This is a genomic window from Allobosea sp. FG18 (assembly GCF_057809495.1).
Genome location: NZ_JBMDKB010000016.1, coordinates 1 through 55,321, shown reverse-complemented (window position 1 = coordinate 55,321; position 55,321 = coordinate 1). Strand labels below are relative to the sequence as shown.

The window sequence follows — 55,321 nt, the reverse complement described above, 5'->3', positions numbered from 1 at the left end:
CGTCGAGTTCGAACGGCAGCACGAGATGTAACCCGACGGCGTCTACGAAACTCGGGGCTATTCAGACATAAGCCTCGGCTATGTCCTCCGGCACGCGGAAGTTCAGATACCAAGCCCCCCGCTTGTTACGACGCATAGCTTCACGGACGTGCGTTTCCCGCGCATGTGTGTTGCAGGTTGACGCGTCGATAGTGCTGATATCTGAGGAAGTTGCAGCAAATCAAGGATTTGCGCGGAGAGCTGGCGTCCCGGAAGGGATTCGAACCCCTGACCTACGGTTTAGGAAACCGTTGCTCTATCCTGCTGAGCTACCGGGACGCACGAAACTCCGTGTAGCATAATCACGATGCGGGTGAAGTCCCTTCTTGCCATCGTCATGTTCGCCGCCTTCGCGACAACTCCGGCGCGGGCAGCGCCCGGCTGCGCGCCCGACGCCGATGCGGCCGCGACGGTGCAACTGACCGGGCTCGACCCAGCCGGAGACCCGCTTCTGGACGATGGCCGGAGATTGCGCCTCATCGGCATCGCGCCACGCCAGAATGCCGAGGAGACGGCGCGCTTCGATGCGGGCCTGCGCGGCTTCCTCGGCCGACCGCTCGGCCTGTCCGTCCTCGGCGAGCCCGATCGCTGGGGCCGCCTGCCCGCACGGCTGTCCGTGCCGTCGGCGTCGGCGCCTGGGCCGGCACAGGACCTCGCGCAACTGCTGCTGCGGCAGGGAGCGGCCCTGCCCATGCCGGAACCTGGCTTGTCCCCGTGCGAAACGCCGCAGACGGCCCCCGTTCAGAAAACGGTAACATCTGGGACGCAAGTTTCGCCGCTGACGGCGGTCGATGGCCATGATCTCGCCGCGGTAAAGGCGCAGGAGGGTCGTTACGTCATGCTGGAAGGCCGGATCGCCTCGGTCGGCGAGCGCTCCCAGCGGACCTATCTGAACTTCTCCCGCCGCCCGAAGGAGGCTGCCTCGATCGTCCTGTCGCGCAGCCTCTGGCGCGAACTCAAGAGCGCCGGCTGGACCGCGAGCGATCTCGGCGGTAAACGGCTGCGCGCCTATGGTGTCCTGTCCGGGCGCGACGGCCTCCTGCTGGAGGTCGCATCCCGGGCCGCGCTGGAACTGATCGACTGAGGACATGCAGCAGCCCCCGCGAGCATCGCTTTCGCGACTTTCGAAGCAGCTGGCAGCCATCGTGCTGCCCGGTCTGCTGCTCGTTGGCTGCCTTGGCGACCAGAGCCCGCTGCTGCCGGCGAGTTCCACCTCCGAAAACGAGATCGCGCCGCGCATCAGCACGGTCCAGCGCGCCTCCGACCAGGAGCACCAGCGCCTGCTCGCGGCCTTCGGCGGCGAGTATCGCGCGCCGCGCGCCCGCGCTGCCCTCGACGAGGTCGTCCAGCGCCTCGCCAAGGCCGGCGAGGGCCAGATCGGCCATTACGAGATCACCATCCTGAATTCGCCGGTGGTCAACGCCTTCGCCCTGCCCAATGGCCGACTCTATGTCACGCGCGGCCTGCTGGCATTAGCCAACGACACCTCCGAGATCGCCTCCGTGCTGGCGCATGAGATCGCCCATGTCACCGCGCAACACGCCGTCGAGCGCGCCGAGAAGGAAGCGGAATCGGCGTTGGTGAATCAGGTCGTCTCGCAGGTCCTGAAGGACCCCACGCGTGGCGCGGCTATCAGCGCCGGCTCGAAGCTCTCGCTCGCCAAGTTCTCGCGCCAGCAGGAACTGACCGCCGACCAGATCAGCGTCCGCAACATTTCCCGCGCCGGCTACGATCCCTATGGCGCCGGCCGCTTCCTCGCCACGCTCGGCCGCAACACCGCCTTCCGCAGCAGCGGCCAGAACCAGAGCGCCGACGACAAGCGGCTCGACATCCTCTCCAGCCACCCGCAGACGCCCGAGCGCATCGCCGCCGTCACCGCCGCGGCCCGCCAGATCGGCGCGCCCGGCATCGGCGAGCGCGACGCCAATCGCTGGCTCGCTGCGATCGAGGGCCTGGCCTATGGCGACGATCCACGCGACGGCGTGGTCCGGGGCCGGCGCTATCTCAACAGTGCGCTGCGCATCGGCTTCAGCGCGCCGGACGGCTTCAGCCTGGAGGCCGCCCAGGACATGGTCATCGGCGTCAGCGCCAATGGCACGCAGGCGCTGCGCTTCGATTCCGTCACGCTGAAGAGCGGCCAGACGCTGGAATCCTATGTCGCCGCCGGCTGGATCGAGGGCGTCGAGACCACTGGCATCGAGAAAATCGAGGTCGCCGGCCAGCCCGCCGTCCGCGCCCATGGCCGCGGCACCGACTGGACCTTCCGGCTCGCCGCCGTGCAGATCGGCGACCGGGTCTATCGCTTCATTCTGGCCGCACGTGGCGGCAGCGACCCGGAACGGCAGATGCGCGGCATCATCGACAGCTTCCGGGTGATGACGCCTGCGGAAGCGCAATCCATCCGCCCGATGCAGATCCGGCTGGTCGCAGCGGAAGCCGGCGACACGATCGCAAGCATGGCCGAGCGGATGCCCGAGCAGGATCGGCCTGGCGAGCTGTTTCAACTTCTCAACGGGCTCGACCGCAATGCCGCTCTGACGCCCGGCCAGCGCTACAAGGTCGTCGCCGAGTAGCCTTCACCTTCACAAGGCCGCGAGTCGTTTCCCACCCCCCTCCTGCATCGCGCGGCGGACGCTATGCTCGGCGCAAGGCCATGATCAGGGAGGCAAGAATGGCGCTCGATCGCCGGATCGTCGAACTCTACGACGAATATACGCATAAGCCGCTCGACCGCCGCGTCTTCATGAACCGGCTGCTCGCCATCGCCGGCACCGCGGCGGCGGCCGAAGCCGCACTTGCCCTGCTGGAACCCAATTACGCGCATGCGCAGCAGGTGGCACCGGACGATGCCCGCATTACCGCCAGCCGGTTCGGCCAGACCGTCGATGGCGTGGCCTTGAAGGGCTATCTCGTCACGCCCAAGGCTGAGGCGAAGCGCGGCGGTGTCCTCGTCATCCACGAGAACCGCGGCCTCAACCCCCATATCGAAGACATCACCCGCCGCATGGCGCTGGAGGGCTTCACCGCGCTCGGCCTCGATTTCCTGACCCCTCTCGGCGGCACGCCGACCGCCCCCGACGCCGCCCGCGCGCTCTTCCCGCAGCTTCCCGCCGAAGCGGTCATCGCCCAGGGCCGCACCGCGCTCAAATACCTGGCCTCGCGCCCGGATGCGACCGGACGAACCGGTGCAGTCGGCTTCTGCTGGGGCGGCGGCGCGGTCAACGACCTCGCCGTCTCGGTGCCCGAGCTATCGGCCGGCGTCGTCTTCTACGGTCGCTCGCCCGATCTCGCCAAGGTGCCACAGATCAAGGCCCGTCTCCTGATCCAGCAGGCCTCGCGCGACACCCGCCTCGTTCAGATGCTGCCGGATTACGAGAAGGCGCTGAAGACAGCCAATATCCAGTACGAGGCCATCGTCTATCCCGATGTCGACCATGCTTTCATGAACGACACCAGCGCCGAGCGCTACAATGCCGCGACGGCTAAGCAGGCCTGGGCGCGGACGGTTGCGTTCCTCAAGGCTGAAACGGGGACAGCGTAGCGCCCTTTGGCTCAGCCTCAACCCAACAAAAAACCCGGCGGTCGCCCGCCGGGTTTTTCGTCGATAATAAGTAGAACGCCGCTCAGGCGGCTTCTTCCGCCAGATCGTCGTTGTCGCCTTCCATCTCGGCTTCGGCTTCCGCCTCGGCCTTGCTGGCGCGGCGCGGAGACTTGGCGAGCTGGGCCTCGATCTTCTTGAGCGCCTCGGTCTCGGTGACGTCGTCGACCACGGCGATCTCGCGGGTCATGCGGTCGAGGGCAGCCTCATAGAGCTGGCGCTCGGAATAGGACTGCTCGGGCTGGGCCTCGGAACGGTAGAGGTCGCGCACCACTTCGGCGATGGCGACGAGATCGCCGGAATTGATCTTCGCTTCGTATTCCTGCGCGCGACGCGACCACATGGTGCGCTTGACGCGGGCGCGGCCGGTGAGCGTGGTCAGTGCCTTGGAGACGGATTCCGCATCGGCGAGCTTACGCAGGCCGACGCTGGCGGCCTTGGCGGTCGGAACACGCAGCGTCATCTTGTCCTTGGCGAAGCTGACGACGAACAGTTCCAGCTTGAACCCTGCGACTTCCTGCTCTTCGATCGCCGTGATCTGACCCACGCCATGGGAGGGATAGACGACGTATTCGCCCGTCTTGAAACCCTGGCGCACAACAGCTTTCTTCGCAGTGGACATGCCGTTACGACTCCTGACCGGCCCGCTCGACGCGAGCACGTGATGATCTGGCCTCCGGCCGGCTGGCAGGAGACTTCCGCCTGATGCGACGCTTTGAAAACGCACCGCTTCACGCTCCCTAGTCGATTGTTTCATTGGGCCCTGCCGAGAACGACCACCTAGGCCCGGCGCCGAAGCCGGCTCTCTCAGCGTTCGTGATCTTTGGGGGCGCCCCGATTGCTGGAATCTCGCAGGGGCATGCGGAACGACTTCGACTGGGGCTAGCTTGTAGCACAAAAATCACGCCGAATCAAAGGTAAACGCCGGACGGCGCTCCCCTGCGGCAGCATGGCGAGGTCGTGGTGAGTGCAGCGCGGGCGGCGAAAAGCGCCTGGTTCAGTCGCCTTCGCCCGGTTCGGGCGAGAGCATTTCGAGCTTGCCGGGGACGCCGTCAAACGCCTTGGCGTCCGCCGGCGGGTCCTTCTTCTGGGTGATGTTGGGCCAGCTCGCCGCAAACTTGCCGTTGAGCTGCAGCCAGCTTTCAAGGCCCGGCTCCGTGTCCGGCTTGATCGCCTCGGCCGGGCATTCCGGCTCGCAGACGCCGCAATCGATGCACTCGTCGGGATGGATGACGAGCATGTTCTCGCCTTCATAGAAGCAGTCGACCGGGCAAACTTCGACGCAATCCATGTACTTGCACTTGATGCAATTCTCGGTGACCACATAGGTCATGGGTCGGCCCTTCCAACGCTTCTAAACAGCCCCATAAACCCTTGCCCGGCGCAGGTTTCAAGGTCGTTTTCGTGATCTCTTGCAGAACGATTTGTCATTCGGGAGGCGCCGCGGAGAAGATTTCATTCCCCGGCCCACTTTCAGCATCTGCCGGCTGACAGGGCGCGGATTTAATCCTCGTCCCCCGGCTCCGCAAGCGACGCATCGCCGCTGCCGCCGTCGAGCCGCTCGTAAAGCTGCTGGGCCACCGCGAAGGAGCCACGCCGTTCGGCGAAGCCGAGGACCTGAACCACGACGGTCGCGTGCGGCAGAGCAAGCGTCAGCACGGCCCCGATCCGAATTCCCTGCGCCGGGTTGTCGCATCGACGCCCTGCGATGCGGACATGGCCATCCTCCACCAGACGCACGGCCGCCGGGCGGTTGCGGGCGAAGCGCGCGAACCAGAGCCATTTGTCAAGGCGCTGACGATCCTCCTGCAAGCCGCCCGCGCCTCCCTAGTCAGAGTGGGCCGAGGCAGCCGACTTGATGCGGAACCGCCTCGTCATCCCGGGCTTGCCCCGGGATCCATTGGAGAGCGCCGAGCCCTCCGATGGTTTCCGGATCGTCGCCGCCATCGCGGCTTGTCCGGAATGACGACGCGCGGTCACCGAAGCTTGCCTCAGTTCTTGCTGCCTTCGAGCTGGGCCTTGAGGGCCGCGAGCTTGGCGAAGGGCGAATCCGGGTCCGGCTCGCGATTGGCCGGGCGCGGACGCGGCGTCTGCTGGAAGCGCTCGGCCCCGCCCCGCTCCTCGCGACGCGGACCACCGGGGCGGCCGTCGCGCTTGAAATCGGGACGCGGACCGCGATTGCCCTCGGGACGGTCCTGCCGCTGCGGGCGGTCGTCGCGACGCGGACGGTCGTCCTGGCGCGGACGCGTATCCTGGCGCTGCGCCGGAGCCCCCTCGCCCGCGGCAGCGGCCGGACGGTTGTCGGGCCGCCCGTCACGGCGCGGGCCACCGGGGCGGCCCTCGCGCTGCGGCCGGTCGCCGCCACGGCGCTCGCCACCTTCGCGGCGCTCACCGCCCTCACGACGGCCACGCGGATTGCCCTGCTCCGGCCGGCGTCCGCCCTGATGGCGATGCGGTCGCCAGATCTCGATCAGCTCAGGCTCGGCCGGCGCAGCTTCAGCGGCAGGAGCTTCGTCGGCAACGGCTTCGGCAGAAGCCGTCTCCTCGGCCGCTGCAGCCGGAAGCGCGGCCATCGCGTCGGCCGGCACCGGCTCGCGCGCTGCGCCCAGTTCCGTCTCGGTCAGGATCGGAGCATCGGCGGCCTCGACGGCAGGCGTCTGGCCCTCAGTCGAACCATCCGCGTTCAGCTCGGTCGCCGGCTCGCTCGCGCCGTCGGTCTCTGCGGTCGCCTCGGCGACTTCGCCCGAAGCCGCAGTCTCTTCCGCTTCACCGGCCACAACAGGCTTCGCCGGCTCGGTCGCCGCCGGAGGCGGCGCCAGTGGCACGGTGATCGCCGGCCCCGGGCGCTTGACCGAAACATAGCCGAGCGAACGCAGGATCGAGGCGAAGTCCTCGCCCGCGCAGCCGACGAGCGAGGTCATAGCACCGGTCGCGACGAAGCCGTCCTGATCGGCGGCGCCAGCCGGCGGCGTGCCCTGTGTGACGCCAGGGCGATACGCGATCGCCGGGCGGATGAGGTCCGCAAGGCGTTCGAGGATGTCGACGCGCACGGCCCGCTCGCCGCAGACGCGGTAGCCGGCAGCGCGGTACAGGCCCTTCGGCACGGCCTTGTCGACCGGGAACGAGGTCCGGCCCGAGGCCGCGAGATGGGCGATGTCGTCGAGCCCGGCCGTCTCCGGCCCGCCATGCTTCAGCGCCCAGAGCTGGGCGGCGAGCGCGCGCGGCGCAGGCTTCAGCAGCGCCGGCATATAGATGTGGAAAGCGCCGAAACGGATGCCGAGCTGGCGCAGCGCCGCGCGGCCTTCCTGATCGAGCGTCTTCATCTCCTCGCCGACCTTGGAACGCTCGAGCACGCCGAGCGCCTCGGCCGCCTGATAGGCGATGCCCCGCGCGATGCCGGTGACGTTCTCGGCTGCTTCCAGGATCTGCACGGCGCCGAGCAGGCGGGTGATGTGGTTCTTCAGCCAGAGATTGAGGCGGGCCTCGACCTGTTCGCGCGCGGGACCGCCGAGATGCTCTTCCACCAGCAGGCGCAGCCGCGGCTCCAGAACCTTCTCGCCGGCGGTAAGACGCGCCACCGGCTCGCCGGTCCAGCGGATCAGCCCGTCATGCGACAGCACGAAGGCATCGTCGCCCGCCAGCACGACGCGCGCCGCCCTAGCCTCGATCTCGGAGCCCAGCGCCTTCATCGCCGCCAGGTTCAGGGCCTTGACCTCGGAACCGCCGGCCTTTGGATCCGCCGTGAAGCGGAAGCCCTGCAGCATCCCCACATGCTGGCCCTCGACGAGCACGTCGCCCGTCGCGGTGACCTCAGCCTCCAACATCGCATTCTCCCGCAAGCGGCGCATCAACACGCTGGTGCGCCGATCGACAAATCTGTGAGCCAGCCGCTCGTGCAGAGCGTCCGACAGCTTGTCCTCTACAAGACGCGCCATGCCCTGCCAATGCTCTGGATCAGGTAACCAGTCAGGACGATTGGCGACATAGGTCCAAGTCCGGACCTGCGCGATCCGTGCCGAGAGCGTGTCGATCTCGCCATCGGTGCGGTCGAGCGCGGCGAGTTGCGCGGCATACCAGTCGGCATCGAGCCGGCCGTGGCGCATCAGCCTGAGATACAGCGTCGTCGCGAGATCGGCGTGCTGCATCGGCGATATCTTGCGATAATCCGGCAGCCCGCAGACCTCCCAGAGCCGCTCGACCGCCGCGCGGCCCTGCGCCAGCTTCGCGATATCCGGGTCCCGCGCCAGCACTTCCAGCGTCGTCATGTCCTCGGCGATCAGCGCCCGCGTCAGCCCCTGCTCGGACGGCTGGATGTTCAAAGTGTCCAGAAGGCCGCCGACCGAGCGCAAATCGAGATCGGAATTGCGCCACTGCATCTGGCGGATCGGCTCGAAGCGATGATTCTCGATCGCGTCGACGAGTTCGGCATCGAAAGGCGGGCAGCGCCCGCTGGTGCCGAAGGTGCCGTCGCGCAGATGGCGGCCGGCGCGCCCGGCGATCTGGCCGAACTCGGCCGGGTTGAGCCTGCGATAATGGTGTCCGTCGAATTTCCTGTCCGCCGCGAAGGCGATGTGATTGACGTCGAGGTTGAGCCCCATGCCGATTGCGTCGGTCGCGACGAGATAATCGACATCGCCGGACTGGTAGAGTTCGACCTGGGCATTGCGGGTCCGGGGCGAAAGCGCCCCTAGCACCACGGCCGCCCCGCCCTTCTGCCGGCGGATCAGCTCGGCGATCGCATAGACCTCCTCGACCGAGAAGGCGACGATGGCCGAGCGTGGCGCCAGGCGCGTGATCTTGCGGTCGCCGGCGAAGGTGAGCTGCGACAGGCGCGGGCGCGTCACGACATTCACGCCCGGCATGAGCTGCTCGATCAGCGGGCGCATCGTCGCGGCGCCGATCAGCATGGTCTCGGCCCGGCCGCGCCGGTTGAGCAGGCGGTCGGTGAAGACATGGCCGCGGTCGAGATCGGCGGCAAGCTGGATCTCGTCGATGGCGACGAAATCGACCGCGAGATCGCGCGGCATCGCCTCGACCGTGCAGATCCAGAAGCGCGGCCGCTCGGGCTTGATCTTCTCCTCGCCGGTAACGAGCGCGACGGACTGCGCACCGACCTTGTCGACGACGCGCTGGTAGACCTCGCGCGCGAGCAGGCGGAGCGGCAGGCCGATCATCCCGGTGGGATGGGCGACCATGCGCTCGATGGCGAGATGGGTCTTGCCGGTATTGGTCGGGCCCAGCACGGCCGTGACGCTATTGGCGCGGGCGGCGGGCGGCAGCGAACGAAAAGGAAGCAAGGCGAAGGAGCCGATCTTCTCGCCCGCCCATGCGGGCGGGAGCGTGGACGGAGCTTATGCAAGTCTCAAACAGAGACTCGATAAGAACGAGTCTGGAACGAAGCGGGGCCGAATCGCTGACTCCGACAGAATCGAGTTTTGTTCCCTTTTCGGAGTCTAGCCCCTGGCAGCGTGGGCCCTGTCGTCATCGCGCCCTCCCGGATTGGCGTGGCGAGGCAGCGTTCAACGCCGCCCGACAGGAACCTATTTAAGCCTTTTTACCCCGGAGACGAGAGGCAAGACAGGTTTCGGGGCTGCGCCGCTGCTTCAATGATGGGCGTGGTCGCACTGCCCGTGATCGGCGAGCGCCTCGATGATCGCGCAATCGCAGGCCGCGACGCCGCCCGAGCAGGTGGTCGCGATCCGCTCCAGTTCCTTCTCCAGCGAGCGTAGTTTCGCAATCTTGTCGCGGACCTCGTCGAGATGGGCGACCGAGATCGCATGCGCCTCGTCGCAGGCCATGCCCGGCGTGTCGGATAGCTTCAGCAACGTGCGGATATTCTCGACCGCGAAGCCGAGATCGCGCGCGTGCTTGATGAAGGCGAGCCGTTCGGCATGGCGCCGGCCATAACGGCGCTGGTTGCCCTCGGAGCGTTCCGGCGGCGGCAGCAAGCCGACCTGCTCGTAATAGCGGATGGTCTCGACCTTGACCCCGGTGCGATCCGCCAGCGCACCGATCGGCATCACGCGTTCGAGCTTGCCGGCAACGGTCATGGCAGCACCTCTAAAGCTATAGTCTCTACAGCTTTAGATAGCGCGCTGCTGCCGGGTTGCAAGCCCGATCAGGCGACGCCCATCGCCAACAGGTCGTGGACATGGACGAGCCCGGCCGGGCGCCCCTCGCCATCGACCACGATCAGCGCGGTGATCCGGCTGCGGTTGACCAGCTCCAGCGCTTCGACCGCCAACGTATCGAGTCCGATTCGGCGCGGATTCGCCGTCATGATATCGCGTGCCCTGAGCGAGGCGCCCCCGCCCATCGCCGTCTTGCGGCGCAGGTCGCCATCGGTGACCACGCCGGCAAGCTTGCCGTCCAGATCCATCACCACGGCGCAGCCAAAACCCTTGTCGGAGATCATCGCGATAACGTCCGGCAGCAGCGTGTCCAGACCGATCAACGGCAGGTCGGTGCCGCGATGCATGATGCTCTCGACCGTCTTGAGCTGCGCCCCGAGCTTGCCGCCGGGGTGGTAGACGAAGAAATCCTGCCGCGAGAAGCCGCGCGCCTCCAGCAAGGCCACCGCCAGCGCATCGCCGAGCGCCATCTGCATCGTCGTCGAGGTCGTCGGCGCGAGCCCGTTCGGACAGGCCTCCGTCGCCTTGGGCAGGACGAGCGCGATATCCGCCTCCTTGCCGAGCGTGCTCTCGGCATTGGCGGTGATAGCGATCAGCCCGACGCGGAAGCGGCGAGTATAACCGACGAGAGCGGCAAGCTCGACCGCCTCGCCCGACCAGGACAGCGCGATCACCACATCCTCAGGCTGCACCATGCCGAGATCGCCATGGCTCGCCTCGGCCGGATGGACGAAATGCGCGGGCGTGCCGGTTGAGGCCAGCGTCGCCGTGAGCTTGCGCCCGACATGGCCGGACTTGCCCATGCCGGAGACGATCACGCGCCCGCTCGAGGCGCGGATCATGGCGATGGCGTCAGCGAACGGCCCGCCCAGACTGTCTGCCAGTGCGGCATGGAGCGCGTCGAGACCGGCGCGCTCGGTGGCGATGGTGCGAAGGGCGGAGTCGCGGATATCGGCTGTCATGGCCGGCGCTGTAGCACGGCGGAGCCAGTCATTTCCACCATCTGCCGACAGCCCCGGCGCGCGTTGACGGCTCCTTAACCCTGTTCGTTCTAACTCCGTTAACCATGCGCGCCATCCGCGCGCCCGTCATCTGGAGCCCTGCGACGCCCGTGTCCGGCCGCGCGACGACCCTGCTTCTGTCCGGCACGGCCTTGGCCGCGCTGGCACTCGCCTGCGCAACCGCGCAGGCGCAGCAGATGCCGCGCGCCAATCTCAGAACCGGCACGCCCACTTATGTCGCGCAGCAGCCGGCAACGCCCCAGCCCGCCCTCTCGCCGGCAACGGCCGAGCCGGAAGCCATCCGCGATCCCGCCGGACTGGTCCAACGGCAAGGCTCCGCCGTCTCGGGGCGGCAGCCGCCGCGCGCCAGCCAGCCCATTCAGGCGCCGGCACTGCGTGGTGTCACCCAGCGCCAGTTCCGGCCGCCGCAACCCGCTGTCACGGTGTTGCCCCCACCTCCGCCTCCGGCTCCGCCGCCCCGGCGTCGCGCCGCGAGCGAAGAAGATCCCTACGCCGCGCTCGGCATCCGCCTGGGCTCGATCACGCTACGACCTTCCGTCACCAATTCGGTCGGCTACGACACCAATCCGCAGCGCACATCGGCGCCGGGTACCAAGGGCTCGGGCTACAGCCGCCACGAGGGCGAGCTGGAGATCCAGTCCGACTGGAACGTCCACGAGCTCAAGGGCAAGCTGCGCGGCGGCTACATGGAATTCTTCCGTGCCAAGGATGCCTCGCGCCCCGATGCCGAGGGCAATCTCGACCTGCGGCTCGATGCGACGCGCGATACCCGCATCCTCCTGGAAACGCGGCTCAGGCTCGACACGCAGCGGCCGGGCTCGCCGGACTTGACAGCCGCAGTCACCGGCCGTCCGCAGATCTACCAATATGGCGGCTCGGCCGGCGTCACGCACGACTTCAACCGGCTGCAACTGACATTGCGCGGCTCGGTCGATCGCAGCGACTACGAGGATGCCCGCCTGTCGAATGGTGCGATGCTCTCGCAGAAGGATCGCAACCAGACGCAGTACGGCCTGCGCCTGCGTGCCGCCTACGAGGTCACGCCCGGCTTCAAGCCCTTCGTCCAGGCCGAAATCGACCAGCGCGAGTTCGACGAGAAGGCCGATTCCAGCGGCTATATGCGTTCCTCGAACGGTCTGACCGGCCGCATCGGCTCGACCTTCGAGATCAGCCGGCAGCTCACCGGCGAGGTCTCGGGTGGCTATCAGGATCGCAAATACGACGATAACCGCCTGAAGAACCTGCGCGGTTTCGTCGGCGATGCCGCGGTGTTGTGGTCGCCGACGCCGCTGACCACGGTGACGTTGCGCGGAGGCGCCGAGCTCGGTGACACCACGATCGCCGGCTCCTCCGGCACGACCGTACGGCGCGCCACGCTGGAAGTGGCGCATGCGCTGCGCCGCAACCTCACCGTCACCGGCTTCACCAATTTCAGCCGGACCGAATATGACGGCCAGGGCCTGCGCGAGGACTACACCAATGTCGGCGCGCGGCTCGAATACAAGCTGACCCGCACCTTCGCCGTGCGCGCGAGCTTCACCCACGAGCGCCTGAACTCGACCGCGCAGGGCTCGGACTACACCGCGAATGTCTCGCTGGTGGGTCTCAGGGTGCAGTTCTGATTTTCACCGCAACCTCGAGGTCATCCCGGGCGTAGCGCAGCGAAGACCCGGGATCCATGCCGGAACGGTTCAGGCATGGATCCCGGATCGGCGCCGCTATCGCGGCTTGTCCGGGATGACTCGCATAAAATGGAGACGGCAGCGGAGGCCTTGGCCCTCACTCCATCCCTTCGAGCTCGATGATCATGCCCTCGATCATCCGAAGCCCGATCTGCCAGAAGCCGGGGTCCTTCGCATCGAGCCCGAAGGGCGCCAGCAGCTCGCCATAAGGCTTGCTGCCGCCGGCCGAGAGCAGCGCGAAATAGCGCTCCTGGAAGCCCTCGGCGGCGTTCTGGTAGACGCCGTAGAGCGAGTTCACCAGGCAATCCCCGAAGGCATAAGCATAGACGTAGAACGGCGAATGGATGAAGTGCGGAATGTAGCACCAATAGGGCTCGTAACCGCTCGACAGCTGGATCGCCGGGCCTAGACTCTCTTCCTGCACGCTCATCCAGATCTGGCAGAGCGCTTCCGGCGTCAGCTCGCCTTCGCGGCGGGCTTCATGGACCTTGCGCTCGAAGGTGTAGAAGGCGATCTGGCGCACGACCGTGTTGATCATGTCCTCGACCTTGGCCGCCAGCATCGCCTTGCGCTGCTTCTTGTCGTTGGTCGAGTCGAGCAGCCTGCGGAAGGTCAGCATCTCCCCGAACACGCTCGCCGTCTCGGCCAGCGTCAGCGGCGTCGGCGCCATCAGGGCCCCGTTCGGCGCCGCCAGCACCTGATGCACGCCATGGCCGAGCTCATGCGCCAGCGTCATCACGTCGCGCGGCTTGCCCTGGTAGTTCAGCAGCACATAGGGATGCGCCGACGGCACGGTCGGATGCGCGAAGGCACCCGGCGCCTTGCCGGGGCGCGGCGGGGCGTCGATCCAGCGCTCGTCGAAGAAGCGCCGGGCGATATCCGCCATCTCCGGCGAGAAGGCGCCATAGGCGGAGAGTACGGTCTCGCGCGCCTCGGTCCAGGGAATCGTGCGCTGCTCGACCTGCGGCAGCGGCGCGTTGCGATCCCAGAAATCCAGCTCCTCGCGGCCGAACCACTTCGCCTTCAGGCGGTAGTAGCGATGCGACAGACGCGGATAGGCCTCGCGCACGGCGGCAACGAGAGCATCCACGACCTCACGCTCGACCCGATTGGCGAGATGCCGGGAATCCGCGACGTCCTCGAACTTCCGCCAGCGGTCGGAGATTTCCTTGTCCTTGGCGAGCGTGTTGGTGATCAGCGCGAAGATGCGCAGCTCCTTACGGAACACCGTGCTCAGCGCTTCCGCCGCCTTGCGGCGCACCTCGCCATCGCTGTCCTGCAGCTTGTTGAGCGTGAGCTCCAGCGTCAGCTCTTCGCCGTCGACGATGAAGCGCAGCGAGGCGATGGTCTCGTCGAAGAGCCGGTTCCAGGCGGCCGCGCCCGTCATCGACTTCTCGTGGAACAGCGCCTCGATCCGGTCGTCGAGCTGATGCGGCTTGTCCTTGGCTAGATCCTCCAGCCAGGGCTTCCAGTGCGAGAGCGGCGCTTGGCTCGCGACCTTCGCCAGCACCTCCGGCTCGATCCGGTTCAATTCCAGCTCGAAGAACAGCAATTCGGTGATGGCGGCGTTCAGCTTGTCCTGCGTGTCGCCGTAGAACTTGGCGCGCTGCGGGTCGGTGGTGTCGCCGGAATAGACCAGGCCGGCATAGGCGCCGATCCGGCCGAGTAGGTCGCTCAGGCCCTCATAGCTCTTCACCGCGGCGGCCAGTGTCGCGCTGCCATCGGGCGCGGCGGCGAGTTCGGAGAGCTTGCCGCGATAGCGGCCGGCCAACGCCTGCGCCTCGACGAGGCCGCGGTCGAGATCGCGCTTGAACTCAGGTGATTCGATGCCCGGATAAAGGTGGCTCAGGTCCCATTCCGGCAGATCGCCGGTCGCCTGCGCCGGTTTTGCCGCCCCCGCCTTCGTGGCGGAACGCAGGACGGTCTGATGAAAACCCATTCGCTCGATACCTTCGCGCACTGAAACGTGCCCTTCCATAAAGGCTGCGCTGCGGCTTGGCCATGGATTGCGAGCCACGGCCGTCATTGCGAGCGCAGCGAAGCAATCCAGGGGGGACTGGGTTGAACGGTGCAGCCCGGTCCCCCTGGATTGCTTCGTCGCTCCGCTCCTCGCAATGACGCCCAGTGCGGAACCGGACGCATCACATCCGCCATCGGCCCCGAGCTTAAACCCCCGCTTAACCCTTCTGGCCGACCATGCCCCAGAACGGAACAGGTGATTCCGCCTGTCGCCAAGATTTCTTTCATGCTGCACGGGCTTTCGAGGTGCCATGACCGACACCGTCCTCATCGTCGATGACGATCCCGTCCAGCGCCGCCTGCTCGACGCGATGCTGAAGCGCTTCGGCTACGATGTCGCGAGCGCCGACAACGGCGAGGCCGCGCTGACCCTGCTCGGCGTGCCGGAGGGCGAGCGTTTCAGCGCCATCGTCCTCGACCTCAACATGCCCGGCCTCGACGGCATGGGCGTGCTCGCAGCCTTGCGCGAGCGCGGCATCGAGATCCCCGTCATCGTCCAGACCGCCAATGGCTCGATCGAGACGGTCGTCTCCGCCATGCGGGCCGGCGCCGTCGATTTCGTGGTCAAGCCCGTCGGCGCCGAGCGCCTGCAGGTCTCACTGCGCAATGCCCTCAAGCTCGGCGCGCTCGAGCACGAACTGCGCCATATCAAGCGCCGTGCCTCGAACACGCTGGGCTTCCGCGATCTTGCGACCAAGAGCCCGGACATGGCACGCGTCGTCCGGTTGGCCGAGCGCGCCGCGAAATCGAACATCCCGATCCTGATCGAGGGCGAATCCGGCGTCGGCAAGGAGGTGCTGGCGCGCGCGATCCAGGGCTCCAGCGACCGCAAGGGCAAGCCCTTCGTCACCGTGAATTGCGGCGCGATCCCGCATAACCTCGTCGAGTCCATCCTGTTCGGCCATGAGAAGGGCGCCTTCACCGGCGCGACCGAGCGCCATCTCGGCAAATTCGTCGAGGCCAATGGCGGCACGCTCTTCCTCGACGAGGTCGGCGAATTGCCGCTCGATGCACAGGTCAAATTGCTGCGCGCCATCCAGGAGGGCGAAGTCGATCCTGTCGGCGGCAAGAAATCGGTGCGCGTCGACATCCGCCTGATCTCGGCCACCAACAAGAGCCTGCTCGACCAGGTGAAGCGCGGCGAATTCCGCGAGGACCTGTATTACCGCCTCAACGTCTTCCCGATCACGCTGCCGCCGCTGCGCCAGCGCCGCGAGGACATCGCCGACCTGGCGCGCGGCTTCCTCGCCCGCTTCGCCGCCGAGGAGGGCCGCAAGCTCACCGGACTCACAGCCGAGGCCGCCGCCCTGATCACCGGCTATGACTGGCCGGGCAATGTCCGCCAGCTCGAGAACGCCGTGTTCCGCGCCGTGGTCCTGGCCGACGGGCCGGAGCTCGACACCACCGAATTCCCGCAGATCGCCGCGCAGATGGACGGCTACGAGGTCCGCATTCCGCCGGCGCCTGCCCCGCTCGCCCGCTCCGAGGCGCATGGCGAACCGCCGCCGCGCATCATCCAGATGCCGGTACGCGATCCCAACGCCCTCGACCTCGTCGCCGGCTCCGACATGCGCAAGCTCGACGACCTCGAACGCGAGATCATCACCTTCGCGCTCGCGCATTACCGCGGCCACATGTCCGAGGTCTCGCGCAAGCTCGGCATCGGCCGCTCGACGCTCTACCGCAAGCTCAAGGATTACGGGCTGATCGAGAGCGAAGCGAACGGCGACGAAACCGACGCGGCCTGAGCCGCGACCAATCGAAATGGGGCGGTCTGTTGCACCGCCGCATCTTGTCTCAACCAACCGAGTCACGCAGGAATGGCGGGATTCGGCAGCAATCGGGATAGCGACCATGCGTCCTCGCCATTGGGCGAACCTGACCTCGGCATCCGCCCTGGCCATTATTCTGGGATGCCTCCCGCTCCGCGCCGAGACCCCTCTCAACACCGATACGACGCTCGGCATTCCGCTGCCGGAACAGCCCGCGCTCAGCCTGTCCGATATCGCGCCGCCGGCCTCCGCCGCGCAGGCTGCGACCGCCCCAGTTCATTCCGCCGATACCGAGATCGTCACCGGCACGGTGATCCCCGGCAACCGCCCGCTGGACCCGGCAAAGCAGGATGCCGCCGCCCCGCTCGACATCACCCAGGAAGCGGTGACGCTCGACATTCCCGAAATCGAGATGCCGGCCGCCGATCCGGCCCTGACGCCCGTCGTCAAATCGCCGGCCCCGGCTGAGGCTGCCCCGCAGACTGGCCCGCTGCGCACCGTCGAGCCGCTGGTGCCTATGCCGGAGATGCCGAAGGTCGTCGTCGAGCTTCCGCCGGGCGCGGAATTCTCCGCCGCGATCGCTGCCGCCCTGCCGGAGGCGCTGACGCTGCGGCGCCTCGGCGAGCGCGAGCGCAACGAGATCGTCGCCGCCTATCAGGCCAACGAGAACCGCCCCTTCTGGGTCGGCGGCAAGGGCTGGAACGAGGCCGGCAAGCGCATCGCGACGCAGCTCGGCCGCGCCGCCGAGGATGCCTTACGCCCGAACGACTATGGACTGCCCGTCTTCGAGGCAAGCGACAAGGCCAAGCTCGCCGAGGCCGATATCCGCCTCTCGGCCATCGCCGTGCTCTATGCCCGCGACGCCCGTGGCGGGCGCCTCAATCCGCGCCAGCTCTCGAAGCTGATCACGCCGACGCTCTACCTGCCTTCCGCCACCGAGGTGCTCTCGGAGCTCGCCGGCGCGACGGACGCCGGCGCCGTGCTCGCCGCCTACAATCCGCCCCATGAGGGCTATCGCCGCCTCAAGGCCAAGCTCGCGGAGATGCGCGAGCATCTCGACGACACGCCGCTGGTGCGCATTCCCGCCGGCCCGCCACTCAAGCTCGGCATGCGCGACGAGCGCGTGCCGCTGGTACGCGCCCGTCTCGGCCTTGGACCGAGCGAGGAGCCAGTCTTCGACCGCTCGACCGCGCTGGCCCTGACCGATTTCCAGAAGAAGGCTGGCCTGCCCGCCAATGGCATCCTGAGCGAGCGCACGCTCGCAGCGCTCGGCAAGCCGGCCAGTGCGCGCGGCGAAGAGGACATCATCGCCCAGATGGAGCGCTGGCGCTGGCTGCCGCCCGATCTCGGCACCGACCACATCATGGCCAATGTTCCGGAGATGCGCGTGCGCGTCATCCGCTCGGGCAAGGTCGTGCACGAGACCCGCGCCATCATCGGAAAGCCGGAATCGGCGACGCCCATCTTCTCGCACAAGATGGACCACGTCATCGTCAACCCGTCCTGGTATGTGCCGCCCTCGATCCTGAGGAAGGAATTCCTGCCGGGTCTTGCGGCCGATCCGGAATACGCCGCCAAGCGCGGCTATGTCGTGACCCGCACCAAGGGCGGCGGCATCTCGGTGCGCCAGCCGCCTGGCGAGCGCAACGCGCTCGGCTGGATCAAGTTCATGTTCCCGAACGAGCATGCAGTCTATCTGCACGACACACCGAATCGCCGCCTCTTCGCAGGCGAGCGACGCGCGCTCAGCCATGGCTGCGTCCGTGTCGACAACCCTTTCGCGCTGGCAGACCAGGTGCTGGGGCCGGAATGGACAAGCGATCGGCTGAAGAAGCTGATCGGAAAGGGCGAGCGCCGCATCAACCTGTCGCAGCCCCTGCCGATCCACCTCGTCTACAACACCATCGTCGTCGGCGATGATGGGCAGATCACCCGCTTCGACGACGTCTACGGTTTTCACAGGCTCGTCAGGCAGGCACTGGAGCAGCAGGGCGGCTGAACGAAGGGGCTCGCGTCGCGGGCACCTTTTCGCCACGATCCGACTTTAGCCACCTTCGGCAGGAAATTCTTGGCGTGGCGATTGCCGGCTCGCTAACGAGACGTTAACGCTTCTCCGCAACTGTTCGTTCACGTTTATCGCACCGCTTCGGCGGGGACACCGAGACGGGTCAGACAGATTGGGCAGGACAACCGCCACGCTTGCAGGATGCGCGTCGTCCGGCATCAAGCCGACCGCGCGACAAGCGCTTGCGCTCGGCTTGGCCCTGGTCGCATCGCTGGTCGGTATCCGCGGCACGCAGAACGCCGTCGCCAACGGCGACACCCGCACCATCACCATCCGGCACATGCACACGAAGGAAGAGACGACCGTTACCTTCAAGCGTGACGGCCGCTACGATGGGGCTGCGCTGGAAAAACTGAACTGGGCCCTGCGCGACTGGCGCACCGACGAGCCCACCCGCATGGACCCCCGCCTCTTCGACGTCGTCTGGGAGGTTCAGCGCCAGCTCGGCTCCGACCAGCCCTTCCACGTCGTCTCGTCCTATCGCGCGCCGGGCACCAACGCGATGCTGCGCCGCCGCTCCCGCGCCGTCGCCAAGCACAGCCAGCACATGCTCGGCAAGGCGATGGATTTCTACCTGCCGGATACGCCGACGGCCCGTATTCGCGAAATCGGCATGCGGCTCCAGCGCGGCGGCGTCGGCTTCTATCCGAACGCCCATACGCCCTTCGTCCATCTCGATGTCGGCTCGGTGCGCTCCTGGCCGCGCATGACGCGCGACCAGCTCGTGCGCCTCTTCCCGGACGAGAAGACCGTGCATCTGCCAGCAGACGGGCAGCCACTCTCTGGTTACGAGCTCGCCAAGGCTGAGATCCTGTCGGGCGGCGGCGCCGTCGCCGGCTATGCCACCGCAGAGCTCGACGAGGGCGCCGTCATCGCCTCCGGCCGCAAGAGTCTCTGGGCCTCGCTGTTCGGCGGCGACGAGGAAGAGGCCGATGCCCGCCCGGCCGCGCGCGGCCGCCGCGCCGCGCCGCGGCAGCAGCCGACGGTCATGGCCTATGCCAACACCAACAGCTACGGCGACGCCAACTCGCCGGATGGCGGCCGCCTCGCCGTCGTCCTGGGACAGCAACAGCAACCAGCCGAACCCGTGACGCGTTCGCTGACGCGCGAGCGGTCGGAACGTCTGGCGCCGCAGGTCAACGCCGCTCCGCCGCAGCCCGCCCCCGTCCCGCAAGCACCGGCTCAGGCGATTGCCGTTGCTGCCGTTCCACCGCAGCGCGGCCCGCAGGAAATCAGGCCGCAGTTGATCGACGCGCCGCTGCCGCTGGCACGACCGCGCGGCCTGTCGCTCCCGGCGGAGGACGGCGCGCCCATCCAGATCGCCGCCCTGCCCGCAGCCGGTGGCGCGCTCGCCTTCGCACCCCAGCCCGAGCAAAAGCTCGTGCTCGCCTCCCTGCCGCCGCGCCGCCCCGGCGAAGTGGCCGGCCCGAGCGAGATCATCGTCGCCGGACGGCCCACCAACGCCCCGCTCCCGCCGATGCGGCCGACCGCGCTTGCCGATGCTGCCATCGCCTCGCTGCGTGGGACCGGTTCCCCGGAAGCCCCCCTCGCCCAGGCTGCCGAAGGACGCCTCGTCACCGCCTCGCTGCCGCCGGTGCGGCCGCGCGAGGGTGGCGTCAGCTACGCGACGGCGACACAGCGCTCCACTGCGGTCCCGGAAGAGCCCGAGGACACCGCCGAGATGGATCGCGGCGGCCTGAACTCGCTGTTCGCCGCCGTCTCGCGCACTGGCAGCACGCCCGGCAAGCCGGTGAATGTCGCGACCGCCCGCGCCCGGGCCGCTGGCCCCTCCGGCGCGCCGATCGCCGGCCCGAGCCCGGCAGCGGCGCTAGGCTTCAGCCATGCCGATCCGGTCGATGCCAAGCCCGGCACCTTCTCCGGCCCGGCCGTCCGTCCGCTTCCGACGAATTTCGTCCAGAACTAGAGCATTTTCGAGCGAAGTGGACTCCGGTTCGCGTGAAGAACCGAAGGTCCGCGTCAGCGAACATGCGTTGAAATAAGAACTTATGGCAGTTCCGCGTTTCGGAGAATTGCGGAACTGCCATAGCGCTTATTCCCGGTCGATCGGCCAAGCCTTGAATACGTCGAGCGCCTCGCAGGCGCGCGCCTGCGCCGCAAGCGCCGGCCAGCGCTCCTCCGGTACGAATTCCGGGATCACGAAGCGGCAGAAGCCCCAGGCGATGGCGGCCGCGATATCGCTCGGCAACAGCTCCGGCCCGGCCGTCAGCTCGCCCTCCTTCGCCGCCGCGTCGAGCAGATCGAGCGCGACATGCAGCTGGGCGACGATGCGCTCCTGCCAGGGCGCGTAGCGCTGCGCCTCCGGGCGCTTGCGCTCGTACTCGATCGAGACCGCCTTGTCGGCGGCGACGATGCCGATGCCGGTCAGCGCCAGATCACGGCGCCTCGCCACACCTTCGAGCGGGCGCAGCGAGCGTCCCGCGACATCCTCGAAATGCTGGATGATCAAAAGCGATTCGCTGATCGCGATGCCGTCATCGGTGACGAGCGTCGGCGCCTTGATCAGCGGGTTGATCGCCCGGAACTCCGCCATGTGCCGGAAGACCGAGACCGAGCGATGCTCGAACGGCACTTCCAGCAAGGTTCCCGTGATCGCCGCGCGGCGGACATAGGGACTATCCAGCATTCCGACGAGCAGCATCGCGACCTCCGTTTCAATGTGGCGGGAGAGTGCCGAAACCGGACCGCAAAGCCACGCGAATTCGCGTGATGCGCGGAATCACGCCGCTTGATGCGCAGGGCCAGTGGCGGGCGTGAGCTGTTCGCTCAGCGGTTCGTCGAGCCTCAGGCCGCGCTGATGCGCCTCCATCTGGCAGGGGTCCCAATAGGGTGTACCGCCGAAGCGCTCGACCAGGAGGTCGATCAGCACCCGGACCTTGCCGGGGACATAGGCGCCGGGCGGGCGCACGACATAAAGCGCCCGCGTCGGCATCGGATAATCGAGCAGGACCGGCACGACCGCGCCGGAGCGGATCGCATCCGAGGCGATGAAGGTCGGCAGTACGGTCAATCCCAGCCCCGCCACCGCCCATGACAGCAGCGTGTCGCCGCTGTCCGAGTGCATCCGGCCCGGCGGGCGCACCGTGATCCAGCGCTTGCCTGTGCGGAACACCCAGTCCTGATCGTTCGTGCCGCTATAGAGCAGGCAGTCATGGTCATTGAGATCGGCGGGGATCGCCGGGCGCCCGCGCCGCTCGAGATAGGCCGGGCTGCCGACGACGGTCGCATGGACCGGCGCGATCTTCCGGGCGATCAGGCTGGAATCCTTGAGCGAGCCGATCCGGATTGCGGCGTCGAAGCGCTCGCCGATCAGGTCGACATAGCGGTCGCTCGCCTGCACGTCGATTTCGAGGCGGGGATACAATTGCGCGAGTTCGCCCAGCAGCGGCGCGACATGCCGGTTGCCGAAGGTCATCGGCATCGCCAGCCGCAGCCGCCCGGCGACGCCGCCCGCGCGTTGCGCCACGGCCTCGCGCGCTTCCTCCAGCTCGGCCAGGATACGCTCGCTGCGCGCCTTGAACTCGAGCCCGGCCTCGGTTGCCGTGACGCCACGCGTCGTGCGGCTGAGCAGGCGCGTGCCAAGTTCCTCCTCCAGCCGGCTCACCCGCCGGCTGACGATCGATTTCGCCAGGCCGAGCGTCTGCGCCGCCCGGCCGAAGCCACCGGCCTCGACCACCGCGATGAAGCTTCTGATATCGTCGAGCTCCGCCATCGGCGTTCCTCCCACAGCAACAGTTTGGTTCCGATTATGGCGGTTCTAGCGCCGTTCGTGAACCACTACCTTGCCGGTCATCGAAATCATTCCGCCACAGGAACCCTCGTCATGGCCTCCATCCTCGTCCTCAACAGCAGCGCCTCCGGCCCGAATTCGGTCTCGAAGCTTCTCGTCCAGAGCACGGTCGAGCGGCTCGGCAGCCAGAAGCCCGGCCTGAAGGTCGTCGAGCGCGATCTCGACGCCGCTCCCGTTCCGCACCTCAACGCCGAGACCACCGCGGCGGTGCGTGCCGGCATCACCGAGACCCCGGCCCAGCGCGAGGCGCTCGCCCTGTCCAACGCGCTGGTCGAGGAGCTGAAGGCGGCCGACACCATCGTCATCGGCGCGCCCATGTATAATTTCGGCATCCCCTCGACGCTGAAGAGCTGGTTCGACTACGTGCTGCGCGCCGGCGTCACCTTCCGCTACAGCGAGGCCGGCCCCGAGGGCCTGCTCAAGGGCAAGCGCGCCATCGTCGTCGAGAGCCGCGGCGGCCTCTATAGCAGCGGCCCGGCCCAGGTCATGGATTCGCAGGAGCCGCATCTGCGCACGATGCTCGGTTTCGCGGGCATCACCAACGTCACCTTCATCCGCGCCGAGAAGCTGGGCTATGGCCCGGAGGCGCGCGAGGAGGCGATCCGCAGCGCCAATGCCGAACTCGCCCTCGTCGCCTGAGTCTCCCTTCAACGAAAAGCCCCGCATCGGGAAACCGATGCGGGGCTTTTTCATGCCTGCGTGGAAAACGGCTTACACCGACTCGCCGACCGCCTGCAGATAGAGGTCGAGAATCGCTTCCTCTTCCTTGCGCTCTTCGAGATCGCGCTTGCGCAGCGCCACGACCTTGCGCAGCACCTTGACGTCGTAGCCGTTGCCCTTGGCCTCGGCATAGACCTCCTTGATGTCGTCGGCGATCGTCTTCTTCTCTTCCTCGAGCCGCTCGATGCGCTCGACGATGCTCTTGAGCTGGTCGCCCTGAACCGGATCGTCCATCTGATAACCTTCTCGGATACGAAATTGGCCGGAAGCGTTCGCCCGGATCAGGCCTGCCCGTCAAGACCGAACTCGCCCTCGCCTCGCCGCCCTCAACAGTCCTGATGCCGCTGCGCGGGAATCCGCTCGGTCCGCATGGCGATGGTCCTCCAGAAACTGCGGCCGGATCCGTGGAGAGCGGATGACGGCGCCGCCACAGCGACCTACAACGGTTCAGGAGCAAGCCCGCTGCGGCGTGGCGGAAACGCAAGGGAGCCGCGTGGCGTGCCGCAATCCAATATCTCAATCGCAGCGATGCGCGCGACCGCCCGCGCGATCTTCGACACCGCCGTCGCCCGCGCCCATCCGGCCGGCTGCCTGCCACAGCATCTCCCCCCGCCACCTGCCACAGGACGCCTGATCCTGCTCGCCGCCGGCAAGGCCGCCGGCAGCATGACCGCGCTGGCCGAAGCGCATTATCTCGATCGGGGCTTTCCGCCCGAACGGCTTCTCGGCCATGCCGTCGCCCGGCACGGCTACACGGCGCCCACCCGGCATGTCCCAATGGTCGCGGCCGGCCACCCGGTACCCGACCAGGGCAGCATCGACAGCGCCGAGCGGGCGCTCGCGCTTGCCGCTTCCGCGACGGCGGACGACCTCGTGCTCGTCCTGCTCTCCGGCGGCGGCTCGGCCAACTGGGTCGCACCGGCCGGCGGGCTCGCGCTCGCCGAGAAGCAGGCGGTCAACAAGGCGCTTTTGCGCTCGGGCGCGCCGATCGGCGAGATGAACATCGTCCGCAAGCGGCTCTCGCGGATCAAGGGCGGCCGGCTCGCGCTCGCAGCCGCCCCGGCGCGGCTGCTGACGCTCGCGATCTCCGACGTGCCCGGCGACGAGCCGACCGCGATCGCCTCCGGCCCGACCGTGGCCGATCCCAGCACGACGGCCGAGGCCCGCGCCATCGTCGCCCGCTATGGGCTCAGCCTACCACCGGCCGCCCGCGCCCTGCTCGACGAGCCCGGAAACGAGACGCCGAAGCCCGGCCACCCGGCCTTCGCCAACACAGAATACCGGATCATCGCCCATCCGGCCGATGCGCTGGCTGCGGCACGCGCAGCAGCGGAGGCTGCCGGCTATGCCGTGCACGATCTTGGCGCCGATCTCGAGGGCGAGGCGCGCGAGGTCGCAGCCGCCCATGCCGATCTCGCCCGGCGCCTCAAGCGCGAGGGCCGGCGTGCCGCCCTCCTCTCCGGCGGCGAGCTCACCGTGACACTCCGCGGCTCGGGCCGGGGCGGCCCCAATCAGGAATATGCGCTGGCGCTCGCGATCGCCCTGGCCGGCGAGCCCGGCATCGTCGCGCTCGCCGGCGATACCGACGGCACCGATGGCGGCGGCGGCGAGGCGACCGACCCGGCCGGCGCCCTGGTCGATCCCCAGACTTTGACCCGTGCCGCCGAGATCGGCCTTGATCCCGCCCGATCCCTCGCCGACAACGATTCGACCGGCTTCTTCGAAGCGCTCGGCGATTTGCTGCAGCCGGGACCGACCCTGACCAATGTCAACGACTGCCGCGTGATCCTGATCGAACCGTGAGAATGCCGGGCTCTCCTCGAACGGTCCTCCCCCTCGCCTTCTGCGCGGCCGCCTTCCTTGGAAGCGTGGCGCCGGCGAAGGCCGATCTGCGCATGTGCAACACCACCTCGAGCCGCATCGGCGTTGCGATCGGCTATCGCGATGCGCAAGGCTGGATCACCGAAGGCTGGTGGAACATCAGCCCGCGCGGCTGCGAGACGCTGCTGCGCGGCACGCTGGCAGCGCGCTTCTACTACGTTCATGCCGTCGATTACGACAAGGGCGGCGAATGGACCGGCAAATCGGTCATGTGCGTGCGCAACAAGGAATTCACGATCCGGGGCATTGAGGACTGCCTGGCCCGCGGCTACGACCGCGCCGGCTTCTTCGAGGTCGATACCGGCGAGCAGAAGAGCTGGACGATCCAGCTCACCGATACGAGCGGCGGCGCGGCTCCTCGGCCTTAACCAGCTTACGCCGGACGAAAATCTCGGCATAAGGTAGATAACCGACGCAGGGTCAGCCGGCCCTGCGGACAAGAAACGGAGGCGAGGCCCCGGCGACGGGCATACCTCGCTCCACAACGAGCGAAAGGGCGCGGCCGGAGCCATGTGGGCTCGCCGGTCGCAGGGGAAGAACAATGAAGCGCGAACGCCGGATCAAGATCATCGCCACCCTGGGCCCCGCCTCCTCGACCGAGGAGATGTGCGCAAAACTGTTCTCCGCTGGCGTCGACGTCTTCCGCATCAACATGAGCCATACCCAGCGTGAGACGCTGGCCGAGAAGGTCGCGATGCTGCGCGGACTGGAGAGCAAGTTCCGCCGCCCCGTCGGCATCCTCGCCGACCTGCAGGGTCCGAAGCTCCGCGTCGGCCAGTTCGGCGGCGACGGCGGCGTGATGCTGGAAAAGGATGCGCGATTTATACTCGATTCAAATCCCGCCTCTGGCGATACCAAGCGCGTCCACCTGCCCCACCCCGAAATCCTGAATGCGCTCGAGCCCGGCCACCACCTCATCCTCGACGACGGCAAGCTGCGCCTCGTCGTCGAGAAGGCTTCGCCGACGGAAGCCGTGACCAAGGTTCTGATCGGCGGGCGCCTGTCTTCGCGCAAGGGCGTGAGCCTGCCCGACACCACGATCGCCGTCTCCGCCATGACCGAGAAGGACCGCGCCGATGCCGAGGTCGCAGCCGAGGTCGGCGTCGACTGGATCGCGCTTTCCTTCGTGCAGCGACCCGAGGACATGGCGGAACTGCGCAAGATCGTGCGCGGCCGTGCGCTGGCGCTCGCCAAGATCGAGAAGCCGCAAGCCGTGGTCCGCATGGAGGAGATCATCGACGCATCCGACGCGATCATGGTCGCGCGCGGCGATCTCGGCGTCGAGATGCCGCTGGAGAAGGTGCCGGGCACGCAGAAGCGCCTGACCCGCATGGCCCGCCTCAAGGGCAAGCCCGTCGTGGTCGCCACCCAGATGCTGGAGAGCATGATCACGAGCCCGGTGCCGACCCGCGCCGAGGTCTCCGACGTCGCCACCGCCGTCTTCGAGGGCGCCGACGCCGTGATGCTCTCGGCCGAGAGCGCCGCCGGCCAGTATCCGGTCGAGGCGGTGACGATGATGAACAGCATCGCCGAGGAGGTCGAGAACGACGCGGTTTACCGCTCGATCCTCGAATCGCAGCGCAACGAACCGGAAGCCACCGGCGCCGACGCCATCGCCAAGGCCTCCCACGAGATCGCCGAGACGCTGAACCTCAAGGCGATCTGCGCCTGGACCTCCTCGGGCTCGACCGCCTTCCGCATCGCCCGCGAGCGTCCGAACTCGACGGTGATCGCGCTGACCCCGAACCGCGCCACGGCGCGGCGCCTGACGCTGGTCTGGGGCGTGCACGCGATCGTCACCAAGGATGCCAGCGACGCCGACGACATGGCCTTCCGCGCCTGCAAATTCGCGGTGCGCGAGCATTATGCCAAGATGGGCGACAGGATCATCGTGGTCGCGGGCGTGCCTTTCGGAACGCCGGGCGCGACCAACATGGTCCGCATCGCCTTCGTCGCGCAGGAGCATGTCGAGAAGGCTTGAAGGGCGAGGCCCAGAAGATCTGCTTACACCGTCATTCCGGACAAGCTGCGAAGCAGCGCTGATCCGGAATCCATCGTAGGGCGCTTCGCCTCATGATGGATTCCGGGTCAGACCCGGAATGACGGCGTGTTTCCGCACAAGGCGAGGCAACGCCGACTACGCCTTACGCGTCGCGGCCGTCGACATCCGTCTTCAGCGAATCGACCGCCTTCTTCACGGCGTCGAACTGCGGATAGATTTCCAGCGCCTTGCGGAAAGCCTTCATCGCGGCCTTGTCGTCGCCCTGCTGGCGCAGGATCATACCCAATCCCATCATGGCGCCGTAATGGCGCGGCTCGCGCTTCAGCGTCTCGCCGATATCGAGCATGGAGCGAATCGCATCGCCCATCAGGTAGAGCGCATTGGCGCGCTGGTTCCAGGCCTCGGCCCAGTCCGGCTGCAGGCTGATGACGCGATCGAGCAGTTCGATCGCGAGCTCGTTCTGCTTGTCCTTGAGCGCCTGCTGGGCACGGGTCATCAGCAGATCGGCCGTGTCGGAACCCGAACGGGCCCAGCGCCGCTGGATCAACCGCGCGACGCCCTCAGCCTCCTCCTGCGTGGCGGCATCGTGCAGGCGCTGGAACAGCCGCTCCAGCGTCGCCGCCGGACTGCGCTGTGGCGTATTGGGCGTGACCGGATTATCCGCCTTGTCGTCAGGCGCCACAGTGCCGGGCCGCGACGGCGGCACGGGCTGGGCAAAGGCCGTGCTCGCCGCGAACGGACTGGCCAGAGCCAACAGCAGCGCGACAGCAACGGGCGTGATGCGAGAGCGGATCATGCCCGCAACTCTAGCCGGAGCAGCCGCATCGTCAAATCACAGCCGGGCGAGCGCGCAACGCAAAGAGCGGGCACGCCACCGGCGCCCCGCTCTTCAAAATCCCAACCGAGGCAACCGCGCGGCAGAAGCCGCGCGACGTCTCAGCCCTGACGCGCCTTGAAGCGCTTCTGGACCTTGTTGATGATATAGACACGGCCCTTGCGGCGCACGAGCTGGTTGTCGCGATGGCGCGCACGCAGCGACTTCAGCGAATTACGGATCTTCATCGTCTCAACTCCATCGGCCCGCCCTTGCGAGATGGGCCGGTCAAAAACCTTCAGCCTGCGACGCGAACCACGAAGGTCCTCACCGCCCATGCAATGGTGCGACTGATGCGATGCCGGCTGTATACGGATTTTTGCGCGGACCGCAAGAGCGATCGCCATCATTGCCTTGCAAAAGCCCGACTGGGACCGCTTTGACAAGACTCACCCGGCCACCATGGCTGGACAATCGAAGGAACCGACCATGCGCCTCTCCTCCCTTGCCCTCGTCGCTACCGCCCTCATGCTCGGCGCCTGCGGCAACACCGTCGAGCAGCGCATCGGCGGCGCGGCCGTCGGCGCCGGCACGGGCGCCGTGGTCGCAGGACCGGTCGGCGCCGTCGTGGGTGGCGCTGTCGGCGCGGTATCCGGCCCGTCGGTCGCGCGCGCCACGCGTCGCGCCACGCGCTGATCCGACGCAGCCCTCGTCGCAGGCGGGCTGGCGCCCGCTTGCGGCGGCCCCCGCATCCTGCACGACCTCGGGCAGGCGCTCCGCATTCATGGCATCGCGACCCGCGCCGGCCGAGGCCCGCCAGAGGCCAATCACAACAATTCGATGACTTCGCGATTTTGAGGGTTGCCAAGACAAAACGGACCGGCTATCTCCCCCGTCATCAGGCCGGACGCAACGCGTCATGACGCTCTGAGACGCGCCCGTAGCTCAGCTGGATAGAGCATCAGACTACGAATCTGAGGGTCAGAGGTTCGAATCCTTTCGGGCGCGCCATTATCATCAATCAATTCAATTGATCAGATTGAACCCCGAGACAGGCTCGGGGTTTTTTCGTTTCGGGGAACGGCAAAAGGCGCTTTGCCCTCAGCAACGACGGCGCGCATCGACACCCCCGTCGCCTTGGCATGCCTCGCACCTCACGCCCGAGGCGCGGCCACGCCCGCTGTATGTTTCGCGGACCTTTCCCGAGCACCGGCCAAAGCCAAGCGCAGTCCCGCCATTTCACCATGGCCGGCCTGGCGCTTTTGCGTGTTGGAGAGCGCTGCCGCCTGTGATTACCTCGGCAGCAACCGGGGAGGGAACGGATGCCACGCCGCATCGCATTTGGTGGTTTTCTGCACGAAACCAATACCTTCGCGCCCAGCAAAGCGGGGATGGAAGCCTTCCTGCAAGGCGGTGGCTGGCCGCCGCTGGCGCGGGGCGAGGCGATCTTTGCAGCGGTGAAGGATGTCAATGTCAGCGCCGCCGGCTTCGTCGACAGTACCCGTGGCCGGGATTGGGAGCTCGTGCCGACGCTCTGGTGCGCGGCCAGCCCCTCCGCCCATGTCACGGCCGAGGCCTTCGAGGCCCTCGCGGGCGAACTGGTGGAGCGCATCGCCGCGGCGCTGCCGCTCGACGGCGTCTATCTCGACCTGCACGGCGCCATGGTCACCGAGAATCACGATGACGGCGAAGGCGAGTTGCTGCGGCGGGTCCGCGTCGCGGTCGGGCCGGATGTTCCGCTGGTCGTGAGCCTCGACCTGCACGGCAATGTCACGCCGCTGATGATGGCGATGGCCGACGCGCTCGTCGCCTTCCGCACCTACCCCCATGTCGACATGGCGCTGACCGGCCGCCGCTCCGCCGAGGTTTTGGCGCATCTCTTCGAGACGGGGGCTCGCCCGGCCAAGGCCTTCCGCCAGGTTCCCTACCTCATTCCCATCGCCTGGCAGGCGACGGCGATGGAGCCCTGCCGCACCATCTATGCCGAGTTGGCCGCGCTCGAAGGCGAGGCGGTCCCGACCCTGTCCTTCCTGCCCGGCTTCCCGGCCGCGGATTTCCCCGATTGCGGCGCGACCGTCCTTGCCTATGGCGCGACGCAGGCCGATGCCGACCGTGCAGCCGATGCCGTCCTTGCCCGGGTCATGGCCAGCGAGGCCGCGTTCAAGGGCCGGGTCTTCTCGCCCGAGGACGGCGTGGCGGAGGCGATGCGGCTCGCCGGGACCGCGACGAAGCCGGTCGTCATCTCCGACACTCAGGACAACCCCGGCGCCGGCGGCGATTCCGATACGATGGGCATGGCGCATGCACTGGTGCAGGGAGGCGCCGCGCGTGCGGCCATCGGCGTCATCGTAGACCCCGCGGCTGCCGCTGCCGCCCATGCCGCTGGCGAAGGCGCGACGATCTCGCTGTCGCTCGGCGCAAAGTCGGGCATCCCCGGCGACCGGCCGCTGACCGGCGCGTTTCTGGTCGAGACGCTGTCGGACGGGTGTTTTGTCGCGCCGGGTCCGTTCTACGGGGGCTCGCGCATGAATCTGGGCCCCAGCGCCTGCCTGCGCATCGGCGATGTCCGCATCGTCGTCGGCTCGCGCAAGGCGCAGATGGCCGATCAGGCCATGTATCGTCAGGTCGGCATCGAGCCGACCGAGCAGGCCATCCTCGTCAACAAGAGCTCGGTGCATTTCCGCGCCGATTTTGAACCGATCGCGGAGACGATCCTCGTCTGCGCCGCGCCGGGGCCGATGCCGGTCGACCCCGCCGCCCTGCCCTGGCGCCGGCTGCGTCCGGGCCTGCGCACCTCGCCCCTCGGCCAGCCCTTCGCCTGAACCATCCGATCCCTGGAGTCGTCATGCCCGCCCTGCCTGAGATCCTGTCCTTCACGGACGAACTCGTCGCCATCCGTCGCGATCTCCATGCCCATCCCGAGATCGGCTTCGAGGAGGTCAGGACCTCGAACATCGTTGCGGAGAAGCTCGCCGCGTGGGGCATCGAGGTTCATCGCGGCATCGGCAAGACCGGCCTGGTCGGCATCCTCCACGGCACCGGCGGGCCCGGCCGGCGCATCGGCCTGCGTGCCGACATGGATGCGCTGCCGATCCAGGAAATCACCAATCTGCCCTGGCGCTCGACCGTCGCGGGCAAGATGCACGCCTGCGGTCATGACGGGCACACGACCATGCTGCTCGGCGCGGCCCGCTATCTCTCGGAGAATCGCGGCTTCAAGGGCACGGCGGTCTTCGTCTTCCAGCCGGCCGAGGAAGGGCTTGGCGGCGCGCGCAGCATGATCGCCGAGAAGCTGTTCGAGCGTTTTCCCTGCGACGAGATCTACGGCTTGCACAACTCGCCCGATCTCGATCCCGGCCAGATCTCGATCTTCCCCGGCCCGGCCATGGCCGGCGCCGATTTCTTCGACATCAAGATCACCGGCCGCGGCAGCCACGGCGCGATGCCGCATATGGGGCGCGATCCGATCGTGGTCGCGATGAGCCTCGCCAATGCGCTGCAGACCATCGTCAGCCGTAACGCCGACCCGCGCGAGGCCGCCGTACTCTCGATTACGCAGATCCATGCCGGCTCGGCCTATAACGTGATCCCCGAGGAGGCCGTGCTCGCCGGCACGATCCGGACCTTCTCGCCCGAGATCGGCGCGCTGGTCCGCGAGCGCATGCGCGAGATCGCGGCCGGCACGGCGGCGAGCTTCGGCGTCACCATCGAGGTCGACATCCGCAACATCTTCAACGTGCTGGTCAATCATGAGGCGCAGACCGACGCCGTTCTCGCCGTCGCCGCCGAGATCGTCGGCGCCGAGGGCGTGCTGACCGACGGCAAGCCATTGATGGGCAGCGAGGATTTCGCCGATATGCTGCGCGTCGTGCCCGGCGCCTATGCCTGGGTGGGCCATGCCGGCACCGTGCCGGTGCACAACCCGGCCTATGTCCTCGACGACGGCATCCTGCCGGTCGGCGCCAGCCTGCTGGCCCGGCTCGTCGAAACCCGCGCCGCCGCCTGAGGCCGATACGATGGACCTCGCCAGCCTGCCGCTCGACACAGAGGCCCTGCTCGCGGGCCTGCGCCCCTGGATCGAGTGCGAGAGCCCGACCTTCGACACCGCTGCCGTCAACCGGATGATGGACCTCGCTGCGGCCGATACGGCGGCTGCCGGCGCTGCGATCACCCGCATCCCCGGGCCGAAGGGGCTCGGCGACTGCGTGCGTGCCGCCTTTCCGCATCCGCGCCAGGGTGAGCCCGGCATCCTCGTGATGTCGCATCTCGACACGGTGCATCCCGTCGGGACGCTGGCGAAGCTGCCTTTCCGCCGCGACGGCTCGCGCTGCTACGGGCCGGGTATCCTCGACATGAAAGGCGGAGCCTATGCCGGCCTGCAGGCCATCATCGCCCTGGCGAAGGCCGGCGTCGCAACGCCGCTGCCGGTCACGGTGCTCTATACCTCCGACGAGGAGATCGGCAGCCCCGGCACACGCGAACTGATCATGGAGGAGGCGCGCCGTCACCGCTATGTGCTGGTGCCGGAACCCGGCCAGCCGGGCGACGGCGTCGTCACCGGGCGCTATGCCATCGCCCGCTTCAACCTCTCGGCCGAGGGCCGGCCGAGCCATGCCGGCTCGCGATTGAAGGACGGACGCTCCGCCATCAGCATGATGGCGCGGCAGTTGCTCGCCATCGAGGCTATGACCGATGACGACTGCACCTTCTCGGTCGGCGTGATCCAGGGCGGCCAGTGGGTGAACTGCGTGCCGACATCGTGTCGGGGCGAGGCGCTCAGCATGGCCAAGCGCCAGCAGGACCTCGATCGTGGCGTCGAGCGCATGCTGGCTTTGTCACAGCGAGAAGCCGACGGCACCGGTTTCACAGTCGAGCGCGGCGTCACCCGCCCGGTCTGGGAGCCCGACGAGGGCACGATGGCGCTCTACCGGCAGGCGCGCGGCATCGCCGCGGAACTCGGTTGGGACCTTGGCCATGCCTCGGCCGGTGGCGGCTCCGACGCCAATTTCACCGGTGCGGCTGGTATTCCCTCGCTCGACGGCCTCGGTTTGCTCGGCGCCGGCTATCACACGCTGGAAGAGCATATCGAAGTGGACAGCCTGGTTCGGCGCACCCGGCTGATCGCCGGGTTGCTTGCTCGGCTTGCGGACTGAAAGGCCGGACCGCGGGAGCAGCGCCGTCGCGCTGCCCCGTACGCGCAACCTCGGCGGCCTCCGCTTTATCTGCAACGGCATGACGAGCCGCTTCAACCCGCATCCGGGCGTGCCGCCGATCGCGCCCGGCAAGCGCCGCACATCGCCATCGGCGCGCCCACCCGCTATGCGATGGCATCGCATGGCAGGGCGATCGCCGTTTGAGATTCCCTCCGAAACGGACAAGAACATGTTCAAACGCGGCGGATAGCGGTTCGCCTGAAGAAAAAGCGATAAAACGGCAACAAGGAGCGCTCCGGCATTTGGCAAGCCGCGGAAGCGCTCCACGCCGGGTTCGGCGGGGGGGGGGGGGACATGTTCCTGAGCGTATTTGACGTCTTCAAAATCGGCATCGGCCCGTCATCCTCGCATACGATGGGACCGATGACCGCGGCAGGGCATTTCCTCGAGCTGCTGCGCCAGGCCCCGTCGCGCGACCGGGCCGCGGCCGTGAAGGCGACGCTCTATGGCTCGCTCGCCTTCACCGGAAAGGGCCATGCCACCGATCGGGCCGTGGCGCTCGGCCTGCTCGGCTGGACGCCGGCCGCCTTCGATTTCGACGCAGCCGAACGCCAGCTGGAAGAGCTCGGCCGCAGCCACCTGCTGCGCCACGACGGCCTGCCGCCGCTGGCCTTCGATCCCGCGAGCGACATCGTCTTCGACTACGGGCCTCCCCTGCCCGGCCATGCCAACGGGCTCGTCTTCAGCGCCTGTGATTCAGCCGGGACGGAACTCCTGTCCGAGACTTATTATTCGATCGGCGGCGGCTTCGTGGTGACGGCGCAGGAGCGCGAGGCGCCGGCCGCGGCGACCGAGGCAGCCTCCTGGCCCTACCCGTTCGCCAATGCGGCGACGATGCTGCGCATGGCCAGGGAAAGCGGGCTCTCCATCGCGGAGATGAAGCGCGCCAACGAAATCCATCGCCTGTCGCCGGACGAGGTCGATCGCGGTCTCGCCCGGCTCTGGTCGGTGATGAACGACTGCATCGAACGCGGCATGAGCCAGGAGGGGGAGTTGCCCGGCGGCCTGCGCGTGCGCCGCCGGGCGGCGCGGATTTACCAGCAACTGACCGCCGAGAAGCTGGCCAATCGCGCGCAGCCGCATGCCTCGACGGACTGGCTCAGCGTCTATGCGATGGCGGTGAACGAGGAGAACGCGGCCGGCGGCCGGGTGGTGACCTCGCCGACCAACGGAGCGGCCGGGGTCGTTCCGGCGGTGCTGCGCTATTATCTCGACCATTGCGTTGGCGCCGAGCCCGGGAAGGTCGCCGATTTCCTGCTGACGGCCGCCGCGATCGGCGGCCTCATCAAGCACAATGCCTCGATCTCCGGGGCCGAGGCCGGGTGCCAGGGCGAGGTCGGTTCCGCCGCCGCGATGGCTGCGGCCGGGCTCTGCGCCGTTCTCGGCGGCTCGCCCGCCCAGATCGAGAACGCCGCCGAGATCGCGCTGGAGCACCATCTCGGCATGACCTGCGACCCCGCGGCGGGGCTGGTCCAGGTACCCTGCATCGAGCGCAACGGCATCGGTGCGATCAAGGCGGTAGCGGCCGCGTCGCTGGCGCTGCGCGGCGACGGCTCGCATTTCATGCCGCTGGACAATTGCATCGAGGCGATGCGCCAGACCGGCGAAGCCATGAACGAGCGCTTCAAGGAAACCAGCCTCGGGGGGCTCGCCGTCAACCTGCCGGAATGCTGAGCCCTCCCCTTCGATTTTTGCATGATGAGCTGGGCGCGCGTTGGGTAGGTTGAACGCATAGCCTGCAAGGATCGGATCGATGATCGTGGATGACTTCCGCTCGGATACGGTGACGCGCCCCGGCGAAGGGATGCGCGCCGCCATGGCCGCGGCCGAGGTCGGCGATGCCGTCTATGACGATTGCCCGACGACCAAGCGGCTGGAAGCGATGACCGCCGAGCGGCTCGGCAAGGAAGCGGCGCTCTTCTTCCCCACCGGCACGCAGGCCAATCTCGCGGGGCTGATGGCCCATTGCGAGCGCGGCGAGGAATACATCGTTGGCCAGATGGCCCACACTTATCGATTGGAGGGCGGCGGCGCGGCCGTGCTCGGGTCGATCCAGCCGCAACCCCTCCCCAACGAGCCGGATGGCACGATCGCACTCGACGCCATCGCCAACGCGATCAAGCCGAACGATTTCCATTTCGCGATGACGCGGCTCTTGGCGCTGGAGAACACCTTCAACGGCCTCGTCCTGCCCGATTCCTATCTGGAAGCCGCCACCGGGCTCGCCCGCTCACGCGGCCTTGCAACCCATCTCGACGGTGCCCGCCTGATGAACGCGGCCGCGGCCAGCAACCGGGACGCCGCCTGGATCGCCGGACAGTTCGACACGGTCTCGCTCTGCCTCTCCAAGGGCCTCGGCGCACCGGTCGGCTCCATCCTCGTCGGGCCGAAGGCGTTCATCGAAAAAGCCCGCCGCATCCGGAAGATGCTGGGCGGTGGCATGCGCCAGACCGGCGTGATCGCGGCCGCTGCGATCTACGCGCTGGAGCACAACGTCGCCAGGCTCGGCGAGGATCATCGGCGGGCCGCAGCGCTCGCAGAGGTCCTGGGACGTTTCCCTGAGCTCGGCGCGGGGCCGGCGCGTACGAACATGGTGTTCATGGCGCCGAAGGCGTTCGATACCGCAGCCTTCGCCGCATTCCTGCGCGAGCGTGGCATCGCCGTCAGCGGGCGCTACGGCACGTTGCGCTGGGTGACCCATCTCGATGTTGACGACGCCTCCGTCGCGCGCGTCGCCGAAACCTGCGAGCGCTTCTTCGACGGGCAGCAGGCGCCAGCCGCGAAGGCCCGGGCCTGATACGCAAAAGCGCGGAAGCGGCGGCTACGCTGACATTGCCGGTTCTCTCCGGCTCGCACGCAGAAGCGCCAGAACGAAGACGAGCGACAGTAGAAGCACGATCGTCGGCGCCGGCGCGCTGTCGAGGAAGAACGAGAGATAGACGCCCAGCAACGAGCCGCTCACGGCGATGGCGACCGATGCCAGGAGCATCGTGGCGAAGCGGCGGGTCAGCAGGAAGGCGATGGCGCCGGGCGCGATCAGCATGGCGATGGCGAGGATGATGCCGACGGCCTGCAGCGCGCCGACGATCGTCAGCGAGATCAGCCCGAGCAGGCCGTAATGCAGCAGCTTGACCCGCAGGCCGATCGCCTGCGCCTGCGCCGGGTCGAAGGCGTGCAGCAGGAAATCCTTCCACTTGACGGCGATCACTGCCGCCGTGAACGCGGCGATCGCTGCCGCTCCGGAAATATCCGCCCCGGACACGCCGAGCATGTCGCCGAAGAGGATGTGGTCGAGATGCACGTCGGACTGGATCTTCACGTAGAGCACGAGGCCGAGCCCGAACATGCCCGAGAAGACCACGCCCATCACCGTATCCTGCTTGATCCGACTGTTGTCCTTCAGGAAGCCGGTGGCGGTGGCGCAGATCATGCCCGCCACGAAAGCGCCGATGGCATAGGGAAAGCCGAGGATATAGGCGAGGACCACGCCGGGAAACACGGCATGGCTGATCGCATCGCCCATCAGCGACCAGCCCTTGAGCACCAGGAAGCAGGACAGGAGCGCCATCGGCACCGGGACGATCGCCGAGATCACCAGCGCATTGACCATGAAGTCGAACCGGAAGGGCGACAGCAGCGTCTCGATCAGGATCATCAGCCGGCCTCCAGCTCGCAGGCGGCGCGGCGGCGGGCGGCCAGCAGGCCGTGCTTGGGCGCGAGGAAGAAGGCGGTGAGGAAGATCGCCGTCTGCAGCACGACAATGATGCCGCCGGTGGCGCCGTCGAGAAAATAGCTGACATAGGCGCCGGTGAAGCTCGTCAGCACGCCGATCGCGACCGCGATCATCAGGAGCCGCGGGAAGCGGTCGGTCAGCAGATAGGCGGTGGCGCCGGGCGTCACCACCATGCAGATGACGAGGAAGGCGCCGACCGTTTGCAGCGCCGCGACCGTCGAGGCCGAGAGCAGGGTGAAGAACATCAGCTTCAGCGCCGTCGGGTTGAGGCCGATCGAGCGCGCATGACTCTCGTCGAAGAAGGTGACCATCAGGTCCTTCCACTTGACGAGCAGGATGGCGAGCGAGACGAAGCCGATGGCCGCAAGCTGGATCGTATCGGCCGGGGTGATGGCGAGCACGTTGCCGAGCACGATCGTCTGGATGTTCACCGAGGTCGGCGACAGCGACACCATGAACAGGCCGAGCCCGAAGAAGCTGGAGAAGATCAGGCCGATGATCGCGTCTTCCTTCAGCCGGGTCCGCTGGTTCAGGAAGAGCATCGCGCCGGCCGCGAGCCCGCCGGAGAAGAAGGCGCCGACCGAAAAGGGCAGCCCCAGCATATAGGCACCGGCCACGCCCGGCACGATCGCATGCGAGAGTGCGTCGCCGATCAGCGACCAGCCCTTCAGCATCAGATAGCAGGACAGGAAAGCGCAGACGCCGCCAACGAGGGCAGAGACCCACATCGCATTGCGCATGTAGCCATAGGCGAACGGCTCCAGCAGAACGGCGATCATTCCCGCTCTCCGTCGACGGCCTCGGCCTCCCGGCGGGACGCCTTGCCCTCGCGCAGGATCAGTGGTCGCTCGTCGTCGGTGAACACGCCGACCGGCGCCTGCCCGCCGCGGCCGGGCTCGTTCAGCACGAAATGACGCAGAACGCCGCCGAAGGCGCGCTGCAGGTTTTCCTGCGTGAAGGTCTCCGCCGTCGGGCCATGGGCCAGCACCGTTCCCTTGATCAGGATGGTGCGGTCGCAGAACTCCGGCACCGAGCCGAGATTATGCGTGGAGACCAGCATGACCCGGCCCTCGGCCCTCAGCTCGCGCAGCAAGGCGATGATCTGATCCTCGGTCTTGACGTCGACCCCGGTGAAGGGCTCGTCGAGCAGAATGACCCGGCTGTCCTGGGCCAGAGCGCGCGCGAGGAAGACGCGCTTCTTCTGCCCGCCCGAGAGCTCCCCGATCTGGCGCTTGCGAAAGGCACCCATGTCGACGCGATCAAGCGCCACGGCGACAGCCTCGTGATCGGCAGCCTTCGCGATGCGCATCATGCCCATATGGCCGTAGCGGCCCATCATCACGACGTCCTCGACCAGGACGGGGAAGGTCCAGTCGACCTCTTCGGCCTGCGGCACATAGGCGATGAGGTTGCGGCGCAGCGCCTCGCGCACCGTCATGCCGAGGATGCGGATGTCGCCCTTCGCAAGGCGCACGAAACCCATGATCGCCTTGAACAGCGTCGACTTGCCGGAGCCGTTGACGCCGACGAGCGCAGCGATCGTGCCGGTCGGGATGCGGAAGCTCGCATCCCGGAGGGCGGTATGGCCGTTGCGATAGGTCACCGTCGCATCGGTCACCACGATGCCCGCCCCCTGCTCAGCAGCGGGCGGAAGCGAGCGATCGTCGACGGGAGCGTTCACCGCGTCAGGCCCTTCGCGATCGTGTCCGCCGTGACCTTGAGCAGATCGATATAAGTCGGGACCGGGCCGTCCGTCTCGCTCAGCGAATCCACGTAGAGCACGCCGCCATAGTTGGCGCCGGTTTCGCGCGCGACCTGCTGGGCCGGCTTCTCGGAGATCGTGCTCTCGGAGAAGACCACGGTGATCTTGTTCTTCCTGACAGCATCGATGACCTTCCGGACCTGCTGCGGCGTGCCTTGCTGATCAGCATTGATGGGCCAGAGATAGAGCTCCTTCAATCCGAAATCGCGCGCCAGATAGGAGAAGGCGCCCTCGCTGGAGACGAGCCAGCGCTTCTCCGCCGGGACGGCGGCGAGCTCCGCCTTGATCGGCTCGATGACCGCCTTGATACGGGCCTTGTAAGCCTCGGCATTAGCCTTGTAGGCCTCGGCGTTCTTCGGGTCGTGCCTGGCGAAGGCGTCGCGGATGTTGTCGACATAGATCAGCGCCACTGCCGGCGACATCCAGGCATGCGGGTTGGGCTTGCCCTTGTAAGGACCCTCGCTGATCCCCATCGGCTCGACGCCCTGCGAGACGACCACGCTCGGGACATTCCTGAGGTTCCGGAAGAATTTCTCGAACCACAATTCGAGATTGAGGCCGTTCCAGAGGATGAGCTGCGCGCCCTGCGCACGCTGAATGTCGCCCGGCGTCGGCTGGTAGTTGTGGATCTCGGCGCCCGGCTTGGTGATCGACTCGACCACGGCGACGTCGCCGGCGACGTTGCGCGCGATATCGGCGATCACCGTGAAGGTCGTGACGGCCTTGAACTTCCCCTGCGCCGCAGCGGGCGCCGAGCCGCATGCGACGACGAAAGCGGCGCCCAACAAACCGATGAGAGCCGACCTGCGCGAACCGAGGGTCATGAGGCTTCCTTATTGATAATGAATTGCAAAAGCACCTCATTGCTAACCCGAAGCCTGCATGCTTTGCAAGTGCGATTGATTGGCAATTAGAGGCCCTGTCGGTCGTCCCGCTCACGCGGCCGCACAACGACTGAGGAGTTGAGAACGCTGACGTTCATAGGCAACGCTTCGTAGCCGCGAGCGATCAGCTGTCGGCCCAGTCGCGCCACGGTCGACAGGGCCGGCACGATTGGAAATCATGCTCCCCTCAAGATCGGGGGGCATGTCACCCCTTTATCCTGCGACTTCACGATGGGATGTCCGGCTTCTTGGATACCGACGAGTGGCTGAGGAGCCTGAGCGCGCTCGGCGGCCCGTGCAAAATGAATGACAAGTTCAGCGACTCCGATGCGCCCGTTTCATCCTTTATTTCCGCTGTTCTTGCGTTCGCTTGGCGAACGACCCGGACTTAAGCTTTAGGAAAGTGCTCTGCCCAATCGTCCGTTCGATAACCGGGACGAAGCAAATGCCCCCTAAAGCTCTGGAATCTGAGAAATCAGTGGGTTTTGAAGCCAGTGACGCGAAGCCGGATCAGGCTTCGGCTGCGGTTCGCGAGGCGGTTTCTCCAGCCGCCTCTGCCAACGGCCCGGAACCTCAGGACGCGCGCGCCCTGCAGAGCAGGCTGAAACGATATGTCGACGGCGGCGAGCCCAAGCCGGAGGCCGAAAGCATGACACCGCAACCGACCAGGCGGTCTTTGCTGACGCCTGGCGTCCGGCGGGCGGGCAAGGTTCTGCTGGGGGCGGCCGTTGTCGCCGTTTTTGGGCTGGTGCCGTTGCGCACGCTGCTTCAGACATCCAGCGTCGAGGCCGTCGTCAATGCACGGCTCATGACGCTGCGCTCGCCCATCGCGGGTGAGGTCGTCGCATCGACGACGGACCTGGCTGCGTCCGATGCTCTTGCGCAAGGCTCGACCTTGCTCCGCATCGTCAATCCGCGAGCGGATCGCGGCCGGCTCGATGAGTTGGAGCAGACTCTTGGCAGGCTGGCGAGCCAGCGGGCGACGTTGAGCAGCAAGCTCGCCAGCGCGCAGACCGCCGAGGCCGATCTCGACCGGCAGGCCGAGGCGTTCAGGCTGGGCAGGATCGAGCAGTTGACCGCTCGCGCGGCCGAGCTCGAAAGCCAAATCACCGTCGCCATCGCCAGGCGCGAGGAGGCGGCGGCTGCCTATGCCCGGGCCGAGACATTGGCGCGGACCGGGAACGTCACGGCTGCGGAGTTCGACCGCCTGTCGCGCGAGGTCACGATCGCGAAGGGGATCGAAACCTCGACGCGCCATCGGCTTACGGCCGCGACCGTCGAGCTTGCAGCGGCGCGCAACCGGATCTTCCTCGGCGACAGCTACAACGACCGGCCGAGCTCGGTGCAGCGCGGCGACGAGATGCGCCAGCGCATCGCCGATCTCAGCTCGGAACTGGCGGGCCTCGACGCGGAAGCGAAACAGCTGGAAGCCGCGCTCGCCACGACGCGTGCGCGCTATCAGGCCCAGTCGGACGTCGCCATGACGCTTCCGGTGACCGGGCGCATCTGGGAGGCCATGGTCTCTCCCGGCGAGCAGGTTCGCGTCGGCCAGGATCTCGCCCGGTTGATCGATTGCTCGACGGCGGTCGTGACGGCGAATGTCACGGAGTCCGTCTATAATCGCCTCTCGGTCGGCAGCTCAGCCCGCTTCGTTCCGGCCGATGGCGGCAGTGACCTGCAAGGGAAGGTCGTCAACCTGACCGGCCGTGCCACTGCGGCGGCTAATCTCGCGATCGAACCTGCCGCCCTGAGCAAGGAACCCTACCGGGTCACGGTTTCCGTGCCTGATCTCGGCACCGGACAGGTCTGCGCCGTGGGACGCACCGGCCGCGTCGTGTTCGGCGAACAGGCCTCGGCGCCGTGACGCACGATCTCCTGACCGCACTGGCGCCGGGCCTCGCTGCGGCCGGGCTTGCCGTCATGCTCACCCCGTTGCTGAGGCATGATCGGACACCCGCGCGCATGCTGATGGTTGGCGTCGGGCTGCTGCTGCTGCTGCGTTATTTCCACTGGCGCGTGACGTCGACCCTGCCGCCGGTCGGCTGGACGGCCGATTTTGCGGCTGGCAGCATTTTCCTGGTCGCGGAAGCGGCGTCGCTGTCGGCGGCGATCCTGGCCTCGATCTTCCTGTGCCGGACACGGAACCGCTCGCCCGAGGTCGAGGCGAACAAGGCCTGGCTCGCAAGCCTGGAGCCGCCGCTGGTCGATGTCCTGATCTGCACCTACAACGAGGAAGAGGCCATCCTCGAGCGCACCATCATCGGCGCAACCGGGATGAACCACGGCAATTATCGCGTCTGGGTGCTCGACGACGGCCGCCGCCCCTGGCTCGAGGAACTGTCGCAGCGCTTGGGCTGCCGCTATCTGACCCGGCCGGACAACAGCCATGCCAAGGCCGGCAACATCAATCATGCTCTGGCGCATCTGGCGACCCTGCCGGATCCTCCTGCGTTCATCTCGATCCTGGACGCGGATTTCGTCCCGCTCCCGGATTTCCTCCCGCGAGCGCTGTGCCTGTTCCGGGATCCGGGCGTCGGCCTGGTGCAGACGCCGCAGCATTTCATCAATCCCGACCCGATCCAGACCAATCTCGCCGCCGCCCATGTCTGGCCGGACGAGCAGCGCTTCTTCTTCGATGTCGTGCTGGCCTCGAAGGATGCCTGGGGCGCGGCGTTCTGCTGCGGCACCTCTTCCGTCATCCGCTTCGAGCCGCTGATGCGGATCGGCGGCTTTCCGACCGATTCCGTCACGGAAGACTATCTGCTGACGCTGCGGCTGAAGGAAACGGGCTTCACCACCGCCTATCTGAACGAGCCGCTCACGCTCGGGCTCGCCCCCGAAGGCCTCAAGGAATACATCACGCAGCGCGGCCGCTGGTGCCTGGGCTTCATGCAGATCACGCGTGGGCGCAGCGGCCCGTTCTCGCGCACATCGAGCCTCACCTTCATCGATCGCCTGTCTCTGGTGGACACCTTCCTCAACTGGACCGCCGTCTACATCGCGAAGCTGCTCGGGCTGCTCGTCCCGATCGGCTACCTGCTGTTCGGCATCCATACCGTCGATGCCAATCTCTACGACCTGCTCGGTTATTTCCTGCCGTTCTTCCTGTGGCACTCGGTCACGATGAGCTGGATCTCGCGCGGCCGCTCGCTGGTCTTCATGACCGACGTGTCCCAGTTCATCGCAGCTCCAGCGATTCTGAAAGCGGTCTTCACCGGGCTTCTGCGGCCGCGGAACCAGAAGTTCAAGGTCACCGCCAAAGGTGGCGACCGGGGCCAGCGCTTCATCGAATGGCCGCTCGTGAAGATCTACGGCAGCATCATTCTCCTCACCCTGGCCGGGCTGGTCTATGCCTTCGCGATCCATGTGCGCGGCGACAGCCTGACTTCGGGCGGCCTGGCCTTCGCCTGGAGCTGGTATAACCTGATTGTCCTCATCATCGTCTGCTTCGTCTACATCGAACAGCCACGCCGCCGCAAGGCGGAGCGCTTCGCGACCGACGAGGCGATCATGCTCGAATGTGCCGGGCAAAGCCTGATCCTGCGGCTGACGGACATTTCCATCACTGGGGCTGGGCTGCGCGGCGAACCTCCTGCGCCGCTGGGCACGGCCGTCATCTGCACGATCGGCGGGCGCGCGGTCCGCGGCACGATCGTGCGCAAGCTGGCGGACGGTTTCGCGATCAAGTTCGACGAGGAGCTGAAGACGCGCATCGAGATGATCCGCGGCTTCTACGCCGGCAACTATGTCAAAGCCTTTGCGCAGGTCGCGACATTGGGCGTGACCACCGCCGTCGTGCGCCGGCTCTTCGACTGAAGCGACCCCAAAAGTGGAGCGTGGCAGAGCGATCGGTCGCGGCTGTCGGTATTCTCAACGCCCGCGAAAGTGACGCATGTCCCGAGCGCGAACGACATCAGTCCAGAAGCGTTCGAGCGCGCTTCGGCGTGATGCTCGGCTTTGACCACGAAACCGGGAACCGTCCAGATAGGTCGGCGGTGTCTAACGGACCGGGCGCGGTCCCGCGTGACGGGACGCATTCAAGCCGCGATCTCGCGAACGCCCTGCGTCGCTTCCTCAGCAAACCGACGGTATGGGGCGTGCACATGGGTTGGCACGTCGATAATCGACCCATCGACAATCGAGCAGGCTTACGTTGCGATTGGGTGGCCGAATCTAGGCGATCTGCGGAATCATCCAAACAAGGAAGCCTTCAACGCTGCCCTAGCCGCACACGTGGCCGAGGGCCAAGCGGGCGCTGATCGTGCCGGACAAGGCGCAGCGCGTCCACCGATTCCACGCCAATACGCTGCACGCGCTGGCCGAACATGCTGACGGCGGCCGGCCTCATCCATCCCGAAGAGCTCGGCCCACGCCGTCTCGTGCGCCGCGTCAGCGCCACCGAGATTCGCCTGTTCTCCGATCTGCACGTCTTCCTGCAGCCGTGCGAATTGCGGACCGGGCTCTGCGAGCACACCTTCCATCGCCGCAACGGGGACGTCGCCCGCACCGACAGCTTCGACAGATTGTCGTGAGTGCATTCCCGCCGGGACAATGATGGAAGCCGGACACGCAACGCAGGCGCGCAATAAGACCGTAGCGTTTTCGGAGGAATGTGCCCAGTATCGATCCAGCTATGAATAGCTCGCCCTGTACCTTCCGATTGAACGGGGCGAACAATGGCTAAGGGGTGAACAAATGTCTGAGCAGTCTCGGATGGCGCATGCGCAGCGGTTCTCCTCGGCCTTGCGCCTTTCCTCCACAACGCTCGCGGCGCTCCTCATCTTCGGCCTCGGCGCGGGCGCCCTCGCCCAGCAGCCGGCGCCCACCGCCGTTCCCGTCGGCACCGTGATCGCCGAGAAGCGCGCCATCACCCAGACCGCCGATTTCGTCGGGCGGATCGAGGCGGTGAACCGTGTCGACATCCGCGCCCGCGTCACCGGCTATCTCGAAGAGGTCCTGTTCAAGGACGGGGCGACCGTCGCCGAGGGGGCTCCGCTCTTCCGCATCGAGCGCAGCCCGTTCGAGGCCGCGGTCGAGCAAGCGCAAGGCGCGCTCGAGAAGGCCCAGGGCGCCCTCCAGAACGCCACGGTGCAGCGCCAGCGTGCCGAGGACCTGCTGAAGACGAATGCCGGCTCGGTCGCCATCCGCGACCAGCGTGTCGCCGACGAGAAGGGCGCGCAGGGCGACGAAACCACGGCCGCCGCCAACCTGAAGACCGCCCAGATCAATCTCGGCTACACCGAGATCAGGGCGCCGATCGCCGGCCGGATCGGCCGCACCAAGGTGACTATGGGTAATGTCGTCGGCCCCGATACCGGCGTGCTGGCCCAGATCGTCAGCGACAACCCGATGTATGTCACCTTCCCGGTCAGCCAGCGCGAATTCCTGGCGCTGAAGACGAACCGGTTGCCGGCGGACGGACAGGCCCCGCTGGTCAGCCTCAAATTCTCCGACGGCTCGACCTACGACCAGAAGGGCCGTGTCGACTTCGTCGACGTCTCGGTCGAGCGCACCACCAATACCGTGCTGGTGCGCGCCACATTGCCCAATCCCGCCGGCAAACTCCTCGACGGCACGCTGGTGCGCGTCGCCGTCCAGGCCGACAAGAGCGAGGAAAAGGTGCTGGTCCCGCAATCGGCGCTGATCGCCGACCAACAAGGCTCTTATGTCTTCGCCGTCGAGGACGGCAAGGCGGTGGTGAAGCGGGTCAAGGTCGGCGCCGAGGCCGGCTCCTATGTCGCGATCGACCAGGGCCTTTCCGGCAACGAGCAGATCGTTATCCAGGGTCTGCAGAATCTCCGGCCCGGCGTGCCGGTGCTGGCTTCGCCGGTGACCCTTACGACCGGCCGGAGCTGACGTCATGCTGAGCTCCGTCTTCGTTGACCGGCCCCGGCTGGCGATCGTCATAGCGCTCATCACCACGATCGCGGGCCTGATCTCGCTGTTCGCGATTCCCGTCGCGCAATATCCCGACATCGTGCCGCCGCAGATCTCGGTCCGGGCGTCCTATCCCGGCGCCTCGGCCGCCGTGGTGGAGCAGACCGTAGCCCAGCCGATCGAGGCCCAGATCGTCGGCACCGACAAGATGCTCTACATGAAGAGCGTCAGCGGCAACGACGGCAGCTACTCGCTGCAGGTCTCCTTCGAGCTCGGCACCAATCCCGACATCAACAACGTCAACGTCAACAACCGCGTCCAGCTCGCCTTGTCGAAGCTGCCGCAGGAGGTCCAGCGCAGCGGTGTCGTCGTCAAGAAGCAGTCCTCGGCCCTTCTCGGCGTCATCGCTGTCTATGCGCCGAAGGGCAACTACAACCAGCTCTTCGTCTCGAACTACGTCACCATCAACCTCCTCGACGCGATCAAGTCCACGGCCGGCGTCGGCGACGCCGCGCTCTTCGGCGCCCAGGACTACGCCATCAGGGCCTGGGTCCGCACCGACAGCCTGACCGGCCTCAACATCACCACCGGCGACATCATCGCCGCGATCCAGGGCCAGAACGCGCAGGCCGCGGTCGGCCGCATCGGCGCCCGCCCGATCTCCGACGACCAGCAGCTCCAGCTCAACATCCAAACCAAGGGCCGCCTGACCTCGCCGGAGGAGTTCGGCAAGATCGTGCTGCGCACCAATGCCGACGGCTCAGTCCTGCGGCTCTCGGACGTTGCGCGCCTCGAGCTCGGCGCCGCCAATCTCGACCGCGACACGCGCCTGAACGGCGGCCCGGCCGTGCTGATCGGCGTCTACCAGGCGCCCGGCGCCAACGCCCTCACAGCCCTCGAATCCGTCAAGAAAACGATCGGCGATCTCGAGAAGTCCTTCCCCGACGGCCTCGCCTGGAAGGTCACCTACGACCCGACCGCCTTCGTCACCGCCACGATCCACGAGGTTCAGAAGACGCTGATCGAGGCCTTCGCCCTCGTCGTGCTTGTCGTCTACATCTTTCTCGGCAATCTCAGGGCGACGCTGATCCCGACCGTCGCCGTGCCGGTAAGCCTGGTCGGCGCCTTTATCGTGCTCAACGCCATCGGTTATTCCGCCAACACCGTCTCGCTGCTCGCGGTGGTCCTCGCCATCGGCATCGTCGTCGACGACGCGATCGTCGTCATCGAGAACGTCGAGCGCGTGATGGAGGAACATCCGGAGCTCTCGCCGGCCGAGGCGACCAAGCGCGCCATGGGCGAGATCGTCGCACCGATCATCGCGATCACACTGGTGCTGCTCTCGGTCTTCGTGCCGGTCGCCTTCATCCCGGGCATCTCCGGCGAGCTCTTCCGCCAGTTCGCCGTCACCGTGGCGGTCGCGATGGTGCTCTCGGCGATCAACGCACTGACGCTGTCGCCCGCGCTCTGTGCCATCCTGCTGAAGCCGCATCACGGACCCCGGCGCGGCCCGATCGGCCTTATCATGCGCGGCATCGACTGGACGCGCGACCGTTACGGCAACGGCGTGGCGCGCCTCGTGCGCATCTCGGCCATCAGCCTTGTTCTGACCGCGGCCTTCGGCGCCGGCATCTACGCCATGAGCCGGGTCACGCCGACCGGCTTCCTGCCGGAGGACGATCAGGGCGCCTTCTTCGTCGTTGCGCAGTTGCCCGACGGCGCCTCCATCGGCCGCACATCGGCGCTCGCCGCCGAGGTCGAGGGCATCCTCAAGACCGAGAAAGCGATCGCCGATTATTCCACGGTCATCGGCCTCAACTTCATCGACAATTATTCCCAGCCCAATGCCGGCTTCTTCGTCGTAACCCTGAAGCCGTTCGACCAGCGCACCAGCCCGGAGGATTCGGCCTCTGCCGTCATCGCTCGGCTCGCCCAGAAGTTCCGCAGCGTGCGCGACGGCAATGTCGTCCCGGTCGCGCCTCCGCCGATCATCGGCCTCGGCAGTGGCGGCGGCTTCAGCTACGTGCTGATGGATATGGGCTCTTCCGACGCCAAGGCGCTCGGCCAGGCGCTGCGCGGTCTGACGGTTGCCGCCAATCAGGACCCGCAATTGCGGCGGGTGTTCTCGACCTTCTCGGATTCGGCGCCATCGATCTATCTCGACATCGATCGCGAAAAGGTCCAGATTCTCGGCGTCGCCCTAAGCGACGTCTTCCAGGCCCTCCAGGCCTCGCTCGGCGGCTATTACGTCAACGACATGAACCTGTTCGGCCGCACCTGGCAGGTCCAGGTCCAGGCCGAAGGCACCGACCGCGCCTCGGTCAACGACATCTACCGCATCAACGTCCGCAGCAAATCCGGCGACATGGTGCCGCTGCGCTCCTTCGTCGAGGCCAAGGTCGTGGTCGGCCCGCAGGCGCTGATCCGCTACAATAACCGCCTGGCGGTGACGCTGCAGGGCTCGCCTGCCCCTGGCGTCTCCTCGGGTCAGGCACTGAAGGCGATGGAGGCGGTCGCGGCCAAGACGCTGTCACCCGGCTATCGCGGCGAATGGACCGATGTTTCCTTCCAGGAGAAGCGGGCCGAAGGGCAGACGGGGATCATCCTCGCCTTCGCGCTGCTCTTCGCCTATCTCTTCCTGGTCGCGCTCTACGAGAGCTGGACGATCCCCGTGCCGGTGCTGCTCTCGGTAGCGGTCGGCGTCCTCGGCGCCTTCATCGCGATCGTCCTGGCGAAGCTGACGCTCGACCTCTACGCCCAGATCGGCATCGTCGTGCTGATCGGCCTCGCCGCCAAGAACGGCATCCTGATCGTCGAGTTCGCCAAGGAGCTGCGCGAGAAGGGCCACCCGCTGCTGCACGCGGCGACCGAAGGCGCGCGCCTGCGCTTCCGTCCGGTGATGATGACCTCCTTCGCCTTCATCCTCGGCCTGCTACCGCTGGTGATCGCGGAAGGACCGTCGAAACTCGCGCGGCGCGATGTCGGCACCCCCGTCTTCGGTGGCATGCTCGCAGCATCCTTGATCGGCATCTTCGTGATTCCGGCGCTCTATGTGATCTTCCAGTCCTTGCGCGAGCGCCTGCGGCCATCGACCCGCCCCAAGGAGGAGCAGGTCTGAGACGAGTCCCCTCATCGACGGACCGTCACATCGGTCCGTCGATGAGGGTGCAGTCCTGCCCCGCGGCGGCCAGCGCCTGCAGCTGAGCCAGCGCGATCCGAAGCAGCTCGGGACGAGCGCCGAAGCGGAACCGGACGAGACGCGGCAGCTGCAGCAGCCAAGCGCCTTCCTCGCTCAGCACGAGTTCGACATGGTCGAGACACGCCGCCAGCCGGATCACCTTGCGGCCGTCGCAGGCCAGACCTTGGTCGGTGCGTTCGAGGTAGAGCAGGTCTTCGACCCCGACGGCTGGTGGCGGCCGGGTTGCCCGCCACACGCGACATGCAGGATATCAAGCGGATCCCCGCCGCCGCGAAGCGAGTGAGAGCACGAGGAGGTCGCGTCTCCGGTGAAGACCTCCTTGATCTCGAAACCATCCACTCCGTTCTCCAAATCGGCGGGTCATATGGGGCACCCTGGCGCGGGATCAGTCCATTTCGGAGAACTGCGCCTCATCCGAAATCCTGCATTGCCGAAGCAGTTGGGATCGGCTATCCAGCCTGCACGGTTAGCGCCCGTAGCTCAGCTGGATAGAGCGTTGCCCTCCGAAGGCAAAGGTCACACGTTCGAATCGTGTCGGGCGCGCCAACAAAATCAGATATTTAGAAGACACTCCGGCCCGAGGCGATTTCATCGGGTAAGCAGGAGGTAAGCAGGCGGCAAATTTTCGCGCGGGTGAGCGCAGGCTAGCTTTGCCAGAAAGCCATGCTTGTTAGGAGGCAGCCGGCTCCTAGGAGCCGCAGATTCTTCGCCGTCCGGCTTGCCGCAGTCTGCCTCTGCTCAACCGACGGCACCGCTGCCCCGCCACGCGAGCGAAACCGCGACGGCAAAGATCAAGGCGAAGCCCATAGCCATGACAATCATGCGGGCAATGGAGCGCCCCGCCCTTTTGGTCTCCGGTCGTCCGTCGCTCTCGCTCGTGGTCAGCTCCTAGCGTTAGCGCAGTAATAGCACCGCGACCTATTCCCATCCGTCCTCGTCATCGTGGCGCGCTTCCCATTTCTCGATCGCCTCGATGAGCCGTATTAGCTCAAGCTCCTCGGGTGAACCTGCTGGCGGATTGCCGAGCTCCGTCACGCGCTGAGTTGCTCTCTCATAGTCGTCGACACATCGAACGATGGCGCGCTTGGGGTCCGCTTCGGTTACACGGCTCGGCGAGAGGAATGAAAACACCTGTCCCTCCTATCCCTCGGCAGGAGCGGCCACGCTCGTCTCGTATGCCACCATCGCGGCGGAAAGATCGAGGAAGGCGCTTTCGTCCCGCTCCTCGTCGGGAAGTTCGGCGATCGACTTCAATCGCGCGACGGCCTCCTGATATTGGTCCTCGTTCTCGATCATCATGAGACTTGCTCCATCTCCCGGACGTACGCCTTGCTGGTTTGCCAACCGGGTCGTCGAGGGAGTCTCGCCCTTCAGACCTTCGGCGGCAGGCCCGCTCTGTCGAACACAGGTATCGACTCCGTAGAGCCCTCGGGCCTCTGCCCGGGTGGTAAATCTTCGGCTGCCCGCCGTACGGCCTCTTCCGACTCCGTCAGGCCATCGGGAGTATTGTTGGCGTCACTCCCTTCATCATGGACGTTTGTCCTGCCGCTTACTCGGCGCCCGGTCTGGATAGGATCGGCGGCGAGAGGGCTTTCTCCTTGATTGGCGGGCTCACGCTCGTCTTCCAAAATCGCCGGATTTTCACGCTGCTTTGGCATGGCTGACTCCTTTGAGGGAGCAAGCCATGCAGCTCTTGTTTGTTCCGACCTTTAGGCCTTGAGCCTTGATTTGGTCATCTCGATCTCGACGACCAAGCCGGAGGGAAGCCAGGCGAAGTGCATGCGTGCGCCCAACTGTGATTTGACCGCTCGATCGACAAGAAGGCTGCCAAAGCCTCGCCTTCGAGGCTCGCCGTCGACCATGGGGCCGCCGAACTCGCCCCAGCGCAAACGTACATCTTCACCCGATGCCTGGACTTTGATTTCCACCGTTCCAGCAGGAACTGAAAGGGAGCCGTGCTTGCTCAAGGCAATCTGGTTCAGAGGCTTGCATCGCTTTTTTGTTTAGTGGCCATCGCACCTCAGCGCGCCAAATCAAGCGGCTTTCTCGCGCGCAAAGGAACGATCGGATTGAACCGCGGTTGTGCCTGCATGGCACGCATCGTGATCCGCAACGAAGATCAACTGAACGAGGCTCTTGACCGAGCGATCCACCTCGCGGGCTCTGCGAAGGGCGGCGACGAGGAGCGTGAACTGAGCGCGATCAACGCAGCGGTGGAGCTGTACGAGCAGTCGCTGGCCGTCACAGCCGCCTCCGGCCGCAGTGAGCGGAAAACCAAAGACGATGTCCCGAGCGGGACTGGATCGGAGTGAGGCGATGCCGATCGAGAATTCACCCCCGTCGAAGGTCGCCAAGAAAGTCGGCATACGCGTCGTGGCGATTATCGCATTCATCATCGTAGCGATATTCGTCGGATTCAATCTGAACCACCTGCAAACGCAGCGCGAATTGCAGTCAGGCCAGGTGGATCCCAGAGACGCCCCGAAAAGCCCGACAGATCTACAGGCACCAAGGCCAAAACCCTGACCGGAATGACTGAGCATTCAGCTCATCAGGAGGCTATCATGCGCATTGGCAGCCACGAGGAATATCAGGCAGCAGTCCATAGGGCTGCGGCATTGAGCGACGCGCTTCCGGATTCTGAGCAAGGCCGGGAGTACCAACGCCTGATCTCCGAAATTCGAGAGTGGGATGAAGCCCATAAGGGTCACAGCGCTCACGACCCGGAGGAGGATGATGGCTTCCTCACGGCTGACGACATGGCTGTAACGGGTTTGCCGGGTAACCTTGGGAAACTCCGGAAAGATTGAAGCCACTTGGATGGGGCGCCAGCGGCGTCGCCCGATCTGGCCAGTGCCGGCGCCGCTGTCAGGATGCTCGCTGCTTCCCTCCTCGCGGCGCAAGGCTCCGGCGAAGAGCTTCCATGATATCGATGACGTTGCTCTCGTTCTCAGCGTCCGCAGGCTTTGCTTTCCCCTTCCGCGCCGGTCTCAAGGACTTTTTCTTCTGCGCGATGATGTCGAGCAGAGCGCTTTGAACGGGGTCCGAGACCATGTCGGCGGACCAGGATTTTGTATGTCCTTTGATATAGCTCTGCACGAGGGGAACCAAGCTCGCGTCGGCTTTGTCAGGGACTTCCGCGAAATAGGAAGCTTCCGGTCTGACCTCATCGCCGAATCTGAGTGTCCAAAGAACAATACCCTCGCCGCGCGGTTCGAGCACGATAGCGCGCTCGCGCCGGCCCATGACGAGGCGCGAGATGCCCAGCACCTTTTCTGCCGCCATGGCGTCTCGGATCACTGCAAAAGCCTCGTGGCCGACTGGATCGTCAGGCATCAGGTAATGAGGCTTTTCGAGGTAGATCCACTCGATGCTGTCGCGCGGTACGAATTTCTCGATATCGATCGTCTTGACGGTATCGAGCGCGACCGCGTCGAGTTCATCCTCGGTCAGCATGACGTAGTCGTTTTCGCCGCGCTCGTAGCCCTTGACCTCGTTGTCTTCTTTGACCGGCTTGCGGGTGATAGAGTCGACATACTGCGAAACGACGCGATTGCCGGTCGCCTTGTTCAAGGTGTGGAAGCGCACCTTCTCGCTTTCGGACGTCGCGGGCGACATCGCGACCGGGCAGGTGACGAGCGAGAGCTTGAGGTAGCCCTTCCAATAGGGGCGCACAGCCATGGCCTCTCTCCTCAGCTCGCTTTGCGTTGTTGAGGAGCCGGCCGCGCGGCACGCCTGGCGTCGCGGGCCGGACCACGATTGCCATTTGCCGCGGAGCGAGAACCTGAAGCTTCCGCCATCGCCTTGGCGCTCTCGCGCAGGGCTGCGAGGAGGTCATCCGGTTTCGAGACTTCAATTTCCTTGCGCTTCGGCGCGGCCCTGCCTTCGATCTTGGCCTTCACCAGTTCCGCCAATGCGGCCTCGTAACGGTCGTCGAACTCCGCGGGATCGAACGCCCCCTTCTTGGTGGCGATGATGTGCTTGGCGAGATCGAGCATCTCGCCCTTGATCCGGAGCCTGGGCATCTCCTCGAATGCCTTTTCCGACGAACGAACCTCGTAATCATACTGCAGCGTTGTCGCGATCAGGCCTTTGCCATGCGCACGGATTAAAACCGTTCTGACGCGCCGAAACAGGACCGTCTGCGCGATAGCTGCGACCTTTGATTTCGCCATGGCATCGCGCAGCGCGGTAAATGCGTCAGAGGACACTCGGTCGGTCGGTACGAGGTAATACGGCTTGTCGAAATAAACGTCGTCGACGTCGGAGCACGGGATGAACGTATCGATGGTGAGCGTCTTATCACTCTCCGGAACGGTAGCCGCGACCTCTTCGGGATCGATCATGACGTATTGGCCATTCTCGATTTCGAACCCCTTCGTCTGCTCCTCGCGTTCCACAGGTTTGCCGGTTTCGCTATCGACGAAGATGCGATTGACGCGGTTCCCGGTGGGCTTGTTCAGCGTGTGGAACGCGATGCGCTCCGATGTGCTGGCGGCGGTAAAGAGCCCGACCCCGAAGCTCACCTCGCCGAACTTGATGAAGCCTTTCCACTGGGCACGGTGACCGGCCATGGCCAACTCCTAACGCAACTCCACAACAAGACGAGTCGCGAACGGACGGCGGACGAAATCGTTCCGTGGAACCGTGTCCAGCTCAGGGCCGTTTGCTGCGGATCAGCGGGAGAAATGCCATGCCATTCGAGCACGTCACAACGCCGAAGCCACCAAGGCCCGCCAACGACCGAGGCGCTCAGCGGATCACCTCCATTGATGAGTATGAGGCTGCGACGCAGCGTGTCCGTGAACTGGCGGACTACTCCGAAGGCTCCCCGCAGGCCGCTGAATTAGCTGCGCTAGTGCAGGTCATCACGCAGTGGGACGAAGCCCACGACGACGCAACCTCCTGGCACTAACCATCGAGCGCCTGATGCCCGCTTACCGCTTCATCACGCACAACGGCGGCGACCACGCCGTCGAGATCGAATGCCCAGACGATAAGTCCGCTCGCCGCGAGGCCAGACAGGCGATCGCGGAAGCTGCGCATGATGCATTGGTTGATACGGACCAGATCGAGATGACAATGACTGTCGAGGCAGCCAGTCGAAAGGTCATCTACCGGGGCCGCTTTTCCGTCGATGCCGGCGATGTGAACTAATCCAGAGCCCAGGCGCACTAGTTGAAAACGGCGGAACCGATAGAACGTCTGTGTCGTTTAGCGGCGTTGAGTTGGAAAATTCCACCAGGCAGGTTCTCACGGTGTGTCGTCATGATGCCGGTTGGGCATTCCGCGATGTGACGGGCGAAGCCTATGGCCGCTCTCCTGACATCAGGAACGCCTATGAGGCAGCCCAGCAAATGGCGCGGAAGATCGGCGCCCATATTGAGTTTTCGAGCGAGGCCGAGATCCACTATCGCGCCGTAATGGCCGCCCCCTCTGTTGACACAGGCGTCGACCCTTTGCCTAAATCCCCCATCGCTTGGAGCGCGCGAGTAGCGCGGTTCTTTGGTTGGGGCAGGAGCGATGAAACCAACCGTTGAGGCTTATACGGTCGCGTTGCCGTGGTACGAGCGTGAGGATTATCAGCGCCTTTGGGAGCTGGCCGACGACCGCGACGAGATGCCCGGCGATTACGAGGCCTGGCACGCAGCAGCGCTCAGCGTCATTAACGCGTGGCTCGCGCGCGGACGAGCCCTTCAGATTGTCACGATACGCCCGGACGAGTTCTTGGCGTGGCTAGAAATGGAGGGCCTTACGAATACCGCCCAGACGCGCTTGAAATATGTCGAGTGCAAAGCCTCTGGCGCCGGGAGTGAAACGGGCGGGCTAGGCGTCGCCGCTGACCCTGAATCGCTGTCAGGCTCGAAGTCGTGATACTCAGAGCTTGAGAAAGCCCGGAACCGCAAAGCGGGCCGCGCCTCTCACTTGGGCGAGTGCTCGCTGAACAGCGACGGGCACAACCCAACAAGCTTCCTCGTCAGCCGGAGTAATCGCTTCCCCATCCGCCGCCAGTCGGGGCGGGCTGGAAATTGTCGTTTACGGCCCTACGCCTGAAGAGCCGGGCCGCTTCATTGAACGCTTCGATGACCTGCCACAGAGCCTCCGTCTGGGCTGGAGTTCGGCCAGTTCTGCTGAGGAGCCGGATTGCCTCATCCCGCGCTCGTCGATTACCGCAGGTCAGACAGTGGTACATCGCGCCATCTTCGGCCCCGAGAAACGTGGACATCAGCGTTTTGCGCTGGCGTCCTCGCGCTCATCAAGCGAAAGGAACTTCTGGGTGACTGCCCCAAGGTTCTCGCCGAGCCACGTTGCCATCGCTGTTTCCTCGTTGAGGATGCGCTGGCAAACAGCCACCGTCTCCACGTCACCGCAGGCCTCCGCTGTCGCGATGAGAACCTCGTAAGCCGCAATCTCCATGTGCTCGAACGTGTAGCTCGCCATCGAGCCCTTGATGACCTCGTCATCCATATCCGACACACCAGCTCAATGGCCCCGCGCTGTTCGAGCAGCTTCGCAGGCTGATGAAGGCTTCCAAGCCGCCAAGCGACAAGGCCTGATCGATTGGACGACAGCGAATTCCGGCTACGGCGGACTTGGCCAGGCGAAGACGAGAGCGATTTTCTCGTTCTCGATGAGCGGGCGAACATCATAGGCAGGATCTACAGGGAAGTTGCGACCTCGCAAGGCCGATGGCTGTTCTTCGTCGGGCCGGGCAATCTCCCGCGACGCGCTGACTTCCACGGCTACGTCGAAACCCTTGAGGAGGCGAAAGCCCGGTTCAAGGAACTGTGGCCGCAATACCGAGCGCAGTGGTCTGAAGAGCGCTTAGAGGCAGCTCTCGCGCAGCAGCGTGCCGCATGGGCCGCCGGGAACTGACGCGGCACTTGGTTCATCGTCCGCAAGTCTTTATGAGCGCTCGATGACCATACATAAGCGCATTATTGACAAGATGGCGGCAGGCTTCCCGTCCGGCACATTCGGCCGCATCGATGCGACGTTGTCGCTAACCGAAACCCGCACAGATTTTATCCGCGATGCCGCGAATTGTCAAACGGCCCGCAAAGTTGCCCCCCGATCGGCGTCCAATGTTGACCCCTTGA

Annotated in this window: 55 protein-coding genes, 3 tRNA genes and 1 pseudogene (1 of these 59 cut by a window edge); 34 read left to right on the top strand and 25 right to left on the bottom strand. The window is 66.3% G+C overall.

Going from position 1 to position 55,321, the window contains the following annotated elements; all coding sequences use genetic code 11:
* Positions 1–31: pseudogene (locus tag ACODTJ_RS17910) on the top strand (IS3 family transposase); its annotated part reaches 86 nt to the left of the window's first position; the annotation flags it as partial.
* Between the two features lie 210 nt (positions 32–241).
* Here ACODTJ_RS17910 and ACODTJ_RS17905 read toward each other — a convergent pair.
* Positions 242–318, bottom strand: a tRNA-Arg gene (locus ACODTJ_RS17905).
* 34 nt (positions 319–352) lie between these two features.
* Here ACODTJ_RS17905 and ACODTJ_RS17900 point away from each other — a divergent pair.
* The 3 genes from ACODTJ_RS17900 (at position 353) to ACODTJ_RS17890 (ending at position 3,580) form a co-directional block, all read left to right on the top strand.
* Complete coding sequence (locus ACODTJ_RS17900; RefSeq protein ID WP_454655062.1) at positions 353–1,123, top strand: hypothetical protein; 771 nt, start codon at positions 353–355, stop codon at positions 1,121–1,123.
* A gap of 4 nt (positions 1,124–1,127) precedes the next feature.
* Positions 1,128–2,612 (top strand): M48 family metalloprotease, encoded by a 1,485-nt coding sequence (locus tag ACODTJ_RS17895; protein ID WP_454655061.1) that lies wholly within the window; start codon positions 1,128–1,130, stop codon positions 2,610–2,612.
* 98 nt (positions 2,613–2,710) lie between these two features.
* Positions 2,711–3,580 (top strand): dienelactone hydrolase family protein, encoded by an 870-nt coding sequence (locus ACODTJ_RS17890; RefSeq protein ID WP_454655059.1) that lies wholly within the window; start codon positions 2,711–2,713, stop codon positions 3,578–3,580.
* Between the two features lie 82 nt (positions 3,581–3,662).
* Here ACODTJ_RS17890 and ACODTJ_RS17885 read toward each other — a convergent pair whose 3' ends face one another.
* From ACODTJ_RS17885 to ACODTJ_RS17860, 6 genes are all read right to left on the bottom strand, one after another.
* Positions 3,663–4,259 (bottom strand): CarD family transcriptional regulator, encoded by a 597-nt coding sequence (locus tag ACODTJ_RS17885; protein WP_454655058.1) that lies wholly within the window; start codon positions 4,257–4,259, stop codon positions 3,663–3,665.
* Positions 4,260–4,634: 375 nt separating this feature from the next.
* Positions 4,635–4,970, bottom strand: coding sequence for a ferredoxin FdxA (gene fdxA / locus ACODTJ_RS17880; protein WP_291653498.1), 336 nt, complete (start codon positions 4,968–4,970; stop codon positions 4,635–4,637).
* A gap of 170 nt (positions 4,971–5,140) precedes the next feature.
* The gene (locus ACODTJ_RS17875) at positions 5,141–5,449 is read right to left on the bottom strand and encodes an RNA-binding S4 domain-containing protein (RefSeq protein WP_454655057.1); all 309 of its coding nucleotides are present in this window, start codon (positions 5,447–5,449) and stop codon (positions 5,141–5,143) included.
* A 179-nt stretch (positions 5,450–5,628) separates the two neighbouring features.
* Positions 5,629–8,934, bottom strand: coding sequence for a helicase-related protein (locus tag ACODTJ_RS17870; RefSeq protein ID WP_454655056.1), 3,306 nt, complete (start codon positions 8,932–8,934; stop codon positions 5,629–5,631).
* A 306-nt stretch (positions 8,935–9,240) separates the two neighbouring features.
* Complete coding sequence (locus tag ACODTJ_RS17865; protein ID WP_091860771.1) at positions 9,241–9,660, bottom strand: MerR family transcriptional regulator; 420 nt, start codon at positions 9,658–9,660, stop codon at positions 9,241–9,243.
* Between the two features lie 95 nt (positions 9,661–9,755).
* Complete coding sequence (locus ACODTJ_RS17860; protein WP_454655054.1) at positions 9,756–10,730, bottom strand: KpsF/GutQ family sugar-phosphate isomerase; 975 nt, start codon at positions 10,728–10,730, stop codon at positions 9,756–9,758.
* A gap of 104 nt (positions 10,731–10,834) precedes the next feature.
* Here ACODTJ_RS17860 and ACODTJ_RS17855 point away from each other — a divergent pair, with 104 nt between their 5' ends.
* A complete protein-coding gene (locus tag ACODTJ_RS17855; RefSeq protein WP_488849556.1) occupies positions 10,835–12,412 on the top strand; it encodes an outer membrane beta-barrel protein in 1,578 nt (525 codons plus the stop codon).
* Positions 12,413–12,569: 157 nt separating this feature from the next.
* Here ACODTJ_RS17855 and ACODTJ_RS17850 read toward each other — a convergent pair whose 3' ends face one another.
* Entirely contained in the window at positions 12,570–14,411 is a 1,842-nt protein-coding gene (locus ACODTJ_RS17850) for a M3 family oligoendopeptidase (RefSeq protein WP_454655051.1), read from the bottom strand.
* A 331-nt stretch (positions 14,412–14,742) separates the two neighbouring features.
* Here ACODTJ_RS17850 and ACODTJ_RS17845 point away from each other — a divergent pair, with 331 nt between their 5' ends.
* The 3 genes from ACODTJ_RS17845 to ACODTJ_RS17835 all read left to right on the top strand — a co-directional run bounded on the left by ACODTJ_RS17845 (position 14,743) and on the right by ACODTJ_RS17835 (position 20,252).
* Positions 14,743–16,239 (top strand): sigma-54-dependent transcriptional regulator, encoded by a 1,497-nt coding sequence (locus tag ACODTJ_RS17845; RefSeq protein WP_454655050.1) that lies wholly within the window; start codon positions 14,743–14,745, stop codon positions 16,237–16,239.
* Between the two features lie 106 nt (positions 16,240–16,345).
* The gene (locus ACODTJ_RS17840; RefSeq protein ID WP_454655048.1) at positions 16,346–18,262 is read left to right on the top strand and encodes a L,D-transpeptidase family protein; all 1,917 of its coding nucleotides are present in this window, start codon (positions 16,346–16,348) and stop codon (positions 18,260–18,262) included.
* A 259-nt stretch (positions 18,263–18,521) separates the two neighbouring features.
* Positions 18,522–20,252: a peptidoglycan L,D-endopeptidase MepK gene (locus ACODTJ_RS17835; RefSeq protein WP_454655046.1), complete on the top strand. Its 1,731-nt coding sequence runs from the start codon at positions 18,522–18,524 to the stop codon at positions 20,250–20,252.
* A 126-nt stretch (positions 20,253–20,378) separates the two neighbouring features.
* On the opposite strand, the gene ACODTJ_RS17830 is transcribed toward ACODTJ_RS17835, so the two are convergent.
* Positions 20,379–20,987 carry a glutathione S-transferase family protein gene (locus ACODTJ_RS17830; protein ID WP_454655045.1) on the bottom strand — a complete coding sequence of 203 codons (609 nt, stop codon included), beginning with the start codon at positions 20,985–20,987 and terminating at the stop codon, positions 20,379–20,381.
* 78 nt (positions 20,988–21,065) lie between these two features.
* The gene (locus tag ACODTJ_RS17825) at positions 21,066–22,058 is read right to left on the bottom strand and encodes a LysR family transcriptional regulator (protein WP_454655043.1); all 993 of its coding nucleotides are present in this window, start codon (positions 22,056–22,058) and stop codon (positions 21,066–21,068) included.
* 111 nt (positions 22,059–22,169) lie between these two features.
* On the opposite strand from ACODTJ_RS17825, the gene ACODTJ_RS17820 reads away from it, so the two are divergent.
* The gene (locus ACODTJ_RS17820; protein ID WP_454655042.1) at positions 22,170–22,775 is read left to right on the top strand and encodes an FMN-dependent NADH-azoreductase; all 606 of its coding nucleotides are present in this window, start codon (positions 22,170–22,172) and stop codon (positions 22,773–22,775) included.
* Between the two features lie 72 nt (positions 22,776–22,847).
* Here the strand turns inward: ACODTJ_RS17820 and ACODTJ_RS17815 are convergent, their stop codons facing one another.
* Positions 22,848–23,090, bottom strand: a complete 243-nt coding sequence (locus tag ACODTJ_RS17815; protein WP_454655041.1) for a DUF2312 domain-containing protein — start codon at positions 23,088–23,090, stop codon at positions 22,848–22,850.
* 294 nt (positions 23,091–23,384) lie between these two features.
* Between ACODTJ_RS17815 and ACODTJ_RS17810 the strand changes: the two genes are divergently transcribed.
* The 3 genes from ACODTJ_RS17810 (at position 23,385) to pyk (ending at position 26,718) form a co-directional block, all read left to right on the top strand.
* Positions 23,385–24,659, top strand: coding sequence for a glycerate kinase type-2 family protein (locus ACODTJ_RS17810; protein ID WP_454658936.1), 1,275 nt, complete (start codon positions 23,385–23,387; stop codon positions 24,657–24,659).
* A gap of 2 nt (positions 24,660–24,661) precedes the next feature.
* Complete coding sequence (locus ACODTJ_RS17805) at positions 24,662–25,105, top strand: DUF1036 domain-containing protein (protein ID WP_454655040.1); 444 nt, start codon at positions 24,662–24,664, stop codon at positions 25,103–25,105.
* Between the two features lie 173 nt (positions 25,106–25,278).
* Positions 25,279–26,718 carry a pyruvate kinase gene (pyk, locus tag ACODTJ_RS17800; protein WP_454655038.1) on the top strand — a complete coding sequence of 480 codons (1,440 nt, stop codon included), beginning with the start codon at positions 25,279–25,281 and terminating at the stop codon, positions 26,716–26,718.
* 163 nt (positions 26,719–26,881) lie between these two features.
* On the opposite strand, the gene ACODTJ_RS17795 is transcribed toward pyk, so the two are convergent.
* Both ACODTJ_RS17795 and ykgO read right to left on the bottom strand, forming a co-directional pair.
* Positions 26,882–27,535 carry a tetratricopeptide repeat protein gene (locus ACODTJ_RS17795; RefSeq protein ID WP_488849555.1) on the bottom strand — a complete coding sequence of 218 codons (654 nt, stop codon included), beginning with the start codon at positions 27,533–27,535 and terminating at the stop codon, positions 26,882–26,884.
* A 140-nt stretch (positions 27,536–27,675) separates the two neighbouring features.
* Positions 27,676–27,801, bottom strand: coding sequence for a type B 50S ribosomal protein L36 (gene ykgO, locus ACODTJ_RS17790; protein WP_038363015.1), 126 nt, complete (start codon positions 27,799–27,801; stop codon positions 27,676–27,678).
* 241 nt (positions 27,802–28,042) lie between these two features.
* Between ykgO and ACODTJ_RS17785 the strand changes: the two genes are divergently transcribed.
* The 7 genes from ACODTJ_RS17785 (at position 28,043) to ltaE (ending at position 35,563) form a co-directional block, all read left to right on the top strand.
* Complete coding sequence (locus tag ACODTJ_RS17785; RefSeq protein ID WP_454655035.1) at positions 28,043–28,249, top strand: hypothetical protein; 207 nt, start codon at positions 28,043–28,045, stop codon at positions 28,247–28,249.
* A gap of 238 nt (positions 28,250–28,487) precedes the next feature.
* Positions 28,488–28,564, top strand: a tRNA-Arg gene (locus ACODTJ_RS17780).
* Between the two features lie 311 nt (positions 28,565–28,875).
* The gene (locus tag ACODTJ_RS17775) at positions 28,876–30,375 is read left to right on the top strand and encodes a M81 family metallopeptidase (RefSeq protein ID WP_454654995.1); all 1,500 of its coding nucleotides are present in this window, start codon (positions 28,876–28,878) and stop codon (positions 30,373–30,375) included.
* 23 nt (positions 30,376–30,398) lie between these two features.
* Positions 30,399–31,559 (top strand): M20 aminoacylase family protein, encoded by a 1,161-nt coding sequence (locus tag ACODTJ_RS17770; protein WP_488849554.1) that lies wholly within the window; start codon positions 30,399–30,401, stop codon positions 31,557–31,559.
* Positions 31,560–31,569: 10 nt separating this feature from the next.
* Positions 31,570–32,706, top strand: coding sequence for a M20/M25/M40 family metallo-hydrolase (locus tag ACODTJ_RS17765; protein WP_454654991.1), 1,137 nt, complete (start codon positions 31,570–31,572; stop codon positions 32,704–32,706).
* A gap of 354 nt (positions 32,707–33,060) precedes the next feature.
* Positions 33,061–34,440 (top strand): L-serine ammonia-lyase, encoded by a 1,380-nt coding sequence (locus ACODTJ_RS17760; protein WP_454654989.1) that lies wholly within the window; start codon positions 33,061–33,063, stop codon positions 34,438–34,440.
* Positions 34,441–34,519: 79 nt separating this feature from the next.
* Entirely contained in the window at positions 34,520–35,563 is a 1,044-nt protein-coding gene (gene ltaE / locus ACODTJ_RS17755; protein ID WP_454654987.1) for a low-specificity L-threonine aldolase, read from the top strand.
* A gap of 24 nt (positions 35,564–35,587) precedes the next feature.
* Here ltaE and ACODTJ_RS17750 read toward each other — a convergent pair whose 3' ends face one another.
* From ACODTJ_RS17750 to ACODTJ_RS17735, 4 genes are read right to left on the bottom strand one after another with little or no spacing between them, the layout of a single operon-like run.
* A complete protein-coding gene (locus tag ACODTJ_RS17750; RefSeq protein ID WP_454654985.1) occupies positions 35,588–36,421 on the bottom strand; it encodes a metal ABC transporter permease in 834 nt (277 codons plus the stop codon).
* Positions 36,421–37,278 (bottom strand): iron/manganese ABC transporter permease subunit SitC, encoded by an 858-nt coding sequence (sitC, locus tag ACODTJ_RS17745; RefSeq protein ID WP_454654984.1) that lies wholly within the window; start codon positions 37,276–37,278, stop codon positions 36,421–36,423. Before sitC ends, ACODTJ_RS17750 begins: the two co-directional genes overlap by 1 nt.
* Positions 37,275–38,180 (bottom strand): manganese/iron ABC transporter ATP-binding protein, encoded by a 906-nt coding sequence (locus ACODTJ_RS17740; RefSeq protein ID WP_454654982.1) that lies wholly within the window; start codon positions 38,178–38,180, stop codon positions 37,275–37,277. The genes sitC and ACODTJ_RS17740 overlap by 4 nt, the downstream gene beginning before the upstream one ends.
* On the bottom strand, positions 38,177–39,085 hold the full coding sequence (locus ACODTJ_RS17735; protein ID WP_454654980.1) for a metal ABC transporter substrate-binding protein: 909 nt from the start codon (positions 39,083–39,085) through the stop codon (positions 38,177–38,179). The genes ACODTJ_RS17740 and ACODTJ_RS17735 overlap by 4 nt, the downstream gene beginning before the upstream one ends.
* 709 nt (positions 39,086–39,794) lie before the next feature.
* Here ACODTJ_RS17735 and ACODTJ_RS17730 point away from each other — a divergent pair.
* From ACODTJ_RS17730 to ACODTJ_RS17710, 5 genes are all read left to right on the top strand, one after another.
* Entirely contained in the window at positions 39,795–41,009 is a 1,215-nt protein-coding gene (locus ACODTJ_RS17730; protein ID WP_488849553.1) for an HlyD family secretion protein, read from the top strand.
* 56 nt (positions 41,010–41,065) lie between these two features.
* A complete protein-coding gene (locus ACODTJ_RS17725; protein ID WP_488849567.1) occupies positions 41,066–42,961 on the top strand; it encodes a glycosyltransferase in 1,896 nt (631 codons plus the stop codon).
* A gap of 509 nt (positions 42,962–43,470) precedes the next feature.
* Positions 43,471–43,677, top strand: a complete 207-nt coding sequence (locus ACODTJ_RS17720; protein ID WP_147020835.1) for a hypothetical protein — start codon at positions 43,471–43,473, stop codon at positions 43,675–43,677.
* A gap of 163 nt (positions 43,678–43,840) precedes the next feature.
* The gene (locus ACODTJ_RS17715) at positions 43,841–45,001 is read left to right on the top strand and encodes an efflux RND transporter periplasmic adaptor subunit (protein ID WP_488849552.1); all 1,161 of its coding nucleotides are present in this window, start codon (positions 43,841–43,843) and stop codon (positions 44,999–45,001) included.
* Positions 45,002–45,005: 4 nt separating this feature from the next.
* Positions 45,006–48,140, top strand: coding sequence for an efflux RND transporter permease subunit (locus ACODTJ_RS17710; RefSeq protein WP_454654974.1), 3,135 nt, complete (start codon positions 45,006–45,008; stop codon positions 48,138–48,140).
* Between the two features lie 25 nt (positions 48,141–48,165).
* On the opposite strand, the gene ACODTJ_RS17705 is transcribed toward ACODTJ_RS17710, so the two are convergent.
* On the bottom strand, positions 48,166–48,456 hold the full coding sequence (locus tag ACODTJ_RS17705) for a hypothetical protein (protein WP_454654972.1): 291 nt from the start codon (positions 48,454–48,456) through the stop codon (positions 48,166–48,168).
* A 234-nt stretch (positions 48,457–48,690) separates the two neighbouring features.
* On the opposite strand from ACODTJ_RS17705, the gene ACODTJ_RS17700 reads away from it, so the two are divergent.
* Positions 48,691–48,767 (top strand) — tRNA-Arg (locus tag ACODTJ_RS17700).
* Between the two features lie 372 nt (positions 48,768–49,139).
* Here ACODTJ_RS17700 and ACODTJ_RS17695 read toward each other — a convergent pair.
* The 4 genes from ACODTJ_RS17695 to ACODTJ_RS17680 all read right to left on the bottom strand — a co-directional run bounded on the left by ACODTJ_RS17695 (position 49,140) and on the right by ACODTJ_RS17680 (position 50,188).
* Complete coding sequence (locus ACODTJ_RS17695) at positions 49,140–49,352, bottom strand: hypothetical protein (protein WP_488849551.1); 213 nt, start codon at positions 49,350–49,352, stop codon at positions 49,140–49,142.
* Positions 49,353–49,361: 9 nt separating this feature from the next.
* Complete coding sequence (locus ACODTJ_RS17690) at positions 49,362–49,520, bottom strand: hypothetical protein (RefSeq protein WP_162766294.1); 159 nt, start codon at positions 49,518–49,520, stop codon at positions 49,362–49,364.
* A gap of 71 nt (positions 49,521–49,591) precedes the next feature.
* Positions 49,592–49,879, bottom strand: coding sequence for a hypothetical protein (locus ACODTJ_RS17685; protein ID WP_139163524.1), 288 nt, complete (start codon positions 49,877–49,879; stop codon positions 49,592–49,594).
* 51 nt (positions 49,880–49,930) lie between these two features.
* Positions 49,931–50,188: a hypothetical protein gene (locus ACODTJ_RS17680; protein ID WP_139163525.1), complete on the bottom strand. Its 258-nt coding sequence runs from the start codon at positions 50,186–50,188 to the stop codon at positions 49,931–49,933.
* On the opposite strand from ACODTJ_RS17680, the gene ACODTJ_RS17675 reads away from it, so the two are divergent.
* Genes ACODTJ_RS17675 through ACODTJ_RS17665 form a run of 3 tightly spaced genes read left to right on the top strand, consistent with a single transcriptional unit; the run spans position 50,177 to position 51,031 of the window.
* On the top strand, positions 50,177–50,533 hold the full coding sequence (locus ACODTJ_RS17675; RefSeq protein WP_488849550.1) for a hypothetical protein: 357 nt from the start codon (positions 50,177–50,179) through the stop codon (positions 50,531–50,533). The genes ACODTJ_RS17680 and ACODTJ_RS17675 overlap by 12 nt on opposite strands.
* A 4-nt stretch (positions 50,534–50,537) precedes the next feature.
* Positions 50,538–50,747 (top strand): hypothetical protein, encoded by a 210-nt coding sequence (locus ACODTJ_RS17670; protein ID WP_091857103.1) that lies wholly within the window; start codon positions 50,538–50,540, stop codon positions 50,745–50,747.
* Positions 50,748–50,785: 38 nt separating this feature from the next.
* Positions 50,786–51,031: a hypothetical protein gene (locus tag ACODTJ_RS17665; RefSeq protein ID WP_162766293.1), complete on the top strand. Its 246-nt coding sequence runs from the start codon at positions 50,786–50,788 to the stop codon at positions 51,029–51,031.
* A gap of 58 nt (positions 51,032–51,089) precedes the next feature.
* On the opposite strand, the gene ku (ACODTJ_RS17660) is transcribed toward ACODTJ_RS17665, so the two are convergent.
* Together ku (ACODTJ_RS17660) and ku (ACODTJ_RS17655) are read right to left on the bottom strand one after the other, a co-directional pair.
* Complete coding sequence (gene ku / locus ACODTJ_RS17660) at positions 51,090–51,902, bottom strand: non-homologous end joining protein Ku (RefSeq protein ID WP_488849549.1); 813 nt, start codon at positions 51,900–51,902, stop codon at positions 51,090–51,092.
* An 11-nt stretch (positions 51,903–51,913) separates the two neighbouring features.
* Positions 51,914–52,795 (bottom strand): non-homologous end joining protein Ku, encoded by an 882-nt coding sequence (ku, locus tag ACODTJ_RS17655; RefSeq protein WP_488849548.1) that lies wholly within the window; start codon positions 52,793–52,795, stop codon positions 51,914–51,916.
* A gap of 119 nt (positions 52,796–52,914) precedes the next feature.
* On the opposite strand from ku (ACODTJ_RS17655), the gene ACODTJ_RS17650 reads away from it, so the two are divergent.
* The 4 genes from ACODTJ_RS17650 (at position 52,915) to ACODTJ_RS17635 (ending at position 54,095) form a co-directional block, all read left to right on the top strand.
* Positions 52,915–53,136, top strand: a complete 222-nt coding sequence (locus ACODTJ_RS17650; RefSeq protein ID WP_488849547.1) for a hypothetical protein — start codon at positions 52,915–52,917, stop codon at positions 53,134–53,136.
* Positions 53,137–53,150: 14 nt separating this feature from the next.
* A complete protein-coding gene (locus ACODTJ_RS17645; RefSeq protein ID WP_488849546.1) occupies positions 53,151–53,378 on the top strand; it encodes a DUF6894 family protein in 228 nt (75 codons plus the stop codon).
* A gap of 71 nt (positions 53,379–53,449) precedes the next feature.
* Positions 53,450–53,761, top strand: a complete 312-nt coding sequence (locus tag ACODTJ_RS17640) for a hypothetical protein (protein WP_488849545.1) — start codon at positions 53,450–53,452, stop codon at positions 53,759–53,761.
* Positions 53,745–54,095, top strand: a complete 351-nt coding sequence (locus ACODTJ_RS17635; protein WP_113585752.1) for a hypothetical protein — start codon at positions 53,745–53,747, stop codon at positions 54,093–54,095. Before ACODTJ_RS17640 ends, ACODTJ_RS17635 begins: the two co-directional genes overlap by 17 nt.
* Before the next feature lie 351 nt (positions 54,096–54,446).
* On the opposite strand, the gene ACODTJ_RS17630 is transcribed toward ACODTJ_RS17635, so the two are convergent.
* Positions 54,447–54,689: a DUF892 family protein gene (locus tag ACODTJ_RS17630; protein ID WP_488849544.1), complete on the bottom strand. Its 243-nt coding sequence runs from the start codon at positions 54,687–54,689 to the stop codon at positions 54,447–54,449.
* 93 nt (positions 54,690–54,782) lie between these two features.
* On the opposite strand from ACODTJ_RS17630, the gene ACODTJ_RS17625 reads away from it, so the two are divergent.
* Both ACODTJ_RS17625 and ACODTJ_RS17620 read left to right on the top strand, forming a co-directional pair.
* The gene (locus ACODTJ_RS17625; protein WP_488849543.1) at positions 54,783–55,097 is read left to right on the top strand and encodes a hypothetical protein; all 315 of its coding nucleotides are present in this window, start codon (positions 54,783–54,785) and stop codon (positions 55,095–55,097) included.
* Between the two features lie 43 nt (positions 55,098–55,140).
* Positions 55,141–55,321, top strand: a 181-nt coding sequence (locus tag ACODTJ_RS17620) for a hypothetical protein (RefSeq protein ID WP_488849542.1), incomplete at its 3' end; no start/stop codon positions are given.

What these genes read in the sequence shown, in the direction of transcription:
- ACODTJ_RS17895 (WP_454655061.1), top strand. Translation starts at nt 1,128, where the DNA reads ATGCAGCAGCCCCCGCGAGCATCGCTTTCGCGACTTTCGAAGCAGCTG.
- ACODTJ_RS17890 (WP_454655059.1), top strand. Translation starts at nt 2,711, where the DNA reads ATGGCGCTCGATCGCCGGATCGTCGAACTCTACGACGAATATACGCAT.
- ACODTJ_RS17885 (WP_454655058.1), bottom strand. Translation starts at nt 4,259, where the DNA reads ATGTCCACTGCGAAGAAAGCTGTTGTGCGCCAGGGTTTCAAGACGGGC.
- fdxA (WP_291653498.1), bottom strand. Translation starts at nt 4,970, where the DNA reads ATGACCTATGTGGTCACCGAGAATTGCATCAAGTGCAAGTACATGGAT.
- ACODTJ_RS17860 (WP_454655054.1), bottom strand. Translation starts at nt 10,730, where the DNA reads ATGACAGCCGATATCCGCGACTCCGCCCTTCGCACCATCGCCACCGAG.
- ACODTJ_RS17855 (WP_488849556.1), top strand. Translation starts at nt 10,835, where the DNA reads ATGCGCGCCATCCGCGCGCCCGTCATCTGGAGCCCTGCGACGCCCGTG.
- ACODTJ_RS17850 (WP_454655051.1), bottom strand. Translation starts at nt 14,411, where the DNA reads ATGGGTTTTCATCAGACCGTCCTGCGTTCCGCCACGAAGGCGGGGGCG.
- ACODTJ_RS17845 (WP_454655050.1), top strand. Translation starts at nt 14,743, where the DNA reads ATGACCGACACCGTCCTCATCGTCGATGACGATCCCGTCCAGCGCCGC.
- ACODTJ_RS17840 (WP_454655048.1), top strand. Translation starts at nt 16,346, where the DNA reads ATGCGTCCTCGCCATTGGGCGAACCTGACCTCGGCATCCGCCCTGGCC.
- ACODTJ_RS17830 (WP_454655045.1), bottom strand. Translation starts at nt 20,987, where the DNA reads ATGCTGCTCGTCGGAATGCTGGATAGTCCCTATGTCCGCCGCGCGGCG.
- ACODTJ_RS17825 (WP_454655043.1), bottom strand. Translation starts at nt 22,058, where the DNA reads ATGGCGGAGCTCGACGATATCAGAAGCTTCATCGCGGTGGTCGAGGCC.
- ACODTJ_RS17820 (WP_454655042.1), top strand. Translation starts at nt 22,170, where the DNA reads ATGGCCTCCATCCTCGTCCTCAACAGCAGCGCCTCCGGCCCGAATTCG.
- ACODTJ_RS17815 (WP_454655041.1), bottom strand. Translation starts at nt 23,090, where the DNA reads ATGGACGATCCGGTTCAGGGCGACCAGCTCAAGAGCATCGTCGAGCGC.
- ACODTJ_RS17810 (WP_454658936.1), top strand. Translation starts at nt 23,385, where the DNA reads ATGCGCGCGACCGCCCGCGCGATCTTCGACACCGCCGTCGCCCGCGCC.
- ACODTJ_RS17805 (WP_454655040.1), top strand. Translation starts at nt 24,662, where the DNA reads ATGCCGGGCTCTCCTCGAACGGTCCTCCCCCTCGCCTTCTGCGCGGCC.
- pyk (WP_454655038.1), top strand. Translation starts at nt 25,279, where the DNA reads ATGAAGCGCGAACGCCGGATCAAGATCATCGCCACCCTGGGCCCCGCC.
- ACODTJ_RS17795 (WP_488849555.1), bottom strand. Translation starts at nt 27,535, where the DNA reads ATGATCCGCTCTCGCATCACGCCCGTTGCTGTCGCGCTGCTGTTGGCT.
- ykgO (WP_038363015.1), bottom strand. Translation starts at nt 27,801, where the DNA reads ATGAAGATCCGTAATTCGCTGAAGTCGCTGCGTGCGCGCCATCGCGAC.
- ACODTJ_RS17785 (WP_454655035.1), top strand. Translation starts at nt 28,043, where the DNA reads ATGCGCCTCTCCTCCCTTGCCCTCGTCGCTACCGCCCTCATGCTCGGC.
- ACODTJ_RS17775 (WP_454654995.1), top strand. Translation starts at nt 28,876, where the DNA reads ATGCCACGCCGCATCGCATTTGGTGGTTTTCTGCACGAAACCAATACC.
- ACODTJ_RS17770 (WP_488849554.1), top strand. Translation starts at nt 30,399, where the DNA reads ATGCCCGCCCTGCCTGAGATCCTGTCCTTCACGGACGAACTCGTCGCC.
- ACODTJ_RS17765 (WP_454654991.1), top strand. Translation starts at nt 31,570, where the DNA reads ATGGACCTCGCCAGCCTGCCGCTCGACACAGAGGCCCTGCTCGCGGGC.
- ACODTJ_RS17760 (WP_454654989.1), top strand. Translation starts at nt 33,061, where the DNA reads ATGTTCCTGAGCGTATTTGACGTCTTCAAAATCGGCATCGGCCCGTCA.
- ltaE (WP_454654987.1), top strand. Translation starts at nt 34,520, where the DNA reads ATGATCGTGGATGACTTCCGCTCGGATACGGTGACGCGCCCCGGCGAA.
- ACODTJ_RS17750 (WP_454654985.1), bottom strand. Translation starts at nt 36,421, where the DNA reads ATGATCCTGATCGAGACGCTGCTGTCGCCCTTCCGGTTCGACTTCATG.
- sitC (WP_454654984.1), bottom strand. Translation starts at nt 37,278, where the DNA reads ATGATCGCCGTTCTGCTGGAGCCGTTCGCCTATGGCTACATGCGCAAT.
- ACODTJ_RS17735 (WP_454654980.1), bottom strand. Translation starts at nt 39,085, where the DNA reads ATGACCCTCGGTTCGCGCAGGTCGGCTCTCATCGGTTTGTTGGGCGCC.
- ACODTJ_RS17730 (WP_488849553.1), top strand. Translation starts at nt 39,795, where the DNA reads ATGACACCGCAACCGACCAGGCGGTCTTTGCTGACGCCTGGCGTCCGG.
- ACODTJ_RS17725 (WP_488849567.1), top strand. Translation starts at nt 41,066, where the DNA reads ATGCTCACCCCGTTGCTGAGGCATGATCGGACACCCGCGCGCATGCTG.
- ACODTJ_RS17720 (WP_147020835.1), top strand. Translation starts at nt 43,471, where the DNA reads ATGCTGACGGCGGCCGGCCTCATCCATCCCGAAGAGCTCGGCCCACGC.
- ACODTJ_RS17715 (WP_488849552.1), top strand. Translation starts at nt 43,841, where the DNA reads ATGTCTGAGCAGTCTCGGATGGCGCATGCGCAGCGGTTCTCCTCGGCC.
- ACODTJ_RS17710 (WP_454654974.1), top strand. Translation starts at nt 45,006, where the DNA reads ATGCTGAGCTCCGTCTTCGTTGACCGGCCCCGGCTGGCGATCGTCATA.
- ACODTJ_RS17690 (WP_162766294.1), bottom strand. Translation starts at nt 49,520, where the DNA reads ATGATGATCGAGAACGAGGACCAATATCAGGAGGCCGTCGCGCGATTG.
- ACODTJ_RS17685 (WP_139163524.1), bottom strand. Translation starts at nt 49,879, where the DNA reads ATGCCAAAGCAGCGTGAAAATCCGGCGATTTTGGAAGACGAGCGTGAG.
- ACODTJ_RS17670 (WP_091857103.1), top strand. Translation starts at nt 50,538, where the DNA reads ATGCCGATCGAGAATTCACCCCCGTCGAAGGTCGCCAAGAAAGTCGGC.
- ACODTJ_RS17665 (WP_162766293.1), top strand. Translation starts at nt 50,786, where the DNA reads ATGCGCATTGGCAGCCACGAGGAATATCAGGCAGCAGTCCATAGGGCT.
- ku (WP_488849549.1), bottom strand. Translation starts at nt 51,902, where the DNA reads ATGGCTGTGCGCCCCTATTGGAAGGGCTACCTCAAGCTCTCGCTCGTC.
- ku (WP_488849548.1), bottom strand. Translation starts at nt 52,795, where the DNA reads ATGGCCGGTCACCGTGCCCAGTGGAAAGGCTTCATCAAGTTCGGCGAG.
- ACODTJ_RS17650 (WP_488849547.1), top strand. Translation starts at nt 52,915, where the DNA reads ATGCCATTCGAGCACGTCACAACGCCGAAGCCACCAAGGCCCGCCAAC.
- ACODTJ_RS17645 (WP_488849546.1), top strand. Translation starts at nt 53,151, where the DNA reads ATGCCCGCTTACCGCTTCATCACGCACAACGGCGGCGACCACGCCGTC.
- ACODTJ_RS17635 (WP_113585752.1), top strand. Translation starts at nt 53,745, where the DNA reads ATGAAACCAACCGTTGAGGCTTATACGGTCGCGTTGCCGTGGTACGAG.
- ACODTJ_RS17630 (WP_488849544.1), bottom strand. Translation starts at nt 54,689, where the DNA reads ATGGATGACGAGGTCATCAAGGGCTCGATGGCGAGCTACACGTTCGAG.